The sequence below is a fragment of the Methylobacter sp. S3L5C genome (assembly GCF_022788635.1).
Lineage (GTDB): Bacteria > Pseudomonadota > Gammaproteobacteria > Methylococcales > Methylomonadaceae > Methylobacter_C.
The window spans coordinates 3285351-3343021 of sequence record NZ_CP076024.1; the positions used below are offsets into that span (position 1 = coordinate 3285351).

Genomic DNA, 57671 nt, shown 5'->3' on the forward strand with positions numbered 1-57671 from the left:
TGGTGTTGGCGTAGCGGCGGCGGTTCCTGTCAGTGTTGGCGTCGGTGTTGCGGCGGCGGTTCCTGTTAGTGTTGGCGTCGGTGTTGCGGCGGCAGTTCCTGTCAGCGTTGGCGTTGGTGTTGCGGCGGCGGTTCCTGTCAGTGTTGGCGTCGGTGTAACGGCGACTACGGCGGATGCTGTATTAGTCTGAGTCAGAGTCGGTGTTGGTGTTGGTGTAGCTTGGATTCCAGTCGGCGTAACGGTGGCGGTTGCTGTCTTGGTTACGGCCGGAGTTCGGGTCTTAGTTTGAGTCTTAGTTTGGGTCAGAGTCGCTGTCGGAGTAGCTGCAACTATTGTTTTAGTCGGCGTTGGAGTAGCTGCTGCGGTTCCTGTCAGCGTTGGCGTCGGTGTAACGACGGCTACAGTGGATGCTGTGTTGGTCTGAGTTTGAGTCAGCGTTGGCGTCGGTGTAAAGGTAGACGTTGGCGTCGGAGTCGGAGTCGAAGTTGGTGTCGCAGTCGGGTAGTTGGTCGCAGTCGCAGTCGCAGTCGGGTAATTAGCTCCGCTTGGGCTGGGAGTCGCTGTAATATCTGCATACGATGGAACAAACACAAAATCAATAACAGGCTTTACCCAAGCATTGGGAATCAGACCGACTTTAACAAGAGCACCTGTAGAAACAATCCCAAGTGCTTTTATAAGTCTTCGTCTACCAGCATTAACTTTTGAAAGAGCGTCTTTATCGTTCTTTTTCATCTAAAAGTTCCATTGTCCCATAAATTATAAGCGACCCTAATTTTAAAATCATAAATACAAAAAAACATCAATTTTAATAAAATTTACCAAACCTTAATTAAGGTAGCTCTCCGTGAATTGCTGTACACCAGTCTTTACTCTTACTATGTGGCCAGACAACCCATCGCTTGGGTTTTATTTTAGTTTCAAACTCTCTCCATATTTTACAGTATCGGTCTGGATCATTTTTCATAGTAGTGATCTCAGCTTCATCTGCGTCTTGTCTATACAGATCATTGTTATGCTCATCTTTGAAAACTACACACCAGAAATCATAATCTGATTCAGGAACTTGATCATAGCCAATATCGATACAATGCTTAAATATGCTCAATAAGGAGATTTCCCATTGGTCTTCTGGAACTGATGTATTTGGAGGCTCTTTATGATCTAAGGTCTCCTGTTGAATAGCTCTGTGCTCAAAGCTTATGCCGGCATATTTTTCATAGTCATGCAGTGTCCTGGTACTACCAAATCCATACTTTGGATTTAATGTCCCCACTTGTCCATCCATTCTGAAGAGAATTCTATTAAGATGATGAGAATGTTGATTTTTTTCTCCCCAAGAACTAACATCATCCCAATGTTTTGCTCTGCCATTTCTGGTATATTCATGCCAGCAAATAATTATATTGGGATGAAATAGATCATATCCATGCGTAAAAGCTCTCACAGTGATACTAATTTCCTCACCATGAAAATAGTAATCTGGATCATGCTGTACTTCTAGCGCGAACTGGCCTAATGTAAATGCGAAGTGCGCACTATAAAATCTACTCCTGACAGGCTTTTCATTACCATCAAAGTCATCAAATTGAGCAGGCAAAAAGAATATAGCCCCTTCCGGAATAAATCTGTCAAAGTTCATTTTCCATAATTCATTAATCCTGCCTGCCGGATCATTGTTAGGGTCATAACTGGGCATATATCCTGTAATTAGGGGCTTTGGATAGCCTTCTGATTGTAAATTTATTAGCATGTTAATCAGAATTTCATCCCAATCAGGAGAAAATCTATGGTGAGAATCTATCTGTAGCGTATAGTCTTCTCCCTGATATTGTTGTTGCACTTGATTTCTCGCCCAGCAACAGCCCTTAGACTCTAAAAAGTTAATATCGATAATTCTAAATCTGTCATCGTTGATATAGTTATCTAAATTATCCCATTTATCCATAATATTATGCTGCCAGGCAATCCCTATCCGCAATTCTTCCGGATATTTTGCATTAGACAATAGACTCGCCAAGGTATTATTTAACTCTGGATCTCTATACGCAGCTATCTGAATGAAAATAGTCTTATTACTTTTATTTTCTGGAAAAATTATCATAGATATCTAAATATTTATGTTTTTTAAGCTAAGTGTTGCATAGGAGTTTAAAAAAATTGCGGTGACAATGTTGCCTAATTCGATTGATGAAGTAATTTCACAATGTAATTCCGGGATTTGCATATTACAAATTTGTCCGGGTTATTACATCATCATGAATATTCATCCCAACTGCTTTTGCAATTTTATAACCTTTGTTAACATCAAAACTTTTATCATCTGTTGCACTAAAAAACTCCAAGTAATCAACGCTTTCTTTGCCATAGACAAAATTACCCACCAAAATATCTTTGGCATAGACTGTGTACATCTTAGGCATCAAAGCCATCAATGAACTTGCCGGTATGCCGATCAGATGTTCTTCCAGATCGCCTTCTTCTAAATTCCCTTGAGGCATAAAAAACATTGGCGTGCTAAGACAAAGAAATGATTCGTTATCTAGTGAGCAAAGGAGTGTTTTAAGTAACAAATAGGCAGATTTAACATCCAAATGTTCGATAACATCAAATAAGCAAATTAAGTCATAACCTTTAAGCTGATCAGCAGTTAATTCTTGAGCATAACCATGAAAGATATTTCTATAATATCTTTCCTTAAATAATAATTTGTTGTAACAAGTGGTTAGATGGCCGTCAATCCCGTCTACTTCCCAATGAGAAGTCTCTGGATTGGATTTTATAACTTGACCAAGATGGCCTGTTCCAAAACCTATATCTAATACCTTCACAGGTTTTTTGTTATTGAAGATACGGTAAACCAACTCTTTATAAGCCACGCCACCACCAAAGAAACTAAATTCGCCTGGCGGGATGTCACCTATAATTTCATAGTTTTTTACAAACTGATGCATATAATTATTTTCCAGATGACTTTATATAGTTATCATTTTTATGCTAACTCATTGATGCAGTTATATAAAAATAGAGTCTCTTCCAATAGGGAATGAGCCTGAAATTGGACGCAAATAATACTGGAAAGACCGTTATTGTCAAGTAAAACAAGTTTTTTTGTAAAGTACATTATTATTGGAAGTTTAACTTCTGAAAGTTGATAATAAAACGGTAGCGACTTCAAACCAAATAGGTCATTCATCTTAACGGCATTTGACCTACCTCTGCCACCAAATTGACTTTGATAAAAATTGTTAATCCTAACAATCATTATATTTTTTAATTAAGTTATAAAGCCTTATATCGTCTTGGTTGTTATCTATAATAAAGTCAATAATCTTTTTTGGGGCATTGTAATAAAGTCCATATATTTTTTTAATATTATTAATTTCAGGCTCACCACCTAAGGCTTTTAAGTTTCCGGACATATCAATTGGTATCCCAGTTTTATTAAAAGCGGCCTGCAAACTTCTATTGTAATTGCAATATAATGCAATGTTTATTTTCCTGCTATTGTAAATTGCCAAGCCCAAGTCTGGTTTTTGATAGGGATCCAAGTACTTGGATCCTTGAAGAATATGGGTCATACAATTTCTGAGATAGAAGTTTTCATGCACTTGGAATCCTGATATTGGGTACTCCTTAATTAAAATTTCATAAATATTATCCCAATATTCGCGAGATAGTTTTTCGCTCTCAATTAAATAAGAACCAAATTTGACCATTCCATTAATTATCGTTGAAAATTGGGCTATATTAGAAATTGTTCTCTCTACGGGATGCCTTAAAACACAGATATAATTAAATTTATAATCGGGAAACATATCGTGGAGGCTACTTGTTGTATGGCCAAACAACATTTTTGCCTGTTGAAAGTGTGGACTTATATTGAACTCATGAGTTAAAGGTTTATTTTTGAATATTCCTTCAATAAGGCATTTATTTCCATAGCTTCTTTTTGTACATAAATTATCATCATAAAATCTTGAGTCGTCCAAACCTGAAAAAGAAAGGAAATAATTTCTTCTTATCTTCTTGAGTTGATCGTAGAAGAAATACTCCATTGCACCCCCACCCGTTTTTGGGGTATGTATAAATACAACTTTCTCTCTTTGTATCATTTGAATTTTCTGATCCTGTCTTAAAAATAGCCTCTGTTTTCTAACGATTTTCGGGCTTTATGTCCCAAAAAATAGTAAAAATAACGCTGTCACTCTTAGTACTTACGGTTTTACGAGCGTATACAGGTATCTCGGATCTCGTTGTTGACAATTATTATTTTGCGTTAAACAGAACTATTTAAACCTATGCCTTTAATCGCAAAGGAGAGCTTAAAAAAAATCTTTAAATCTGGCTGATTTTGCAATTATCAGTCCAGCTTGGAATTGTATGGTTTAATTATGTCATGTTATAATATAAAAAAAATAGTTAATTTTTTTATATTTAATTATAAAAAAATGAAACCATTAAGTATCTGCTCTAAATATCACGGTAAACAATAGTTTGGAAGGTTTTTGTAACTGTATGTTTTTAAAAAATTTAAAGTTGTTGATTTTTAGAAAGTCATTTTTAGAAAGCCATCCGTTTTACGGACTGTCATTTCATAAAAACTGTCTAAACTACTGCTATAAAAAGCCATCGAATCCACTTTTTTGATCTGCCGTAAATGTATAACCTTCACTGCCTTTTAACTGCCTTAAAAAAGCTTAAAATTTCATTGCCCTCTTTAACCAGTGGTAGTCAATCAATATTCAGGAAAAAACCACAAATTGCCCTTGTAACATGTATGTATAACGGGCTTTCTGGCACAAAATATGGGGGGCGGCTCAATCGTGACAGCTTTTATCGAGACTCCTTGTTAACAATCGCTACTAACGGACTTCCTGTCTATTGCTTTGTATCTAAAAGTGAATTTGATAAGATCAAATCGACACACCTCGGCACTATGCCAAATATCAAATGGATATTTTTGGAAATAAGTGACATTCCGTTCAGCAGTGACATTCAGAGTATCAAAGCAACATTTCCAGAGGCCTATACCGGATTTGAATGGCAACAACGTTGCGTCGAAATTATGTGGGGTAAATTTTACATGTTGAGACGTATTCTTCAAGAACACCCAAAAATTGATTGTGCCTATTGGATTGATGCCGGTCTTGCCCATGCCGGAATTATATCTCCCAAATATACCAGTGATGAAGCTTTAAATGCTGGACGCAGACACGATTTTATCAGCGCTTTTCCGTCGATACTTTTCACTCGGATAACAAAATTTGTGGATGGCCGAATTCTTGGCATTAAAACTACCATACCTCACCAACGTGTAATACCGGAAAAATTCAATAATAACCCTTACAAAAACTCGAATAGTCTGATAGGTGGCCTGTTTGGAGGCCTAAGGAATCCTGTTTTAAAGCTTTGTGATCTTTTTGATCAAAAGTGCATTCAGATATTGCACAACAACCAGCTTTACTTCGAAGAAAGTATCCTGACAGCTATGTATGCAGACCATCCGGAGCTGTTTAAATCCTTTACTTTTGACTCTTGGTATCATGAAGGATGGACGGATTTTTATAACCCTAAACAAATCAATTTCAGCCAGTTTTTCGATCAAATGTTACAAAACCCGAAACCTGGATATTCACTTAATTGTCCCGGTAATAATTCAGCCACCGAATCTACATTAAATTATCCTAAAAATAAAAAAGAGAAAGACATGAAAACAGATCAAAATGTATTCGATATTACTCTGCATAATATGGGCTTATCGGATAAGCCACCTTTTTTTCTTGTTATCGGAGCAATGGATGGCGTGTCTTTCGATGATTTTAATCCCTATTTAAAAGCTTATAAATGGTCAGGGTTATTTGTTGAGCCAATCCCTGAGCAATTTAGGAGACTTAAACTCAATGTTCAAGTTTTTTAGCTTAGAAAAACAGCAGGAAAACGGGTAAGCCAATCAGTGCTAGAATTGGACGTATTTCAACAATATGTTGATGAACGAGCCTGCGCAGTTTATAAAAACTTTTGTCACCGATTTAGATGCGGCTCTGAGAAAGCTAAAGCCCACCGCTAAACTGACGCCACTACAAAAGATTTGGTTGGGATTTTGTTTGACGGGAATATTACTGACCAATTCGGTGTGCTGGGCGAAGTTCGAGCGTGCGAGCTTGGGAGAACGCAAGATTGCCGCACTTTCGTGGATGTTTCGCGAAGCAAAAGTAGCCTGGGATTATTTGCTTTTGGCGAGTGTGACATTGGTTTTGAAACGGCACGGGATTACAGAAGGTGTACTGGTCCTCGATGAATCGGATCGGGCACGCTCAAAGCGAACCAAGCGAATTTATGGCGTTCATAAGCAAAAACACAAGGTTTCAGGGGGCTATGTCAACGGACAGACGGTGGTTTTATTATTGCTGGTGACGCAGACCGTCACGCTTCCGGTAGGCTTTGCTTTTTACAGGCCTGATCCGGCGCTAACGGCATGGAGTAAGGAAGATAAACGCTTGAAAAAAGCGGGCATGGCGAAAAAAGATCGCCCTGTTCAGCCTATGCGCGATAGTCGGTATCCAACAAAAACGCAACTTGCTTTACGACTGCTGCAAGCTTTTAAGGATGCCCATGGTGATATCAAAATCAAAGCCGTGTTGGCTGATGCCTTGTACGGCGAAGCGGGTTTTATGGATACCGCTTCACGGATATTTGATATTAACCAAGTTATCAGCCAGTTACGCGAGAACCAGATCATTGAATATCGAAGCAAGAAAAGGAATTTGAAGGACTATTTCAATACCATCAACAACGGCGTAGAAGTGACTTTGCGGGTGCGTGGCGGTGAAGAGGTTAAAGCGACCGTGAGCAGTGCTCGATTAAAAGTGCTTGCGCATGGCAAGAAACGCTTAGTCGTTGCCCTGAAATATGAAGGCGAAAGCGATTACCGCTATTTAGTGGCCACCAATATGACGTGGCGCACCATGGATATTATTCAAGCCTACACATTGAGATGGCTTGTAGAGGTTTTCTTTGAGGACTGGAAGCTTTATGAAGGATGGGGGCGTGAGGCCAAACAATTGGATGAAGAGGGATCAAGCCGTGGCCTGATTCTGAGTCTGTTGCTTGACCATTGCCTTCTCCTTCACCCAGAGCAGATGGCCCGTATAGAAAACAAACTGCCCGCGTATACCGTAGGTAGCCTGCAAAGAAAGTCTCAAATGGATGTGCTGCTCGAATTTATCAAAACATTGCTGGAGCACCAGAATCCAGCAGAGAAACTTAAAGAATTGGCTGTACTTGTTGACGATATTTTTCAGTTAATGCCTTCCGGCAAGCATATGGTTGGCAGAGATTTAGGCCGACTGGAACCCACGACTTCGCTACAGTACCGTGCCGCTGGATGATTTGCCAAAAATAAGAATGTAAAGAATTTAAAAACTTGAACATCGAGTTAAAGAAAATCTTTTAACTCTCGGTTGTAGTCCTGATAGCAACTATGAAAACAGTGCAATAGCTGAGCATGATGGCACGATCAAAATGCTGACCATTAATCAACAAGCGATTGATACGGGTAAGGTTCATAGTTGCTTTGGCGGTATGTCATCGATCTATCCTCCCCGTAATGGACTGAGTTCCGAAGGAGACGCAAAGACCGTAGAGCTTTATGGCGAAATGATTGAGGTCAACTGTATTACTCTGAATACCCTTCTATCACGACATAACCTAGAAGCTCTTGATATTATTTGTATCGATGCCGAAGGCTGGGATTACAAAATCCTGCGCCAACTTGACTTTTCCATCTGGCGACCAAAGCTTATCCGGTGCGAATATATCAATTTGGATGAAGAGGAAAAAAAAGCGCTATTAGAGATTTTTATAAATAATGATTATGTATACCATATAGGTTGCATGGATATTGATGCGGTAACTGTTGAGCATTGGAATTTGATTTCAAATAGCACATTACCAATTCAGCCCACAGAAACAAATATCAACCTTACTGAAAAGAACATAACTCTTGTAACTTCGGTATTGCAAACATCAATTGAGCATTCACTGTCTCACCCTAATATTTTATACGAAAAAGTTAAATCATTACTGAAGCCACTCGAATCTAGCATTCCTGTTCTTATTTATAGCTCTCCTGGCCCGGCAATGTTGGCTATAAAAGAAAGAAATGCAAATAGCACGTACTTAATCACAAAAGAGATAACCGAGCTTAAAGACCAAGCCCTCTACACTAACTTTCTTCAATCGATAAAATCAGATTCGAAGTCGGATTCTGGTAAATCTAAAGCAGAAAATATAGCCGTTATTAATTTTGCAGAAGTGTCAAAGATGTTTCTTTTGAACGATGCCACTCTTTTTAATCCATTTAATACAGAGCTTTTTTTATGGGTCGACATTGAAATGCTTCCTGAAATAGTGTCTTCTCTGGAATCTCAAAACAAAATTTTGTCCAGCACGCTTAATGATATTGCTAACGATGCAAGATTATTTTTACCCTCTATTACACCTAATAAATCTGATATTGAGAATCTTGATCTTGCCAGCCAGTTATGGCTAGGCCACGATGCTTCAGATCTAAAACATAAAGCAACAGGCTCTATATTCGGGGGGTGCAAATCAGTAATTAACAGTTTTAATGCAATTTATTATAATTGCATTAACCGTTTATTGGACAATAAAATTAAATGTTCTGCCTCAACAGTACTAACACTGTCATCCTGCTCTCATCAGGACCTATGTAATATAAATAAAAAAATTGCAATTAAAGAACAAATATTAAGCAGTTGCAAGCGATTGTTAAAGACAAAAGAATAAATCAAGGCTTAAAGCAGATTGTAGTTGATATCATTGGGTATATGGGTATCAGTCAAAAAATAAAAAGTACATAGTGGCGCTTTATTCCACAACCAACAACCTAAAAATAAATTGCTGGCTAGCTAACGAAAGAATATCGTTTGGCAACCGTTATAAGAGTACATAAAATATGACATCGTTAAAAATGAGATCCCTTTCATTGCTTGTTTTTTTTCTTCTTCCATCACTATGTCTTGGCGTTAACTGTGACGCATTTTTTTCAGATATACCAGGCCAGCATACCTGTGAAGTTAAATCCAATCAAACCTTAACTTATGTCGTAAAAGCCGGTAATGGTGGGACATGGGATTATGACAACCTGAAACAGCAATGTGTTGATCGAGATCGTCCAAAGGGTCTCGGTGCAAGAATTAAAGGTACTCTTCAGGTAAAAGGAGATCATATTCTTTATATTACTGTTGGTTCTTCTGGGGCAAATGGTTGTGAAACTGGTAGTGGCGGTGGCGGGGGCGGATATTCATCCATTTCCAGGTCAAGCTTTAATCAGAACCCCATGGTTGTTGCTGGCGGTGGCGGTGGGAATAGCTTCGGCTCCAGAGGCATTGGAGGCAATGGGGGGATTACCCCAGGAATCACTACAGGTGGATCTGGTGGGAATTATCCTGATGGTTTTGGATTGTCGGGTGGCCTCACGATCAATAAATATGGTCAAATAAATGCAGACATAAATTCTGGTGGACTGGGAGGAGTAGGTTTGACTGATGCTTATTCTGGTGGAGTCGGCGGGAATGTTAAGAGCATAGGCCAACATCCTCAACAGCCGGATAATACTGGCGCGGCCGGTGGTGGTGGCGGTTTTGGTGGTTTTGGTGCAGAGGGAGGTTATTATTACTATCAAGGTAATAATAGTGAATCCAAAATAGGGCCAGGGGGGCCAATCGATTTTTCTTCGGGCAAGTATTTTGGGGCAGGTGGGCAAGGCGGCAGTGGAGCTGGCGGCGGCGGCGGCGGATACGCTGGAGGAGGAGGAGGGGGCTCTAATGTTACTGATCCTCACCGTCAACGTTCAGGAACTGATAGTGCTGGAGGCGGTGGTGGCGGAAGTAGCTTAATGCTACCAGGAGGAATGGCAGTAAATTCTTCCAGTGCTCCAGTTGTGACTTTTTTACCTGCTCCAGTTGTTAATAGCATTAATCCAGCCACAGGGCCTGCATCGGGAGGAACTAAAATAAACCTTAAGGGTACAGGATTTATGCCTGATGCAAAAGTATGGATAGGTGGAGTTCTATGTGAATCTTTGGTATTTATTTCGCCAATTAACCTTACATGTATTACGGGGCAAAATTCAGTGAACGGATTTGACGTTGTCGTTACAAACCCGGATACACAGATAGGCTTAGGTGTTGGATTTTGGGGCGTAAAAATTTTTTAATATCATCAAGCGCGAAGTACTTACTGTCTACAAATATCAATTAGAGAACGATGTAAACAAAAAATCTGTATCTTCATGACCAAATTCTGTTTCTAATTGAAATCCCCACAGGGCACCTGTATTAAGATAACCTGAGATCCCAATAAGAAAATTGAAACCACTTCTTTAAAAAAATGAAAAAATATAATCTATTATAAAAATATTTATCGTAATTAAAGAAGTGGCCGAGCATAAATGTAACCAGAGTTAGAACTCGTTTAATTTATGAAAACGTAAATTATTACGCTGGTGGTTTATTAGCAAATTGCTGGCTATTCAAATGACTCTATAAAAGGAATGTTCAAAATCAAATAATCAGCTTATATAAACAACCTTACATAACTTCGCATAATTTACCTCTGCCTTATGTAGAAAAGCCCTCGTGGAAAATTGAATCTCTACGAGGGCTTTTTTGCATAAGGCGCATTATGCGAGGTTGTTATTTTTTCGTTCTTTTTCTTTTTCTTCTGCCAGTTTTAGCCACATTAGTTTTAATTCATTGTTTTCTGCTTTTAGTGCATTTGATACCGCTATTATTTCTATTGGATTTATTTTTAATGCTTCTGCAAGTCTTAGAGCGTTTTTTTCTGATACACCCTGTCCTTTTTGTATTTTTGACCATGCCTGTCTTTCCATTCCTATATAAGCCATTGTTTTATAATAGCTTTCTAGGTGATATTTTTCTTTTAATTCTTCTATGTAATTTACTATTGTTTTCATGAAATCATTGTAGTTTTGTAAATTACATTTAGCTATGTAATTTGATAAACACCATGTAGCTTGACAACCTACATTTTTTTATGTAATTTGCAAGCCTACATTTAAACATTGAGGGCAAACAATGAATATAAAACATACAGATTTACTACAAGATCAGGCTTGGTTATTGCTTTTAGCCATTAATAAAAAAGAAACTTCGTTATTTACTTTTCCTGAAGTTGATTTTACTTATTATTGTCGGCTTGATAGTGTTAATAAACGCGCTTACGCTCGTTGGACTCGTCGCTGTGTAACGCATTTAAAAGCGCTTGATAATCTTCATGCTTTAAATTTCCCTTTTTACCCTGGCGACTTTGCCCAGCCTTCTGTTTTGTCGTCCGGTGTTTTAGGACAGGGGGCTACTTTATGACTCGCCTTTGCTATTGGCATCCATCAGCAATCGCTTTAAAGCCTTTTTGTAACGTTACTTATTTATCAGATAAAGAAGCTAAGGCCATGTCTGATTTTGAAGAAACTCGGCTTTTTGAAAATCTGGATTTAATCAAAAAAGAGCTTCAACAAGAAATGCAGAGCCAAGCCGTTTGTGAATTGGACGAAGTCCAACACAACGGCTTGGTGTTAGATGTTAAAAAAGTCGTTTCTGATTGGTTGGCTTCACCTAAAAAGTATTATTTTTTTCGCTTTCGATCTGCCTTTCATTTTTCTGTAAAAATTCATCAAAACGGGTTTGGGTTCTGTTACACCCAAACTAGGGACGGACGTCCGTCCAAAATCGTCATTAATCGTGCCGAATTTTTACGGAAATAAGCAATCATGGACAACTTCTTTATTGATAAATTGAACGTTACACAAGATTATTTGCTTGATGGTCAACAATTACCATTTGTCGGTAAAGAAGGGTTTTACCGCTTTGACCTGGACACGGGCGAAACACAAAAAAATCCATTGATTTCTGATTTACGTCTTGAAGGTTCTTATTCATCAATGATAACCATCAAATGTGATGGTTTTCGGATCTCGGTTTATGGCAATCCGTCACGATGGGCACGAATGGATAACCTTTTTGGCTTAAAAACCTTTGAACAATGTATTGGTGTTTATAACCATATTTTAAAAGGTTTTGGCTTGCCTTTGTTAACCAAGTGTACTGGATTTACGTTTAAAGTTGCTCGGGACGGTGCGCGCAATATCAAAGTTTATAACGGTGCAATTATTAAGCATGTGGATTTTACGCGTAACCTTTCGGTTGGGCTTGGCAATGAAAAGTCGTTTATGAAAGCACTGTCTAGCCATTCAATCAATCGATCCATACAGCCGTATTTATACCCGAATGAAAATACCGTCGAATGGTACAGTAAAAATATACAGGGCAATGGCTCGACTTATCGCTATGTCAAAGTTTACTGCAAAACGACCGATTTATTAAAACATCAAAAAAAGCATTGCAAAGGGGGTAATGAACAGGATTATCAGTATTACGAGGATCTCTTACAGTACACCGTTAAAAACGGTGTAGTTCGTGAGGAACACAGTTTTAAACGCGAATATCTGGCGCGTAATGATTTATGCGCTTATGGACTGGTAAAAGAAGAAGATTTTAAAAAAGAGTTACAGGTCATTACTGAAATAAGACAACGCTTGGAGGTTTCCAAAATGTCATTTGAAACAATAGCAGACCAGCTAATCGAAGCCGCAATTTGTAAAAGTCGGCAATCTGCCAATGCTACACAATTTTATTATTCGTTGTGGTTGCATGGTGAGCCAATGATTCGCAATACGCAATTTAAAGTTCATAAAAAACGACTGTTACAGGTTGGCATTGATATTTCTCAAAAGCTGGATATTAGCCGTTCCCCGTTGCGGCTCAAGTCTTGCGATATTATCGAAGTAAAACAGCTTTCAATGCCTGATTGGTATCGAAAACCAAAAGTACCAACGCACGACTTTAACCCTAAAACCCCTTTGCGCTTAGTCGCTTAACACAGGATTTAAAACTATGTCTAACTTAAAAATTATTGAACTGATTGAAGATATTGACCCGTTGACTCGTGCGCCACGCATAAAAGTGCGTGCTCGGGAAACCAAGCCGCGCCAATTTGATATTAATTTAAAAAATGCGACGTCTGAACAAATTAACTTTTTAAAGCAAAACGTTGGTGCTGTGTTGTCGTTGCCAACGCAAGAATATTTTGCCAATGGCTCTTACGGTTTGTCTATGCGTGCTAACGATGAGGAGTTTTTTATTTTAAAGCCTGCTGACTCTGTCCAGGTGTCCAAACTGGTCGAAGTTGATCCGGTAAAAACGCCATTTAGTAAGGCTGGTTAATTTATGTCATCGGCTTTGAGTTGCTCTGTAGATTGGACGTTAAGCAATCCACCAACGTGCTCGGGTGTGCTTTCCAATATTCCTAGCTCATTGCCGTTTGACCCTTCTCAATTAGATCCGGTTGCTGTTGTTTCGGCTATGGCGTCCGGTGCGGCTGTGGTTTTTCCTGCTTATGCTGTGGCTTGGGGCGTTGCTCAAGTGATAAAAATGCTTTCCGGTGGTTCACATGGTTGATCTTTATTACTGGGTTTTTTTCTGTTTCGGTTGTCTATGGGCTGATTATTTTTGGAAGCTGTTTAAATGAATTTGGCTTTTGCCAAGAGCTTGTTGGTTGCTTTAACCATCACTATTTAGGATGTTTATCATGAAAAATTATTTAAAATTTGTTGCTGGTGCTGTTTTGGCTGTTTCTTCTGTTTCTGCTTTTGCTGTCGGCCCTGATTTTACCCCTTTAACTGCGGCGGTTGATTTTTCAACCGTTGGCACTGCTGTTCTTGCTATTGCGGCTTTGTTGGCGTTGCCTTTGGTCATTAAAAAGGGCGCTAAAATGGTTCTTTCTGCTATCAGATAAGGATTTTTATAATGAAGCGGCTGACATTGTTAAAATCTTTTTTGTGGGTCGCTTTATTATCCTGTTTTTCGTCTGTTGTTTTTGCTGATACTTATCCGGTTGTTTCTGGTTATCAATATTCAGCGTCTCCTATTCGTTCTACTCCTGTATCAGCTTGTTCTGATGTTGGTTTAGGCGGTTATCCGTTGGTTTTTCGTTGGAATCCATCTTCTAACAAAGCTTATCAACGTACTAATCAAAACTGTATGACTCCGTGGGCTGAAAATACACCTAATGATGAGCGCGCTTGGACACAAATAAATTCTGTTAATTCATGTCCTTCCGGTGGTACTGTTTCCGGTGCTAATTGTATTAATGCAACTCCTTGTGTTTCTCCACAAGTTCGTTCGCCATCTTCGCCTTATGCTTGTACTTCTCCGCCTGTCGTTGCTTGTCCCTCTGGTCAATATGCGCCTCCGGGATCTACTTCAACGGCTGCTTGTGTTGCGTCTCCAAATTGTAATAATACTTCACCAACGGACGGTAAGTTTTTTAATGTCAATACGGGGCAATGTGAAGTTTCTACCAATATTACGTTGTGCATTACTTCCGTTCCGGGATCTAATCCCACGAATTTTTATTGTCCTCCGGTTAATGATTGTTTGCCGGTTGCACAATCTTGTACTAATAACGCGGCTGATGTTCAAGCCGCGACTAATGCCCGATCTGCTGAAATTGCGGCTATTAAAGCTAATGCTGATGCTAAAAAATCTCAAGCTGATACCGAAGCGGCAACGGCCGCGTCTGCTCAATCAGCGAAGGTTAATTTAAAAGCGGCGGCTTTATCCGCGCAAAATTCAGCTAAAGCACAATCTGATTCTGTGGCGGCTAATACCGGATCAACGCCAAGTCAGATTTTGGCGGCGGCTCAAAATTACGCGGATGCTGTCAAAGATTATACGGCGGCGTTTGCCAAGTCTGCCAACTCATTATTGGCGGCGGTGGCGGCGCAAACTGCGGCGGCTGATGCCATGATTCATACTGATGCTATACCTTCGGCTAATCCCGGTAACGGCCAAGTTTATGGTGATATGGTTAATGATGACTTGATAAAAGCCATTATTGCGGCTGGCGATGCGGTAACCGGCTTAGGTTCTGGTACTGGAACGGGTCAGGGCGCAAGTGCTGGTACTTGTGAACAAACCAATACCTGTCCCGATTCGTTAGGCTTGGCTAAAGATACCACGCTAGGTGCAACTAATGGCAAGTTGGATGGTATAGCCAATGCGTTAAAAAAAGATACGGCGGCTTTTTCTGATACGCCTACGGTTCGTACTATTGGTGATTCAGTTGAGCTTGTTTCGGCAAAATTTAAATCTAAACTGCCAACGGTTATCTTTTCTGATGTTGCACCGGAATGTCCCATTTTTACTGAATTTATCCCGTTTATTAATGTGAATTTAACGATTGATGCTTTTTGCACGATGGATGATTTAATCAGGCCAACGTTGCAAGCGGTATCGTTATTTATTTATGCGTTGTTGGCTTTTTTAATCGTTTTGAGGGCTTGATTTATGCCAGATTTACACGCTTTTGGTGAATGGTTGCTATCGGTATTGCTGTATATTCCCCAAAAAATTATTGAGTTTATAACGGATGCCGTTATATCCGGTATTGATGCTATTTTTGCGGCGTGTACGGTTTGTGATTTTAGTCAACTATCCAGCAATTTAGCGGCGTTGCCAATCGCTACGCTGTTTATACTGGGTTGGTTCAAAATTGGTACCGGCTTGACCATTATTACTTCTGCTTATCTTGTCCGGTTCTTGATTCGTAGATTACCGTTTATTGGTTAATCTTTATGGCTATTCAATATTTTTGTGGTCGTCCTGGATCTGGTAAAAGTTACGGTGTCATTGAAAACGTGCTTTTACCGGCCTTAACGCTTGGCCGTCCAATTTATACTAATATCCCGTTAAACTTGGTGGCTATTTCTGAGGATTACCCGGATACCTTTGCCGGGATCTCTGTTTTTACCAATGATGATATGGATGATTCAGCAAGCCCAGGTGATTTTTTGATGACCATACCAGGCGGTGCAGTCATTATTATTGATGAATGTTGGCGTTGGTGGTCTTCTGGTGTAAAAGTTACCGATATTCCTAAATTGGATAAAGAATTTTTCGCCGAACATCGGCACAAAGTAGGCGAGGGCGGCTTAACCCAAGAAATAGTGTTAGTTTCTCAAGCGCCTAGTCAAATCGCTAAATACTTACGGGATCTGATAGACCAAACCGTTTTAACGATCAAAAATAATGCGGCTGGATCGTCTAAAACTTTTACGGTTAAGATTTACTCTGCCTGTATCCCTTCCATTGATAGACCAGGTGAACCGCAATCATCCGGTTTAGGCACGTATAAGCCTAATATTTATAAGTATTACCAATCGCACACTAAAAGTGAAACGGGCTTACCTGGTATTGAAATAAGAGCAGATAAACGGCTTAATGTCTGGAATCATTGGTATATAAAATATGTTGCTCCGGTTATTTTACTGGGTGCTATTTGGGGCGCTTATACGTTTTATGATCTTTATCATAATAACCCTTACGCTAAACCCAAGCCTGTTTCAGTTCAAGCGCCTGTTATTCCTGTAGCCCCTGTTTATCAGTCTGTTCCAGGCACAGTGCAAACGGCGGTTATTTTGCCAATTGTTCAGGCGGTTATTTATTCTAAACGTTACCGGATAGCAGGGACGGCATTATTTGACGGACGATTGAAGGTTTATATACATGATGCAACTACTAAGCATTTGCGTATCATGAACGCGGTAAACTGCAAAACAGGTGATTTTAACGACACTGAGTGCAAGATAGACGGCGAGCTGGTGACTGTTTACTCTGGAACAAGAGAAACTGAAAAGAAGGAAAAAAGCTTTACTGACATTGCGCCAACGGTTCAACTACAAGCTTCAAATTAAAATTATATATTTTATAATAAATCAATACACCATTTATCATGCCAATAAATTAATTTAAAACACGATCAAAAACATATAGTTATAGAAAGTCAAGTATTATTTTAATGTCATGTATTGCGGTTAAGATTTTTAATAAAATTTATTTTATTAAAGAAATGCAACAATTCATTAATGTTGTACTCTGTCAGTGTAATTTTTAAGTGCCGTCCAAATACGCAATTTATCAAATATCAGATTTCCCCCATTGGGGGCATGGGGGGTTACCCTGCGAAAGCTTGGAGCGATAGCGACAACACAAAATAAAAGTAGGTGATGTTGTTGTGTTTGTCGATAACACGAGGCTTTCACACGACCAAGCCTACTTTTCACTAATGACTGTTTTCTATGTCCGGCTGTTTCACATCGTTGATCTGTGTAGTGTATGCGGAGCATAACGGCTCACAGTCTGATGTTTATTATTGACAATTAAAGTAACGTTACTAAAACCTATAAACAAGTTGATATTGAGGACTAAAGCCCCGTCTTTCAACTTCGCATAATTTACCTCTGCCTTATGTAGAAAAGCCCTCGTGGAAAATTGAATCTCTACGAGGGCTTTTTTGCATAAGGCGCATTATGCGAGGTTGTTATTTTTTCGTTCTTTTTCTTTTTCTTCTGCCAGTTTTAGCCACATTAGTTTTAATTCATTGTTTTCTGCTTTTAGTGCATTTGATACCGCTATTATTTCTATTGGATTTATTTTTAATGCTTCTGCAAGTCTTAGAGCGTTTTTTTCTGATACACCCTGTCCTTTTTGTATTTTTGACCATGCCTGTCTTTCCATTCCTATATAAGCCATTGTTTTATAATAGCTTTCTAGGTGATATTTTTCTTTTAATTCTTCTATGTAATTTACTATTGTTTTCATGAAATCATTGTAGTTTTGTAAATTACATTTAGCTATGTAATTTGATAAACACCATGTAGCTTGACAACCTACATTTTTTTATGTAATTTGCAAGCCTACATTTAAACATTGAGGGCAAACAATGAATATAAAACATACAGATTTACTACAAGATCAGGCTTGGTTATTGCTTTTAGCCATTAATAAAAAAGAAACTTCGTTATTTACTTTTCCTGAAGTTGATTTTACTTATTATTGTCGGCTTGATAGTGTTAATAAACGCGCTTACGCTCGTTGGACTCGTCGCTGTGTAACGCATTTAAAAGCGCTTGATAATCTTCATGCTTTAAATTTCCCTTTTTACCCTGGCGACTTTGCCCAGCCTTCTGTTTTGTCGTCCGGTGTTTTAGGACAGGGGGCTACTTTATGACTCGCCTTTGCTATTGGCATCCATCAGCAATCGCTTTAAAGCCTTTTTGTAACGTTACTTATTTATCAGATAAAGAAGCTAAGGCCATGTCTGATTTTGAAGAAACTCGGCTTTTTGAAAATCTGGATTTAATCAAAAAAGAGCTTCAACAAGAAATGCAGAGCCAAGCCGTTTGTGAATTGGACGAAGTCCAACACAACGGCTTGGTGTTAGATGTTAAAAAAGTCGTTTCTGATTGGTTGGCTTCACCTAAAAAGTATTATTTTTTTCGCTTTCGATCTGCCTTTCATTTTTCTGTAAAAATTCATCAAAACGGGTTTGGGTTCTGTTACACCCAAACTAGGGACGGACGTCCGTCCAAAATCGTCATTAATCGTGCCGAATTTTTACGGAAATAAGCAATCATGGACAACTTCTTTATTGATAAATTGAACGTTACACAAGATTATTTGCTTGATGGTCAACAATTACCATTTGTCGGTAAAGAAGGGTTTTACCGCTTTGACCTGGACACGGGCGAAACACAAAAAAATCCATTGATTTCTGATTTACGTCTTGAAGGTTCTTATTCATCAATGATAACCATCAAATGTGATGGTTTTCGGATCTCGGTTTATGGCAATCCGTCACGATGGGCACGAATGGATAACCTTTTTGGCTTAAAAACCTTTGAACAATGTATTGGTGTTTATAACCATATTTTAAAAGGTTTTGGCTTGCCTTTGTTAACCAAGTGTACTGGATTTACGTTTAAAGTTGCTCGGGACGGTGCGCGCAATATCAAAGTTTATAACGGTGCAATTATTAAGCATGTGGATTTTACGCGTAACCTTTCGGTTGGGCTTGGCAATGAAAAGTCGTTTATGAAAGCACTGTCTAGCCATTCAATCAATCGATCCATACAGCCGTATTTATACCCGAATGAAAATACCGTCGAATGGTACAGTAAAAATATACAGGGCAATGGCTCGACTTATCGCTATGTCAAAGTTTACTGCAAAACTACAGATTTATTAAAACATCAAAAAAAGCACTGCAAAGGGGGCACTGAGCAAGATTATCAATATTATGAGGATCTCTTACAGTACACCGTTAAAAACGGTGTAGTTCGTGAAGAACACAGTTTTAAACGCGAATATCTGGCGCGTAATGATTTATGTGCTTATGGATTGGTAAAAGAAGAGGATTTTAAAAAAGAACTACAGGTCATTACTGAAATTAGACAACGCTTGGAGGTTTCCAAAATGTCATTTGAAACAATAGCAGACCAGTTATTAGAAACAAAAATATGCACTAATCGGCAATCAGCCAATGCTACACAAATGCACTATTTAATGTGGCTTCATGGCGAGCCTATGGTTCGTAATACGCAATTTAAAGTACACAAAAAACGACTTTTGCAAGTCGGGATTGATATATCTCAAAAGCTGGATATTAGTCGTGCTCCGTTGCGGCTCAAGTCTTGCGATATTATCGAAGTAAAACAGCTTTCAATGCCTGATTGGTATCGAAAACCAAAAGTACCAACGCACGACTTTAACCCTAAAACCCCTTTGCGCTTAGTCGCCTAAATCAAGGATTTAAAACTATGTCTAACTTAAAAATTATTGAACTGATCGAAGATATTGACCCGTTGACCCGTGCGCCAAGGATAAAAGTGCGTGCTCGGGAAACCAAGCCGCGCCAATTTGATATTAATTTAAAAAATGCAACGGCTGAACAAATCAACTTTTTAAAGAAAAACGTTGGTGCTGTGTTGTCGTTACCAACGCAAGAATATTTTGCTAATGGCTCTTACGGTTTGTCTATGCGTGCTAACGATGAGGAGTTTTTTATTTTAAAGCCTGCTGACTCTGTCCAGGTGTCCAAACTGGTCGAAGTTGATCCGGTAAAAACGACATTTAGTAAGGCTGGTTAATTTATGTCATCGGCTTTGAGTTGCTCTGTAGATTGGACGTTAAGCAATCCACCAACGTGCTCGGGTGTGCTTTCCAATATTCCTAGCTCATTGCCGTTTGACCCTTCGCAATTAGATCCGGTTGCTGTCGTTTCGGCTATGGCGTCCGGTGCGGCTGTGGTTTTTCCTGCTTATGCTGTGGCTTGGGGCGTTGCTCAAGTGATAAAAATGCTTTCCGGTGGTTCACATGGTTGATCTTTATTACTGGGTTTTTTTCTGCTTCGGTTGTCTGTGGGCTGATTATTTTTGGAAGTTGTTTAAATGAATTTGGCTTTTGCCAAGAGCTTGTTGGTTGCTTTAACCATCACTATTTAGGATGTTTATCATGAAAAATTATTTAAAATTTGTTGCTGGTGCTGTTTTGGCTGTTTCTTCTGTTTCTGCTTTTGCTGTCGGCCCTGATTTTAGTACATTAACTGCTGCGGTTGATTTTTCAACTGTTGGCACTGCTGTTTTGGCTATTGCCGCGCTTTTGGCGTTACCTTTGGTCATTAAAAAGGGCGCAAAAATGGTTCTTTCTGCTATTAAATAGGCTGATACTAATGAAGCGGCTTACATTGTTAAAATCTTTTTTGTGGGTCGCTTTATTATCCTTTTTTTCGTCGTTTGTTTTTGCTGATACTTATCCGGTTGTTTCTGGTTATCAATATTCAGCGTCTCCTGTTCGTTCTACTCCTGTATCAGCTTGTTCTGATGTTGGCCTAGGCGGTTATCCCTTGGTTTTTCGTTGGAATCCATCATCTAATAAATCTTATCAACGTACTAATCAAAACTGTATGACCCCGTGGGCTGAAAATACACCAAATGATGAGCGTGCGTGGACACAAATAAATTCTGTTAATTCATGCCCTTCTGGTGGTACTGTTTCCGGTGCTAATTGTATTAATGCAACTCCTTGTGTTTCTCCACAAGTGCGTTCGTCAACTTCCCCTTATGCGTGTACTTCTCCGCCTGTTGTTGCTTGTCCTTCTGGTCAATATGCACCTTCGGGATCTACTTCAACGGCTTCATGTGTTTCTGCTCCAAATTGCAACGATTCATCGCCAACGGACGGTAAGTTTTTTAATGTCAATACGGGGCAATGTGAAGTTTCAACAGATATAACCTTGTGTATTACCTCGGTTCCGGGATCTACTCCCACTAATTTTTATTGTCCTCCCGTTAACGATTGTTTACCGGCAGAACAATCTTGTTCTAACAACGCGGCTGATGTTCAAGCCGCGACTAATGCCCGATCTGCTGAAATTGCGGCTATTAAAGCAACTGCTGACGCTAAAAAATTACAAGCGGATACTGAATCAGCAACGGCCGCGTCTGCTCAATCTGCTAAGGTTAATTTAAAAGCGGCGGCTTTATCTGCGCAAAATTCAGCTAAAGCACAATCTGATTCTGTGGCGGCCAATACCGGATCAACGCCAAGTCAGATCTTGGCGGCGGCTCAAAATTATGCGGATGCTGTCAAAGATTATACGGCGGCGTTTGCCAAGTCTGCCAACTCACTATTGGCGGCGGCGGCGGCGCAAACTGCGGCAGGTGATGCCATGAACCATGCCAACGCTATCCCGGCTGAGAATCCCGGTAACGGTCAAGTTTATGGCGATATGGTTAACGATGATCTTGTAAGGGCTATTATTGCGGCTGGCGATGCCGTATCAGGTTTAGGATCTGGTACGGGAACGGGTCAGGGCGCAAGTGCCGGTACTTGTGAGCAAACTAATACCTGTCCCGATTCGTTAGGCTTGGCTAAAGATACCACGCTAGGTGCAACTAATGGCAAGTTGGATGGTATAGCCAATGCGTTAAAAAAAGATACGGCGGCTTTTTCTGATACACCTACGGTTCGTACTATTGGTGATTCAGTTGGGCTTGTTTCGGCAAAATTTAAATCTAAACTGCCAACGGTTATCTTTTCTGATGTTGCACCGGAATGTCCCATTTTTACTGAATTTATCCCGTTTATTAATGTGAATTTAACGATTGATGCTTTTTGCACGATGGATGATTTAATCAGGCCAACGTTGCAAGCGGTATCGTTATTTATTTATGCGTTGTTGGCTTTTTTAATCGTTTTGAGGGCTTGATTTATGCCAGATTTACACGCTTTTGGTGAATGGTTGCTATCGGTATTGCTGTATATACCTCAAAAAATTATCGAGTTTATAACGGATGCCGTTATATCCGGTATTGATGCTATTTTTGCGGCTTGTACTGTTTGTGATTTTAGTCAACTATCCAGCAATTTAGCGGCGTTGCCAATCGCTACGCTGTTTATACTGGGTTGGTTCAAAATTGGTACCGGCTTGACCATTATTACTTCTGCTTATCTTGTCCGGTTCTTGATTCGTAGATTACCGTTTATTGGTTAATGTATGGCTATTCAATATTTTTGTGGTCGTCCGGGATCTGGTAAAAGTTATGGTGTCATTGAAAACGTGCTTTTACCCGCGTTAACGCTTGGCCGTCCAATTTATACTAATATCCCGTTAAACTTGGTGGCTATTTCTGAGGATTACCCGGATACCTTTGCCGGGATCTCTGTTTTTACCAATGATGATATGGATGATTCTGCAAGCCCAGGTGATTTCTTGATGACCATACCAGGCGGTGCAGTCATTATTATTGATGAATGTTGGCGTTGGTGGTCGTCTGGTGTAAAAGTTACCGATATTCCTAAATTGGATAAAGAGTTTTTCGCCGAACATCGGCACAAAGTAGGCGAGGGCGGCTTAACACAAGAAATAGTGTTAGTTTCTCAAGCGCCTAGTCAAATCGCTAAATACTTACGGGATCTGATAGACCAAACCGTTTTAACGATCAAAAATAACGCGGCTGGATCTTCTAAAACATTTACTGTTAAGATTTACTCCGCGTGTATTCCTTCGATTGATAGACCCGGCGAAGCACAAACAACAGGTCTTGGTACTTACAAGCCAGCGATTTATAAATATTACCAATCCCATACCAAGAGTGAAACTGGTTTACCAGGTATCGAGATTAGAGCTGATAAAAGGCTCAGTGTTTGGAATCATTGGTATATTCGCTACGTTGCCCCGGTTATTTTAGTTGGTGCTATTTGGGGCGCTTATACGTTTTATGATCTTTATCATAATAACTCTTACGCTAAACCCAAGTCTGTTTCAGTTCAAGCGCCTGCCAGTCCTGCCAGTCCTGTTTATCCGTCTGTTCCAAGTAATACACAAGCGGTTATTGTTCCAGTCGTCCAGGCGGTTGTTTATTCTAAACGCTACCGTATAGCCGGTACGGCTATATTTAATGGACGGTTGAAAGTTTATATACATGATGCGACTACTAAGCATTTGCGTACCATGAACGCTGTAAACTGTAAAACAGGCGATTTTAACGAGACTGAGTGCAAGATAGACGGCGAGCTGGTGACTGTTTACTCTGGAACAAGGGAGGCTGAAAAGAAGGAAAAAAGCTTTACTGACATTGCGCCAACTGTGCAACTTCAAGCGTCAAATTAAGTGTAATAAATTATGATAATTATCGTAATTACATAATTATCATAAATACATTTTCAAGTGTAATCTTAAAAAAATCATAGATTTTATTATAAAGCAATACATCTAATTTCATGCCAAATTAATTAATTATTGAAAATAAATAAAAACTCCACCGCAAAACCCTTACCAACTTTGCAATTTTTAGAAAACAAATACCATTTATTTATTTATCAAAATATAGGTTTTTAACTACAAATTAAGTCAATTTATAAGATTTTTTAGGTTAATTGCTACATAAAACAGCATATTTATAGATATTTTAGGGATTTACTAACACAGTAAAAAACTGATAATCTATGCCAAAATATTCAGTTATTAAAAATAAATAAAAACTCCATGGCAAAACCCTTGCCAACTTTGCAATTTTTAGAAAATAAATATTTTCCAGAAAACCCCGAAAAACCTCACTTTCGTTTTGTTCAAAAAAATCGGTTTCACATCAGCCAATTTATCAGATGTCAGATCCACCCCTTAGGGGCAAGGGGGTTACCCTGCGAAAGCTTGGAGCGATAGCGACAACACAAAACAAAAGTAGGTCATCTTCTTGTGTTTGTTGTTATTACAGTCTTTCACACGATCAAGCCTACTTTTCACTATATATTGTTTTAAATAGTCGTGATATTTCATACCAGGTATTAAAAAGTGTATGCGAAGCATAACGGCTCACAGTCTGATGTTTATTATTGACAATTAAAGTAACGTTACTAAAACCTATAAACAAGTTGATATTGAGGACTAAAGCCCCGTCTTTCAACTTCGCATAATGTATATTATGTTAAATTAATGATTATTTGCTGATTATGTTCCAACACAAAACACCCGCCCTGTTACTGGGTATAATCAGCTTAAAAATTATTCGTTCGTAAAAATGCTTCAAATATTAACACTCAATGTTCAAGTTTTTAATTCTTGATTATAGAGAATCCTGTTGAATCAAGCCTTACAGCCATGATTAAGATCATGTGGCACTTGAGTCTATTGAGGAAAGTACCTTGATTTATCTGGGTTCGTCCCAGTCAAGCTAAAAAAACTTGAACATCGAGTAACAGTGACTAAATGGATAAACTGTAATTATGCAAACCACTTTAATGTTGATAAACCCGGAGTCACAAAAAGTCCTGACCTTACTTATAAAGTATGAACCATATAGGCCTTTGTTTAAGTGGGCTAACATATCACCTGCTAAACAAGTTTTTGCTGCACCAGCGCCAAGGAACTGTCGGTTGGTGCGTTCTTAATTACTTCTACAGTTTTATAGCCTTGTAAATCATTTTTTAACTGATCTTGTAAAAACGTCTATACCATTCAACAAAATTGCTGATACCCGTTTCCAGTAACATGTTCGGCTTATAGCCTAAATCATTGACTAAATCAGCAACGTCAGCATAAGTATCCGGAACATCTCCTGGTTGTAAGGGTAATAAATTCTTTATAGCCTGTTTACCTAAACATTTTTCCAGTGTTTCAATAAACGTTAAAAGATTAACCGGAGTATTGTTACCTATATTATAGATACGGTACGGCGCAAGACTGCTAGCAGGATCAGGATGATTACCGCTCCAGTCAACATTTGGCTGTGCCGGTTTATCAAGCACTCTAATAATACCTTCAACAATATCATCTATATAAGTAAAATCCCGACGATGATTACCATAATTAAAGACATCAATGGGTTTACCTTCAAGAATATTACGGGTAAACATGAATAAGGACATATCCGGCCTTCCCCAAGGTCCATAAACAGTAAAAAAACGCAAGCCCGTTGTCGGCAATTGATAAAGATGACTATAAGTATGTGCCATCAATTCATTTGATTTTTTGGTGGCAGCATAAAGAGAAACCGGATGATCAACGTTGTCATGAGTAGAAAACGGCATCTTGGTATTAGCACCATAAACAGAGCTTGACGATGCATAGGCCAAATGTTCTACAGAATTATGTCGACATCCTTCTAATATATTGATAAAGCCAATAATGTTGGAATCTATATAAGCATGAGGATTTGTTATTGAATATCTGACCCCTGCTTGAGCGGCGAGATGCATAACTTTCTGAAATTTTTCATGGCTAAAAAGCTCATGTACTGCAGTTCTATCTGAGATATCCAGTTTTATAAATTTAAATCTTTCATAGTTACTTAACTGTTCCAACCTTGCTAATTTTAAATTTACATCATAGTAATCATTAAGGTTATCTATTCCTACAACTTCATCCCCGCGTTCTAATAAACGAATAGCCAGTGCGGAACCTATAAATCCAGCGGCTCCTGTTACTAATACTTTCAAAAAATGCTCCTAAATTTTATAAGACTAAAAACGAAATAATTGAAAGATCAAAATCCTCTCGTTTTAGCTATGATTTCTGCCAATTGTTTTTTGGCCTGTTTTATAACCCGATTTACCACTTAATTCAAGTGCTTGTTTAATTTGAACAATGAAGAAACATCCCTTTGGGATGAAGCCAAAGATTGGGAAGAGGTCTGCATCCCCTCTCCAATCCGCGCCCGATAAAGCAACGTCGCTTCGCTTGTTGCAGGACGCTCCATTCCGCCTAAAGGCCGAGGTTTAAACCAGCAAGGAAGAAGGAAGATTGAGTAATATTTAAGTTGGTATTGCCACTTTTAATATAAGCAATACTTAAATGCAGGAAAATTCGGTGACGTCACTCTTTTAAAATAGTGTATTTTTGTTGTTCATTCGTATCTTTTTCAGGTACATCACAAGCCACTCCTCTGGCGGCATCGCTGTGATTCATATCATTATACGTTTTTGCCAAATTGAGTTTCGTTTCTATTTCATCCCTATCAGCCAGGTTATCCTGCTCAACAACATTATCTTTATGTGAACCGGTTTTAGCCTTACCTAAATAAAAATTTTCATCAAGCAGGTTATTGCCAAAATCACGATCAAAATCAAATGATTTAACCGAGACTTCTTCAATAGAAGGGAGATTTTTATCGGACAAATTTATAACGCCGCTATCATTTTCTTGATAATCATTTATTTTAGTTGTACTGGACTCATCGTTAAAATCTAATGATTCAAATTCAATGTTTTCTTTAATATCTTCGGCCATCGACCCTGCATTTTTTAAAGACTCATTTGAATCTTCGGTTTTTATTGTATTAGGACTTTGGTTAAAATCAATACTGTCATTAATTGACCGTTTATCAACAACGCTATCTGAATCTGAAATAAAATCAAAATCCAATAAATTATCGGGTGCTTTGTGAAGACTATCTTTACCGCCATCATTCATATTTTCAAAAGATGACACGAAGGGGGCTTTTATAGGCTTTTTTTCCAGGCTTGTTTTTTCTTGCAGTGCTTCAGCCTCGATTTCAGAAAAAAACAATGCTGAATCTTTACAAAGTTCATGGCCCATTTCACTCACTGCCAACCAAAATTCAGCATTATTTTTCTTACCGATTTTAGCTAATTCGTTGGCATAGGTTTCAAAAGCATGTTTATTTTTGTTCAAATAAAATATTTTCAGCAATTTTAATTTATATTCATCACGATTGGGTTGGTCTTTAATAACCTCACGCATAATTTCTTCTGCTTGTTGATAACGCCCATAGGCCAAATAAACGTCAGCTTCGGAAACAAGATCAATATCACCCTGATAGTTATCAGAAGTATCAGAATTACCAAAGGTAATTTCACTGAAAAAAGGATGTTTACCATCTTCATCAGTATTTTTTGCACTTTCTTTTTCATTGGCTGTAGAAAAAATTGAAGTAAAATCAGGTGCTTTAGCTATGTTCATAGCAGCGAAGGTATTTTGGCTATTAAGCTCGCGTTTTTTCCACCAAAACCATCCCAGTAAAGATACCCCCGCTGTACCAATCCCCCACCATAGATAATGGGTATTTGTTGATGGCATTACTTCGCGTTTTACTTCCAGCAATGGTTTGGTAACGGGTTGAATGGGTTGTTGATTTGTTGAATTAATAAGATTGGTTTGTTCTGGCGTTGATTTTTCTTGAAACTGGCTTTGTAACGCAGCCAGTTGCTGGTTTTTTACGGCCAGTATTTGTTGCATCGTAGCCAGTTGCTTTTCAAGTTCGGTGACTTTAGTTTGTAACGCAACATTGATAGTTTCTTTATTAATGGTCGGAGTTGTTAGTTCATCAACTTGTTTTTTTGCGATTACCGGCTCATTTATTGGCGCTATAGTTGCGTTTTCATGGATATTTTCTTCTGTAGGAGCAGTTAAGGTTAACTGCTTTTCGGGTGTTTCTTTTTTAGCGGGTTCCGGTGTAACAACAGCAGCGGATTTTAAACGCTCTTGCCAAGATTTTTTGTGTCGGTTGAATTCAGCTAAAGCCTGTTTTTGTGAATACTTTAAAATACTTTCCCGCTCTGGAATTTTTAGCGTTTTTCCTGTCACCAAGGCATTCATGTTTTCCTTGTTAAATGCATCAGGGTTTGTTTCGTACAAGGCTAGCATCATTTGTTCTACAGAAACGCCTGATTGTTTACCGGCATTTTCTGCAACTTTCCAAAGTGTATCATTTTTATTGGTGGGCCCATAACTAACTGCCCCACTGGTAGTTGGTTCATATTGAGAGTTATCAAGCTGTTCAGATTGGTAGCTCTCAAGATTATCCTGTGTAAAAACATGTGGCTTTTTATAAGCTGCCGGAGGATCCAGCAGCACTGTAAATTCTCGATACAAACTACCTTTGGACCAATTCACCTCAAGCAGAAAATTCAGGAAAGGTTCTTTAACGACTTCTCTTGAACTAAGTTTTATGATGACTGAATCATTAGCACCGATTATTATTGCCAATTTTATTTTTGACAAGAAAGGGGTCCAGGGAATGCCTGCCTCATCAAACTTGTCAGGCGGTGCTAAATTAACTTTTATGTCGGCGGCTTTATCACCTGTTGATAGTACCAATGAAATGTCAGCATCCAGATTTTGATTAAGTGCAGAATGTAATTTAATTCCACCAATACCTAACGGATATCCACTGGCCGGAGCCAGTAAAGATAATAACGCTAAAAGCTTGGCTAAATTGTACGAATGACTCATTTTAAACCTGTTTATTGCTACAGCCTCATATTTCAACCATCAAATACAGCGTTAATAGTAGCCTAGATATAATCTTTTACCAGTACCTCTGCTATTTGCACACTATTTAATGCTGCACCTTTTCGAATATTATCACCAACTACCCATAAATCAATGCCTTGTGGATGTGAGATATCTTCTCTTATACGTCCGACAAAAACATCATCATGGCCTGAGGATTCTGTTACCGCTGTTGGATAACCGCCATTTTTTCGCTTATCCATAACAGTTATTCCGGGTGCTTTTTCCAGCAATGCCCTAACCGATTCGGCAGTAATTTTTGACCGTGTTTCAATATGTACTGCTTCAGAATGACCATAAAAAACCGGCACCCGTACTGCAGTTGCATTAACCATGATGGTAGTATCACCCAATATTTTTTGGGTTTCCCAAACCATCTTCATCTCTTCTTTGGTATAACCATTATCCATAAACACGTCAATTTGCGGTAAAACATTGAACGCAATTTGTTTTGGATAGACACTGGGGGTAATCGGCTGCAAGTTAAGCAAATTAAGTGTTTGCCTGCCTAATTCTTCGATGGCTTCTTTACCCGTTCCGGAGACAGCCTGGTAAGTACAGACATTTATCCGGGTTATGCCTACGGCATCATAAATTGGTTTTAATGCCACCAACATTTGAATTGTTGAACAATTTGGATTGGCAATAATCCCGCGATTTTTATAATCAGCTATTTTCTCGGGATTAACCTCAGGTACCACCAAAGGAATGTCATCGTCATAACGAAATTGTGAGGTATTATCAATAACTATACAGCCTGCAGCAGCAGCTTTGGGTGCATATATTTCTGAAACAGCCGCGCCTGGTGAAAACAAGCCAATTTGTACTTTAGCAAAATCGAAAGTAGCTAAATCTTCTACTTTTAACGAGCCACCTTTAAAGGGAATGCGTTTGCCTACAGAATTACTACTGGCTAACGCATAAACTTCGCCTACGGGAAACTGGCGTTCTTCTAAAATTGACAGTATGGCCTCACCTACTGCACCCGTTGCACCGACAACAGCAACGTTATAAACTTTACTCATTTATTAATACCTTTTTGTTAAAGCAGAAACAACTGCATGATCGTTTGACAAGATGCTGCTTTTTGTCTGTCCGGTAAATTAATCTTGGGAAGACAAAAAGTCGGCATTTACAGAGTGTTAATCAATCATGCATTTTTATAATCATTAGTTTTTTCCGGTATGTTTAACCAAGAATAGCAAAAACTTTGTTGGTAATTTCATTAACAGCCCCAATACCGGCAATAGAATTGAATTTTACGCCCTGCCCGGCTGCTGAATAATATCCGACTAAAGGTTTAGTTTGTTCGTGATATACCGACAGTCTTTTACGTACGGTTTCTTCTTTGTCATCATCACGCTGAATCAATGCTTCGCCGGTAACATCATCGATGCCCTCAACTTTAGGTGGATTATACTCAACATGATAAGTACGTCCGGATTGTGAATGTACTCTTCTACCGGCAATGCGTTTTACGATATCTTCATCGGCAACAGCAATTTCTATAACATTATCAATTTTTATTCCCATTGCATCAAGCCCTTCAGCCTGGATAATAGTCCTGGGAAAACCATCCAGTAAAAAACCGTTAACACAATCAGGCTGGGCAATTCGTTCTTTAATTAAACCCAAAATAATATCATCTGAAACCAGGCCGCCGGCAACCATTATTTTTTTTGCTTCAATACCCAGTGACGTACCATCACGAACTGCTGCGCGTAGCATATCACCTGTTGAAATTTGTGGAATGGCATATTTTTCGGTAATAAACTGAGCTTGAGTTCCTTTACCAGAACCGGGGCTTCCTAACAGGATGACGTGCATAAAATAACTCCTAGTGTGTCAAGTAAGACAAATATATATAAATAACAGGGGTTTAAGTAACTACAAAAAATAACGTTGTTAGGTTGTATGGCTAACTATAAAATATAGCAGTATATTTTATAACACAACCTACTTAATCTCTTGTAAAAATGCGATTATTTCCCTATTCTTACAAGGTTTACTTCCAATCAGGAGAATATGTGATGCGTGTTGAAGATTTAATGAAAACAAAAGTATTTACCGTCGAGCAACACGACTTGATTGATCGGGTCTTTTTTTTAATCCATTATGAAAAAGTTCGTCATATACCAGTCGTTGAAAAAGGCAAACTCATCGCCATTGTTTCTGACCGGGATTTGTATAAAGCCCTCGGGCCAAAAAACAACTCTAATGTTATTGAACCTGCCAGCGGCAAAAATTCTGTAGAACAACATGTTGTTCCACAAAAAGTACAACATATCATGCGCCGTGGCGTATTGACCGTTAACCCGGAAACTTATGCCTTTGAAGCGGCCGCTATTATGGCTGACAATAAAGTGGGTGCATTACCGGTTGTCGACAAAGATAATCATTTGGTCGGAATTATATCAGCAACCGATATACTTAAAGTTTTTTCAAAAATAGAAAAATCCAGTGAAAAAAGAGCGCAAAGAATAAGTGCCGGCATCAGCCACACCTAAATTTCACTTCCCAGATCAAACAAAAAAGTCCCGTAACGGGACTTTTTTGTTTAATGGGCAAGGCCTTTATTTATGTGATGAGACATTATTAAAGAGCGACATGTATAAAAATAAATCATTATTTAATACAATGTGTTATCGTTAGCAGACAACATAAATAGAAGATCAATAATAGCCGCTTTAGCACACACCAAAATACCTTACTAAACCAGCGAATAATTTCCTCATAAAACCTTGGCGATATAGCCTGTCAAGATTTACTATAAAGACTAACTCAGTGCAGAATAAACTGGATATCCATGATGAGTAACCTGCTTAAACTTTTTCAAGATTCTTCTTCCTTGCAAGGCAGCAACGCCAGTTTTATTGAAAACTTATACGAACAGTTTTTGGACGACCCTGAATCTGTTGAACCCAGTTGGCAAAAAGAGTTTACGGCCATTCATCATGGCACCACTTATGAGACCCCTCACAGTCCCGTGGTAAAACGCTTTGCGCAACTGGCTATAAAATCACAAGGAAGGCTGGCACAATTACAAGGCTTTACCGAAGAAAGTGTAAAAAAACAGGCTGCTGTGTCCCGGCTCATTAACCATTACCGGGTTCGTGGACATCAAATTGCCAACAGTAATCCATTAGGAAAAACAACCCCTCCACCACCCGACATGGATGCGGCTTATTACGGACTATCCGAGCCGGATATGGAGACACTATTTGATACCGGTACACTTTTTGGCGGTGTTGATCGCCTACCCTTACGCGCTATTATTGCTAACCTGACAGAAATTTACTGCGGTAGTATTGGCTCCGAGTATATGCATATTGTTGATACGCATATCAGACGTTGGTTAATTAGTCGATTGGAAAGTTCTAAAATTAATTTAATACTGGAACCTGAGAAAAAACACTGGCTATTAAAACTGCTGACTGCCGCGGAAGGTATAGAAAGTCATTTACATCATCGATTTGTCGGTCAAAAACGCTTTTCTCTTGAAGGGGGTGAAGCTCTTATTTTAATATTGGATGAATTAATTCAGGGTTCCGGCGATAAAGGTGTTAAAGAAATTGTGATGGGTATGGCGCATAGAGGCCGCTTAAATGTCCTGGTTAATATCCTGGGAAAAAGCCCTGCCAGCCTGTTCGATGAATTTGCAGGTACATCCATGCTGTTACCCGGTGCCAGATCAGGTGATGTGAAATATCACATGGGTTTTTCCTCCGATATTGCGACGCCGGGTGGCCCTGTACATTTAACGCTGGCTTTTAACCCTTCACATTTGGAGATTATCAACCCCGTTGTTGAAGGTTCGGTAAAAGCTCGCCAAGATAGGGCAGGAGAAAATGGTATTAGTACGGTTATTCCAATCTTGATTCATGGGGATGCTGCCTTTTCCGGACAAGGTATTGTCATGGAAACCCTGAATATGTCGCAAACCCGTGCTTTTTTTACCGGTGGTACCGTGCATATTGTTATTAACAATCAAATCGGCTTTACCACCAGTAATCCGGCAGATGCCAGATCTACTTTGTATTGTACGGATGTTGCCAGCATGATTCAGGCACCCGTTTTTCATGTTAACGGTGATGATCCGGAAGCGGTTATCTTTGTAACCAAACTCGCTCTTGATTATCGAATGACCTTTAATAAAGATGTCGTCATCGATCTTATTTGCTATCGCCGTCTTGGTCACAATGAAGCGGACGACCCTGCCGCTACTCAGCCCGGCATGTATAAAAAAATCCGCAAGCACAAAACCACAAGGACACTCTATGCCCAAAAATTAATTAATGACGGCATTATTAATGCAGAACAATCTGCAACAATGGAGCAGGATTATCAAAAACTGCTTGAAGCCGGTCAGGTGGTTTCAAGACCGGTGCTGGATAGTTCCAGTTATTCTTACACCAATCAGTGGAACCAATATCTGAATAAAAGCTGGGATATTCCCTGCAACACAGCAATATCGTTGGATCAATTACGTTTTTGTAATGACAGAATGCAACGATTGCCGGCCGGCTTTGAAATACATCCCAGAGTTGCCAAAGTCATGGAAAACCGCCTGAAAATGGCGGCAGGTGCCATGCCAATAGATTGGGGTTTTGCTGAAAACATGGCTTATGCCAGCCTCCTATTGGAAAAATTCCATGTCAGATTGACCGGTCAAGATGTCGGTCGGGGAACATTTGTTCATCGCCATGCGGTATTGCATAATCAACTTAATAATAAAACCTATACGCCCATTAAACATCTGGACAAAGATCAAGGTCGTGCCCAGATTTTTGATTCCTTGTTATCGGAGGCAGGCGTCTTAGGTTTTGAATACGGATATAGCACGACCATGCCTAATACTCTAGTTATTTGGGAAGCCCAATTTGGCGATTTTGCCAATGGTGCCCAAGTGGTTATTGACCAGTTTATTAGTTCCGGAGAAACCAAGTGGGGACGTTTATGTGGTCTGGTCATGTTGTTACCCCATGGTTTTGAAGGTCAAGGTCCGGAACACTCATCAGCCAGGCTGGAACGTTATTTACAACTCTGTGCCGAACATAATATCCAGGTTTGTAACCCAACCACTCCCGCACAAATATTCCACTTATTACGGCGTCAATTAATACGTAGCTACCGAAAACCCTTGATTGTTATGAGCCCAAAAAGTCTGCTAAGGCATAAGCTCGCAGTATCTACCCTAGAAGATTTGACCGATGGAAAGTTTCAGCCTGTCATTGGGGAGCAAGATAACATTAATCCCAAAAAAGTTACCCGTTTTATTTTATGTGCAGGTAAAGTTTATTTCGATTTGCTTGAAGCCCGTCGCCAAGATAATCTTCAGCATGTTGTCATTGCACGTCTTGAACAACTGTATCCTTTTCCGGACAAATTGCTAAAACTGGAATTGGCGAAATATCCGCATTTGAAAGATTTTATCTGGTGTCAGGAAGAACCACAAAATCAGGGTGCCTGGCATCAATCCAAACATCATTTTACCGATAGTCTGCAGGCCCGTATCAGCATCACTTATGCCGGTCGGGAAGCGTCTGCAGCACCTGCTGTCGGTAAGTTCCATGTCCATATAGAACAACAAAAAGCTGTCGTTCAATCAGCCTTATACGGCGACCCTTCAGGAAAATAACATGAGCATTGAAGTCCTAGTTCCCAATCTACCCGAATCTGTTTCTGATGCAACGCTGATTATCTGGCATAAGCAAGCCGGCGACTTCGTTAACAAGAACGAAAATCTTGTTGATCTTGAAACCGATAAAGTGGTACTTGAAGTCACCGCGCCTGAGTCAGGTATACTTAGCCAAATCCTTAAGGAAAATGGTGCTATTGTTACCGGCGGTGAAGTTCTGGCTTTATTGGAATCTGAATCAGCTAAAGAGCAGCCAGTTACCGAAAGTAAACAAACAGCTCCTAAAACAACTGAACCAAGTGAGGAAGATATCCCGTTAAGTCCCTCAGTTCGTCGCTTGGTTCATGAAAATACCTTGGATCCTTTGCAGATAAAAGGTACCGGAAAAAGTGGCCGACTGACCAAGACTGATGTTTTGGAGCATCTTAACAAGCCAGTACCTGTTACTATAAAAAAAGAAAATAGTTTACCATCACCAGGCACTGCAACTGAAGTCAAACCGGAAACAGTAAAAACAATCGCACCGACAACGATTGACTCAAATCTGCGACCAGAACAACGTGTTGCAATGACGCGTTTAAGAGCCAAAGTTGCTGAGCGCTTGTTGCAAGCCCAACAAAATGCAGCCATGTTGACAACTTTCAATGAAGTTAATATGCAAAATGTCATTGATCTTCGTAACCAATATAAAATACGATTCGAACAAAAACATGCCGTTAAATTGGGTTTTATGTCGTTTTTTGTTAAAGCCTCCATTGAGGCTTTAAAGCGCTTCCCTGCCATCAATGCCTCTATAGACGGTAACGATATTATCTACCACGGTTACTATGACTTGGGTATTGCCGTTAGTACGCCGCGCGGTTTGATAGTGCCCGTATTGCAGGATGCCGATCAACTTGATTTTGCCGGTATTGAAAAGAGCATCGCCAATTATGGCGAAAAAGCCAGATCAGGAACGCTAACCTATGATGATTTAAAAGGGGGAACATTTACCATTACCAACGGTGGTGTGTTTGGCTCAATGCTATCCACCCCCATACTTAATCCGCCTCAATGCGCCATTTTAGGTATGCATGCCATTAAGGAACGTGCGGTTGTTGAAAACGGCCAAATTGTCATCAGGCCAATTATGTATTTAGCCCTATCCTATGATCACCGACTGGTTGATGGTCGTGAAGCCGTACAATTTCTAGTTACTATAAAAGAATGCCTGGAAGCTCCCGCTCACCTTCTACTAAACATTTAAATTTATGCTAAAAAAGAAATCACATTACGATGTCATTGTTATAGGTGCCGGCCCTGCCGGTTTTGCCAGTGCAATTCGTTGTGCACAACAAGGCTTAAAAACTGCCTGTATTGATAATTGGCGTAACAAAAAAAACCAAGGCCGTTTAGGTGGCTCTCATCTTAATACCGGAGGCGTTGCTTCCATGACCTTGCTGGAGTCTGCAAAGCTATATCACCAACTTAAGCATGATATAGAAAATCATGGTATTCATGTTGAAGGGGTTAATTTAGATTTACCGCAAATGGTTCAACGTAAAGATAAAATTATCGATCAAATCGGTCATAAGATGGCTGACTTGTTTGCTCATCACAAAATAGACTATATTCAGGCAAAGGCTAAATTGCTTAATTTACGGCAAGTGGAAATAGCAGCCATGGATACCGCAGAACTGTCCATACTAGATGCAGAGCATATTATTCTGTCGACAGGTTCATCGCCAATAAAATTACCTTATGCTCCCATAGACAATGAATTTATTATTGATTCTATGGCGGCTTTAAATTTGGATGTGGTACCCAAAAAATTGGCTATTATTGGTGCCGGAGTCGTAGGCCTTGAATTAGCCAGTATCTGGAATAGATTGGGTGCTGAAACGATATTACTGGAAGCACAAGAAAATTTTTTATCCTTATTGGATCAGCAAGTTTCAGGCGAAGCTTATCGTATTTATCAGGACCAAGGTCTTGATTTACGTTTGGGTGCCCGAGTTATTTCTGCAAAAAAAGCCAACAAAAAAGTTACCGTAGATTATCAAGATCAGGATGGTACTCACAGTCTCCGTGTCGATAAATTGATTGTTGCCAGTGGTCGAAAACCTAATACATCAGAATTGGCTGCGCCTGAAGCTAACTTGTTACTCGATGAAAATGGCTATATTTATGTTGATGGTAATTGTCGTACCAATTTGCCCGGTGTTTATGCCATTGGTGATTTAACCTTACTGGGGCCAATGTTGGCACATAAGGGTATAGAGGAAGGTATTTTTGTTGCCGATATTATTGCAGGATTTCATAACCCCATAAACTACGGAAATTTACCGAGTGTTATATATACTGAACCTGAAATTGCCTGGGTAGGCCAAACTGAACAAGCGCTACGTGCCACTGGCGAAGCCATAAAAATTGGTATTTATCCATTAACAGCAACCATCCGTGCATTGGCGATGGGGAAATCGGAAGGTATGGTTAAAATCATCGCTTCTGCTGTAAACGACAAGATACTTGGCGTTCATATCATTGGTACACAAGCTTCCGAACTGATAGCAGAAGCCGTACTGGCAATGGAATTTTCTGCCAGCAGTGAAGACTTGGCAAGAACTATTCATGCTAGGCCTACCCTTTCTGAAGCTGTACATGATGCCGCATTGGCACTTAAATAAGAGACTTATTTTTTGCGTCGCCATAAAATTTAAGCGTCTGCACAATTCGTTCTGACGCTTAATGGTAATTTTTGTCTTTGCATTGGGTTGTGATTAATAACTTGTCTTAAAGTGGGAACTTGAAGTTTTTCATTTTAAACAGGCTAATTAAGTTGCCCACGCTCAATAGAGATATAAATCAAGGGTTTTGTAATATATACGTGTTCGGACTCTAATTAGTTTTTTGTATACATTGCAGAGTAAAAATTATCAAAAGTTTTGATAATTAAAAGGTTCTATTATCATATAATTAATAGGATTAGTTCCTTCCAAAAGCAGTCTTGTAAATCACATAAAAGCGTCTACTATGTGATAATAGAATTTAAAATTAAAATTATTAAGGTAATTTAAATGTCGAAAGAAACCGAATTAACCGTTGAACTAATTGCCCTATTAAACAAATTTAAGGACGCACATACTAACCTGGTTGAGTTATTGGATCAGGATAGCGAATATCCTCTTTGGATACAGTCGAGTCCTGATCCATTAACTGCAAGGCAAACATTAAAAAATTTGGTGTTGAACTGGAGTTATGAAACCGATGATCAAGAAGCTGGAAAAACTCTACAGCACAACGGCTTGGCACCCTGTTCACAGGCAACTTTTATGGCAGTCGAAGCCGTCAATAACAGTAGACTTGCTTTACATCAGCAACTCATCAAGATAGATCGGTTTACCCCGATTATCAGTCAAAAAAAAGACAACGAAATAAATGGTACGTCTATCAACAGTAACCGACTGTCAAAGAAAATTCTTCATCGTTTAGGCTATCCACGCTTAAATATCAGACAAGCTTGCCGACAGTTTGTGGCTTTGCCCTACCCTGTTTTATCAGCCGGTTTTTTCTGGAATCGGTATCGAAAAACCATTAAGCTCAATCGACAACAAATCCTGGAAAAATTAAATCGTCTCGCGCAGTACAGCACTTCAGATGAAGCCTTCATTCAGGCCGATATTAAACTATTTAATAGTATTGACGATTCTGTTTTGGTACGGATATACCCCGAGAGTATTCATCAACGTGTTAATTTGTATATTCAAAAAGGACAGCAAGAACACCGTATTCAGCGCTATGCCCACACCCCTGTTTTTTATGTAACCACACCTGATAAACCATTACCTGACAAAACCTTGCTGCCCGAACTACCCGCAGCAAAAGAAGCGCGTTTATTACGGCGTAATATTACTATTGAACGGGAGCCGTATTTAGTTTCATTAAACCTATATCGGCTATTACCTCAATATCGTTGATAGCTTATTACTAAGCCCCTGATGCGCTTAATTTTGCCTGTTGTTTCAGTTTATAAGCAGTCAATTGTTCGGGGGTTACTTCTTCTTGAAATTTATCTTTCCATTCCTTATAAGGCATCCCATAGATCATTTCTCTAGCCTGCTCATAATCCATAGTTATACCCTGCTCTATTGCCGCTTCTGTATACCACTTGGCAAGACAATTTCTGCAAAAATCTGCCAATAGCATTAAGTCGATATTTTGTACTTCAGTGTGCTGCTGTAAATGACTGACAAAATGCCTGAATGCCGCAGCCTCTAATTCAATTTGTGATTTTTTAGCCATTAAAATTCTCCAAAATCAGATATTCTAGCAGAAACAGCACTACAGATATGTACATTCCCGATGAAAAATTTTACAATGACTTGCTTAAAGTAGGCAACCAGCTTATGAAAATTTAGGTTATTATTAACGTTTATTAAAAATAAACAATTAATAAACAGTCAATCTGATATCGAAAGTAAAAATGGACATTAACTATTCGCTGCCTAAACAAGCAAACAGACCAATTAATTAAACTATAATCTAACTCTCTTCAAGGTCAATTGATCAAAAGAAGACTATAGTAATTTACGCCTGACCAATCATACCCCGGAACCTATGAAACAAATCTTTGAATTTTTTCCTATTATTTTATTTTTTATTGCCTATAAAGTTTATGATATTTATATAGCGACTGCTGTTGTTATTGTGGCAACTATTATTCAAGTAACTTACGCTTGGTTTAAACACGGTAAAGTCGAAACCATGCAATGGATTACCCTAGCTTTGGTGGTTGTCTTCGGTGGCGCCACTATTTATTTACATGATGAGCAATATCTTAAATGGAAGTTTTCCATCATCGAATGGTTATTTGGCCTCGCTTTTTTAGGGAGTCATTTTATAGGTAAAAAAACCTTTATTGAAAGAATGATGTCCGGCAATTTAACTTTACCGTCTTTTATCTGGAAACGCTTAAACTTTAGCTGGGCCAGCTTCTTTATCATTGTCGGTTTTATCAACGTTTACGTTATGTACAACTACAATACGGATGACTGGGTTACCTTTAAAACATTTATAGCACCCGGCTTGATGATTGCTTTTATGATGGTACAAATGCTTTTCTTATATAAATACATACCGGATGCAGAGGAATAAAGCGTGTTATATGCAATTATCAGTGTCGATGTTGAAGATAGCCTGGAAAAAAGACTGTCTGCACGTCCAGCCCATCTTAAAAGATTGCAAAAACTTCAGAGTGAAGGACGCTTGGTGTTAGCCGGTCCACACCCTTCTATTGATAGTGATAATCCAGGAGATGCGGGTTTTACAGGCAGTCTGGTCATCGCAGAATTTGATAATCTGCTAGCCGCTCAATATTGGGCGAATAGCGACCCCTATAACGAAGCAGGCGTTTATGCTAAAGTTACCGTTAAACCATTTAAAAAGGTACTTCCTGAATGACATCCGAACAAATTAAACAATCATTAAATGATGCTTTTAAACCAGAGCTCTTGGAAATTATTGATAATAGTGCCGCCCATGCCGGACATGCCGGTGCAAAAAGCGGTGGCGGTCATTATCATGTCACCATTATTGCTGAGGCTTTTGAAGGGAAATCGTTAGTCCAACGCCACCAGCTTATTTATAAAGCATTAGGCGATATGATGAAACAACAAATTCATGCCTTAGGCATCAATGCTTTATCACCCTCTGAAGAAACTAAAGGAAGTTTATAAATGAAAAAAACTCTTATCCCTCTAATTGTTGCCGGTACTGTATTGCTGGCTGGTTGTGACCAAAAAGCCGTCGATGGTACAAGCTCATCAGCTGCCAAGCCTGTTGTTGAGAAAGCTGATGCCGTTGCTGTTGTAAATGGTCAATATATCAGCAAAACTACGCTTGCTGAATTGGAAAAAGAAATTTCTGAACGTGGCCATGGCCAAACTTTCCCTAAAGAAAAACTGATTGAAGAACTGATTCAACGTGAACTATTAGTTCAAGATGCCATACAAAAACAATTGGATAAATCATCTGAAATCGTTGCACAGCTTGATAGCGCTAAAAAAACCTTGTTAACGCAAGCTGATGTACAAAATTTCATCAAAGCCAATCCGGTAACTGATGCTGAAGTTAAAGCCGAATATGACAGTAAGGTAGCCGGTGAAAATGGCGTTGAATATAAAGCGCGTCATATCTTGGTAAAAACTGAAGCAGAAGCTAAAAAATTGATTGCAGAATTAGACAAAGGCGGTGATTTTGCCAAATTAGCTAACAAAAATTCCTTGGATGCTAAAGAATCACAAAATGGTGGTGATTTAGGTTGGTTTGTTGCAGGTCAAATGGTTGCGCCATTCTCCGAGGCTGTTGCGAAACTGGAAAAAGGTAAATACACTGAAACACCAGTGCAAACCCAGTTTGGTTACCATGTTATTTTAAGAGAAGATTCACGCGCTCAAACTCCACCGCCATTGGAAGCAGTAAAAGAACAATTGATGCCTTACTTACAACGCAAAAAAATCCAGAATATGGTAGAAACCTTGCGTAAACAAGCTAAAGTAGAGATATTGGTACCACTAATCGATGAACCCGCAAAAGCGCCTGCAGCAATACCAGGCATGCCTCCTGAAGGTAAGGCAGTTGAAGGAGAACCGGTTGCAGAAGAAGTGATCGTTGACGAAGTTAAAGATGCGTCAGGAAAACCAATTGCTGAAGAAGTCGTTATTGAAGAAGTTGTAAAAGAAAAGGCACCTGAGCCAGCTAAAACTGAAAAAAAGAAATAAGTTTTTAGTGTATAAAAAAAGGGCGGTTTATCCGCCCTTTTTTTATACTATTTTTTCAAAATACTGGATAATAAACTGTACACTTCGATTGCCTCTAAACTCATTAATATCGAGCTTGTAAGCGGTCCTTATTTGTCTTAATCCCAGCCAATGCTCAGGCTGATCAACAAAAAATGCGATCGCATCGATGACCAGATCGCCATCAGGTTTTCTTAATACCAGTTTAAGATGGCGCTGGCCAACAATACGCGCCTGAATCACATCAAATATGCCGTCAAAAACAGGTTCTGGAAACTCTTGTCCCCAGGTTGCTGAATACTGTAATAAATCAGCGATTTCAAGCGTCATTTCCTGCTCGGTCAATTCACCATCGGACAATATTTTTTGTTCCAAATCAACATTAGCCAAACGTTTGCTGACCATTTCATCAAAAGCCAGGGCAAAAGCAGGATAGTCATGCATATTTAAGCTTAAACCTGCCGCCATGGCATGGCCGCCAAATTTACTGAGTAGCTTAGGGTGGGCTGCGGCAATATCGCTTAATACATCACGAATATGTACACCTGGAATAGAGCGTGCGGAACCTTTTATCAAATCTTTACCGGCAGGAGCAAAGGCAATCACCGGCCGATGTACGCGATCTTTTATGCGTGAGGCTAAAATACCGATAACACCTTGATGCCAATTGCTGTCAAATAAACAGACACCTGCCGGTAAATGATGCTCATCAAGCGCTTTCATGTCACTTAAATAAGCCATTGCCTCATGTTTCATAACGGCTTCAACTTCACGTCGGTCATTATTCAACTGATCAAGTTGAAGCGCGATGTCTTTTGCAAGGGCAGGATCATCCGTTAATAAACATTGAATACCTAAGGACATATCATCCATGCGTCCCGCTGCATTTAAGCGGGGGCCCACTGAAAAACCCAAATCCGATGAGACTAGGGTTTGAGGATTTTTCCCCGAGACTTCAATAAGTGCCTGTAAGCCTGGATGGCAATGCCCGGTGCGAATCCTCATTAAGCCCTGATGTACCAGAATGCGGTTAATACGTTCCAACGCAACGACATCAGCAACAGTACCCAAAGCAACGTAATCTAATAATTGGGCAAGATTAGGTTCTGGCAGTTGTTTTTTCTCAAACCAGTTTTGTTCCCTTAACCGGCTTCTCAAAGCCATTAATACATAAAATATAACTCCGACGCCGGCCAGTGCTCCGCTGGGAAATTTATCATCCGGTAGATTTGGGTTGACGATGGCATCAGCGGCGGGAAGCTCAAGCCCGGGTAGATGATGATCCGTTACCAGCACTTTTATACCGGCATCTGTTGCAGTTTTTACACCGTCAATACTAGATATGCCATTATCAACGGTAATAATTACATCAGGAGTTTGCAGCTTAACCAATTCGACAATTTCGGGAGTCAAACCGTAGCCATATTCAAAACGATTAGGGACGACAAAGGACACCTGCCCTGCCCCCAGTAACTGCAATCCTTTGATAGCGACAGCGCAACTGGTTGCCCCGTCAGCATCAAAATCGGCAACAATACAAATTCGTTGCTGCTCATTGATGGCTGTTATCAAATGGGTAACCATGGCTTCCATACCCGATAACAGCCATGGAGAGGGTAGTTTTGACAGGGTTCTGTCCAATTCTGTTTCTGAAGTGATCCCGCGAGCTAAAAACAGGCGTTTTAACAGAGGGTGAATGGTTCCCTCAAGTGAACTATTTTTTTTAATCGTGCGGGTTACTATGTTTTTTTTTACGCCTTGGTAATACATTCAGTATCCAATCAAAACCAGTGAACTTAAATTTAAGTAACCAATAACAAATAAATCGCCACAGATTGACTGATTAAATCTATTTATAATTAGTCAATTTGTGGCGATTTTTGCAGAGGTTATTATTGGTGACTTAGCTTATAAAAGGCTGAACATTAATTGACTGAGTCCTGATATTTGACAGTAAAATCATTTAAATGAGATAAGACAACCGGCAAGTCTTCAGCTTTTTCCGGGCTAAAGGCATTGACGCCGACACGCGACAAATAAAAGACCTGATCATTCATATAATGGCCTGTTGCTCTAATTTCGCCATGATAGTCATAACGCTCTCTAAGTAGCCAGGCATGAGAAAATAAGCGGCCATCAGCAAAGTCGGGGAAATCCAATTCAATCAATTGCAGACTGTTCAAATCGGCAGCAATATCATCAACAGAATCGGCAGGCCCAAGCCTTACTCCGATGTTGCCATCATGAGCCAATAATTTTGCTTTGTCTTGTTGCCACCGAGCTAATGAAACACTGATGTTACCGGCGGCTAACTCGGCATCATCGGTAACATAATTCCAAATATCATCAATAATTTGTCTGTCTTTAATTAATTGCATAGACTTGCTCCTTGAAGGGGGTAATGCCAACACGATTTACCATGTCCAGGAATGATTCATCTTCCAGGCGATGCTCAATATAAACTTCCAGAATCGTGGTAATTGCTTTGGTTACCTGATCTTTGGCAACCGCAGGCCCCAATCTTTCGCCTATTGCCGCGTTATTTTCAGAAGAACCGCCCAAAGTTAATTGATACCACTCAGTGCCCTTTTTATCAACGCCCAATATGCCAATATGCCCGACACTTTGATGCGCACAACCATTCATACAGCCAGACATATTGATTTTTAAATCGCCGATATCGTGAATGTAATCCATGTCATCAAGCGCTTCATTGATTTCTTTGGCAACGCCAATAGAGCCAGCATTGGCAAGAGAGCAAAAATCCAGTCCCGGGCAGCAAATCATATCAGTGACCGTGCCAATATTAGGCGTAGCCAATTTCAATAACTCTAATTGTTGCCATAAGACAAATAGGTCAGCCTGTTTTACATCAGCCAGAATCAGATTCTGTCTATGAGTGCTTCTAATCTCTCCAAAACTGTATTTGTCGGCAAGATCAGCAACAGCATCAAGTTGCACATCAGTCATGTCTCCAGGCGGTGAATCAGGTGCCTTTAAAGACAAGAATGCAGCGCGATAGCCGGAGATTTTATGATCTGCAGTATTGTATTTAACCCACGTTGCAAACGCTTTGTTTTCGTCTTGCTGTTGACTAAAGCTGGTATCTCGGACTGCATCAGTGTCGTAGGCAGGCGCAACAAATTGGGCTTTCATGCCATTAATGCGCTCATTATCAAGTTCGTTATTATCCCTGATAAGAAGCCATTCCTTCTCAACTAATGTAGAGAATTTTTCGAGTCCGGACTCTTTGACCAGAATTTTTATACGCGCTTTATATTTGTTGTCACGACGCCCGAATAAATTATAAATGCGTAGTATTGCTTCCAGATAAGACAGCAGATTCTTTTTTTCCAGGTACGGTTTAATAATTTGCCCTATAACGGGGGTACGGCCTAAACCTCCACCAACCATTACTTTAAAACCAATTTCACCGGCATCGTTCTTTACCAGATGCAAACCTATATCATGAAATTGCGTCGCAGCACGGTCATGTAAAGCCCCGCTAACAGCTATTTTAAATTTACGTGGCAGATAGTCAAACTCAGGATGTAACGTGGTCCACTGGCGAATAATTTCGCAATAAGGACGAGGATCTTCAATCTCGTCAATACAAACTCCTGCCAAGTGATCAGAGGTAGTGTTTCTCATGCAGTTACCACTGGTTTGGATAGCATGCATTTGAACACTAGCCAATTCTGCCAAAATATCAGGGACTTCTTCTAATTTTGGCCAGTTAAACTGGATATTTTGCCGGGTGGTAAAATGACAATAATTTTTGTCATAAGTACGGGCAACATGCGCTATTTTTCGTAACTGCTTGGAATTAAAAAGGCCGTAAGGCCCGGCAATTCTGAGCATGGGTGCATGAGTTTGAATATAAAGACCATTTCTAAGGCGTAAGGCCCGATATTGATCTTCAGACATTTCGCTTTTTAAAAACTGTTCGGTTTGTCTTCTAAATTGAGCTACCCGTTCGTCAACAAGGATTTGGTCGTTATCGTTATACTGATACATAGATGAGCGTTTAATCTACCTTTCTGAGGAAAAAATATGATATGTAATCATATACTGTGAGTCATAAAATGACAAAATATATTAGTTGGTGATAAAATTAAGAGTTAAAAAATTAATGTTGTTTACTAACTATAAAACTTTAGGAAGGGGGATATTTTCGTGCGATTTTTATTAATATTGTTATCGGTATTGCTGGTGCCTCAAATGGCAATGGCAGGTGGTTTTGAAAGTCTTGGAATGACAGGGACCGAGCGCGGTATTTATACCGTTTTGATTTTTGTTATTGCTTACGGTTTTGTTATGACCGAAGAATTTACGCATATGCGTAAATCCAAACCGGTTATTCTTGCAGCCGGTATTATCTGGGCTCACGCCGCAATTTTAGCGTCACAAAAAGGTGTTTCAGTTGAAGCCATGCACGAGGCTTTTGAATATAATCTGAAAGAATATGCCGAGTTAATGTTATTTTTATTAGTCGCTATGACTTATATCAATGCAATGGCAGAACGCAATGTATTTGAAGCGTTGCGTTCCTGGTTGGTAAGAAAGCAGTTTGGCTATCGTAAATTGTTTTTGATCACGGGCATCATTACCTTCTTTTTATCGGCAGTCGCTGATAATCTGACGGCAGCATTATTAGTTGGCGCAGTCGTTATGGCCGTTGGCGCTGATAATGAAAAATTTGTCAGCATTGGGTTTGTAAATCTGGTAATTGCTGCGAATGCTGGCGGCGCTTTCTGTCCTTTTGGCGATATTACGACATTAATGGTTTGGCAAGCAGGTTATGCCGAGTTCTTTGATTTCTTTAAACTATTTATTCCTTCTGTTGTTAACTATGCGGTTCCTGCGGCAGTTATGTATTTTGCCGTACCCGATGAGCAACCTAAAGTAACTTCGGAGGCTGCCGTTCAGTTAAAGCCAGGTGCAATTCAAATTTGTGTATTATTTCTGTTAACCATCGTTACTGCAGTCAGCTTTAAACAAGGCCTGCATTTACCGCCATTTATGGGCATGATGGTTGGTCTTTCAGTGTTGATGCTTTATGGTTTCTTTTTGAAAAAACATTTTTACGTTGAAGGCGAAAAAGGTTTTGATGTTTTCGATAAAGTACGTCATGCAGAATGGGATACTTTATTGTTTTTCTTCGGTGTGGTGTTTGCCGTTGGTGGTTTAGGTTATATCGGTTATCTTGAGTTATTATCAGGTGCGATGTATGACGGCTTGGGTGCGACTACTGCCAACATCCTGGTGGGTATAATTTCTGCGATTGTTGATAACATTCCCGTTATGTTTGCGGTATTGAATATGAATGTCGATATGGATCTGTATCAGTGGTTATTGGTAACGTTAACTGCGGGTGTCGGTGGATCTTTATTATCTGTTGGTTCTGCTGCGGGTGTCGCTTTAATGGGACAATCCAATCATAAATACACGTTTTTTAGTCACTTAAAATGGACGCCTGCAATTGCAGCTGGTTACGCAGCCAGTATTTTTGCTCATTATTTGGTTAATGGTTAATTAGTGTTAATGCACCGCACAAACTGTGCGGTGCTTGTTGTTCTGATAAGGTCGATAGCGTCTAATTAGCTAAAGACCTTTTCTACTGCTTTTTAGCTAAATCAGACTTGCTAAACAGTGTCTGTTTTTAACCTTCATCAATACTACTTTCTAATTAATTTTTTCAAATTCACTACGAAGACACTATATTTTCTCTTCGTTTCTTCGTAGTGAATTTATTTTAATAAACGAAGTTTGAATTTATAGGTGTTCAGTGAGCGATAATACAAACATCATGCGGGTATTGCTTAACAAGCGCATGCTCATTTGCATATTTACCGGCTTTAGCTCAGGTCTGCCCTTGTATATCTTGATTGCTCTGGTGCCTGCGTGGTTACGTTCAGAAGGTGTAAACCTTAAAGCCATAGGCTTATTTGCTCTTATTCAACTACCATTTACCTGGAAATTTCTTTGGGCTCCCCTATTTGATCGTTATTCTCCACCACTTGGACGGCGGCGCGGCTGGCTATTTATTTCGCAACTGGCATTATTGCTATCCATTCCCGCATTTGGTGCTCTTCATCCCGGCCTGGATTTATGGGCAATAGCTTATTTGGCAAGCGTGGTCGCATTTTTTAGTGCTTCACAAGACATTGTACTGGATGCCTATCGACGGGAATTATTACTGGATACCGAACTGGGCCTAGGTAATGCCATACACGTTAATGCCTATAAAATTGCCGGCCTTATTCCAGGTTCCCTGTCACTTATTTTGGCAGATTATTTACCATGGAATAGTGTATTTTTTATTACTGCCTTGTTTATGTTACCGGGCATTGCCATGACTCTTTTCGTGAGTGAACCAGCGCTTAAAAATGGTGGGCCTAAAACACTGAAAGCTGCAGTAGTGGAGCCCTTTCAAGAGTTTATTGGTCGCAAAGGCATTAGATCAGCTTGCTTGGTGCTTGCTTTCATCTTTTTTTATAAGCTAGGCGATAGTATGGCTACGGCATTGGCAACGCCGTTTTATCTTGATATGGGTTTTAGTAAAACAGAAATTGGACTTATTGCTAAAAACGCCGGGTTATGGCCAAGTGTTATTGGTGGTTTGCTCGGTGGAGTCTGGATGATAAAGCTGGGTATTAATCGTGCTTTGTGGATTTTTGGGTTAGTGCAGATGCTTGCTATTCTGGGTTTTGCCTGGCTTGCAACAGTGGGTCACAGCTTGGCATGGCTGGCTATGGCTATCGGTATTGAAGCATTGGGCGTAGGCTTGGGCACGGCAGCTTTTGTTGCTTTTATTGCCCACACCACGCATCCTCTTTATACGGCAACACAATTTGCTTTATTCACCAGTTTGTCAGCAGTTCCACGCACCTTTGCCAATGCCGCTACCGGCTATTTAGTTGAATGGTTTGGGTGGGTAACTTTTTTCCTGTTTTGCTTTGCTATAGCGATTCCTGGGATGCTGCTTTTGCTTAAAGTTGCACCTTGGAATGACGTAAGCAAGCCAACAGGTACTGAATAAAACCGGAGATAGAAAGCCTGTTTTCGAGCAATTATGTTTTAATGTGAGTTGGACAGCACTCAATGTTATCCATTATCAAGTGAACTGATTTTACAGATCATAATCCATAATTAGCGGCGCATGATCTGAAAAACGATCATCTTTGTAAATAGATGTGGCAGTGACTTTATCTTTTAAATTGGCACTGATTATTTGATAATCGATACGCCATCCTACATTTTTTGCCCAGGCTTGACCTCTATTTGACCACCAAGTGTATTGCTCTGCTTCTTGATTAATAAGTCTGAATGCATCCAGCCACTCACCATTTACAAATAATTCATCCAGCCAAGCCCTTTCTTCAGGTAAAAAACCCGAGTTTTTTTTATTTCCACGCCAGTTTTTTAAGTCAATTTCTTTATGAGCAATATTCCAGTCGCCACAAATAATGTAGTCACGGTTATTTTGTGCACAAGTTTGTAAATAAGGCATAAAACGCTCCATGAAATTAAACTTAAAAGCTTGTCTTGTTTCTCCCGAAGAGCCGGAAGGAAGATAAATAGAAATAACACTTAAATTATCAAACTGCGCTTCAATAAAACGGCCTTCAGCATCGGTTTTAGCCCAGCCTAACCCATTGATAATTTTATCGGGTTGTTTTCTGCAATAAATTGCGACACCACTGTAGCCTTTTTTCTCAGCGTCATGATAAAAACACTGGTATCCCTGTGGATAAAAAGAATTGCTATCAAGTTGGTGTATTTGTGCTTTTGTTTCTTGCAGGCAAATAATGTCGGCATCTTGCTGTTGCATCCAGGTAAAAAAACCTTTACGCTCTGCCGCGCGAATACCATTGGCGTTTAAAGTAATCACACGCATAAAGTTAACAAGGGTTGCCAATTGCCAATGAAAAACGTATTATACGGTGTTCTTTAATATGTATGTAGTCTCTTTGTAGGTAAAGTGTAAGTAAAATGAAACCAGAAATTCATCCACAATATAAACAAATTACTGTGACCTGTGGTTGTGGTAATACATTTACAACCGGTTCTGTATTAGGTAAAGATTTGCAGGTAGAGGTTTGTTCTGCATGCCATCCTTTTTATACAGGTAAGCAACGCGTTGTTGATACAGCGGGTCGTGTTGATAAATTCCGTAAAAAATACGGAAAATAAAAAAATATCCAGCTTTAAAGTTCCGCTTATAAGTCAAATGTTTTTTTAAAGTGCGACTATTATCAAAATAGTCGTGATCAAATATAAAAGCACTTGCTTGTATGCGGATAACGAGCAGAATTACACTGTACATCAATTATTTTTAATTAATAATTGATGTACAGGCTTATCAATTTATTTTGCATTATGGTTGTGTCTCTGAATGCACTGTCAAAACAAAGTAAAGCATCAATAGATGTTCATATTAGCCATTATTATTAACCTGTTTATGGTCAATTTATATAACTGTAGTCACCTTGACTTACTCTTCCCGTACTGCTAATTAACAGGGTTGTAGGAAATTATAACTCCTCACCTAATAATCCTAAGATTAAATTAAATCAATTGGTCCACTTTAGCTTGGCAGTCACCGATAAAAATTAAAGACATCTTCATTTTATTGATTCCTTCCACAAAGCCAACACAGACTCTATTATCAAAGAATATAAATTCTCTTGTATGGACTGCCAGCACCCCAACTTGTTTTATACCTATCAACCACCGGAATAAAAGCTTTTTAAGCTCGCCTGTAGTGCATTAAACTAACACTACAAAACAAGGTGTGAATAACATCAATAATCAAGTTCTTAAAGGTGCATTATGAGCTGGTTTAATCGGAAACAAAAGACTGTTCTTGGTATTGACATCAGTGCCGCGGCGGTAAAATTACTGGAATTGAGTAAAACAGGTGCACGTTACAAAGTGGAAAGTTTTGCTGTAGTACCGTTACATCAAGATGGCCTTGTTGATAAAAATATTGCGAATGTTACTATAACTGCAGAAGCAATAAAAACTGCTTTAATACAGTCAGGATCAAAGGTAAGCGAGGCAATGGTTGCTGTTTCAGGATCTGCTGTTATGACAAAAATCATTACTATGCCGACCTCCTTGACTGAAAATGAAATGGAAGAGCAAATCATGATTGAAGCAGATCAATATGTGCCCTATTCTCTTGAAGAAATTAATTTTGATTTTGAAGTACAAGGAATCAATGAAAATAACCCGGAATTGGTTAATGTCCTATTGGTCGCATCCAGAAAAGAAAATGTAGATGACCGAGTCGAGGCGTTATTAAAAGCAGGGTTAAAAACCAGCATTGTTGACGTTGAATCATTTGCCATGGAAAATGCTTTTGCATTATTATCCGCACATTTTGCAAGTTCAGTAGATGCCCAAACTGTTGCCATTGCAGACATAGGATCGGCAATGGCAACATTAACCGTTTTACATGATGGCAATCTTGTATACACACATGAACAAGGCTTTGGTGGCAAACAACTAACCGAAGAAATTCAGCGCCGATACGGGCTTTCTTACGCAGAAGCCGGCTTGGCAAAAAAACAGGGCGGATTACCGGATAACTATATAGTCGATGTGCTAAACCCGTTTAAAAAATCAATGGTTCAGCACATTCAAAGGTCATTGCAATTCTATGTGTCTTCAAGTGCCAATAGAAGTGTTGACAGTATTGTTCTGGCTGGAGGTTGCGCTTTGATAGCGGGTATTGACAAATTAGTTGAAAATAACCTGGGGGTACCTGTCTATATCGCCAACCCGTTTATTAATATGACTCTGTCAAATAAAATAAAGCCTGATTTTTTAAGTAATAATGCGCCATCAATGATGATTGCTTGTGGATTGGCATTAAGAGGCTTTGATTAATGACAAAAATTAATTTATTACCTTGGCGGAAAGAGTTATTTAAAAAAAAGCAAAAAGAATTTTTTAACGCCATAGTTCTATCGATTCTTGCTGGTTTTATTATACTTGGCATGATTCATACCTATGTTGAAAGATTAAATACCTACCAGGAACAAAGAAATCAATTACTATCAAATGAAATTATCGTATTAAATAAAAAAATTATCGATATTAGCAGTATTGAAGAAAAAAAAAGAAAATTGTTGGCTAAAATAGATTTGATTCAAAAGCTACAACAAAGCCGCCCGGAAATTGTGCATTTGTTTGATGAAATCCCCAAGATGACACCGGATGGTATTTTTCTGACCAAATTTTCTCAATCCGGGCCAGAATTGATATTTGAAGGAAAATCACAATCAAATGCCCGTGTTTCTGCCTTTATGAGAGCAATAGAAGTATCGCCTTGGCTACAAACTCCAGGGCTCACTGTAATTCAATCATCAGACAAGATGTTGCCGGATAAAAATGATACTGAACAATTAAGTGATTTTACGCTACATGCCACGCAAGAAAAAAATAACCCCATAACTGAAAACAAAGGTATTTATGAACCTATCGGAAATTGATTGGGAGATTAAAGCACTTGCAACATCGACATTACCCGTTAAAGCGGCAATATTGCTGTTTGTTTGTTCTGTGGTTATCGGTATAGGGATTTATTTTGACACGCTGGAACAGCTAACAAGACTTAAAAGTGCAGAGCAAAAAGAACTGACATTTAAGCGTGAATTTGAAGACAAACAAAAAAAAGCCGTTAACCTTCAGGATTATCAAGATCAATTAACACAAATTGAAACATCATTGGATGAAATGATAAGGCAAATGCCGACAGAAGACGAGCTTGCCAGCCTGCTTATTGATATTTCACAAACAGGATTGGCAAGTGGGTTACAGTTTAAGCTATTTAAGCCGGAAGCTCCTATTCTAAAAGACTTTTATTCAGAATTACCGATCAAGATACAGGTTACCGGTAAGTATGAAGAACTTGGCTTGTTTGTCAGTGGCTTAGCCTCCTTACCAAGAATTGTCACGCTACACGATGTCAATATTGTACCCGAAGGAAAAGATGGCGATCTATTGATGAGTGCAGTGGTAAAAACTTATAACGAGGGTGATGTGGCTTCTGTAGCAGGCCCAGGAGCCAAGAAAAAAAGAGATCGAAAGTAGTGTTAAAACCTAAATGGCTTTTTTTATATCCAAATCCCTATTTTTTAAAAATGGCTTGCCTGTTTTTTTTGCTTTGTTTGGGAGGTTGTGGCGGTGATGATTTTTCTGAATTAAAGCAATATATTTCAAAAGTTAAGTCTGAACCAAAAGGGACAATACCACCATTACCTGAAATTAAAGTTGTTGAAACTTTTATGTTTAACCCTAAAGGCCTGCGTGATCCATTTAAACCACTGGTTCAGCCTGAACAGCAAAATGCTTTGGCGGAATTATCAACTAGCGGCGGTATAAAGCCCGATATCAACCGTCGTAAAGAGGAGCTTGAGGCATTTCCTTTGGAAATTTTAAAAATGGTGGGTACTGTTTCCATAAAATCAAACTTATGGGGATTGATAAAAGCAGATGACGGCACGATTCACAGAGTTCAGGTTGGCAACTACATGGGTCATAATTACGGCAAAATTATACGCATAAGTCTTGATAAAATCGAACTCATGGAAATAGTTTCTGATAAACAAGGGTCATGGCGCGAGCAACAAACATCACTCACGCTAACAGAGTAATTTTGAGGATAAAAATTGAATACTATGAAATGTGCACGCTATAATTTCGAAGAATTCATACGTCAAAAAAAGCCTTCCGGGCACAGCCGAAAGACTCGGGATAATTCCTGTTACTGTTTTTATTTGATATGCGTATTACCAAGAGACTGACCGAGAATAGAAAACTCACTACGGAAAAGCTATTTTGGCCATATTTTCCGTTCATTTTCGTTTAATAGAACAACTATTTGCCTCAAATGATCAAAAAATCTGACTCAAAATTGCTTTCCCTCACTACGGCTCTTATTCTCAGACAGCCTCCCAAAGCAGGATTGGCTATTATGTTAAACAAAATTGAGCGCTCTTTAGGTATCTGCATAATTTTGGTTTTGGTCTTGGGCTTGTTTTTAACACAAATTACGTCGGCAAGAGCAAGTGACTTGGCTCTTACCAGCGTAAACTTTGCTCTATTGGCTGGCAACAAATTACAAATACAATTTGAAATGAACGGTGCTGCAGTTAAACCTGAAGTATTTCAAACTGATAATCCGGCACGAATTGCTCTCGATTTTTCTGGCGTTAAAAACGCACTGAATAAAAAAACAATTCCGGTAAACCAGGGAGTGACGAATAGTATTTATATAGCGGAAGCGGCTGATAGGCTGCGTATCGTCGTTAATCTCAATGAATCAATACCTTTTGAAACCAAAGTGTTAGGCAATAAAGTATTATTAATTTTAACGCCTACAAAGACAATGGCATCTGCCAGCTTAATGCATGTAACTGAAAAACCAAAAATGTCGTTTACTACTTCAAACCCCAATTCAGTGGTGACATCGTTAATACCCGAGCAAATTATTAGTGGGTTTGATTTTAAGCGTGGTGACAAAAGTGAAGCACGTATAATTATCTCTTTGGCCAATCCCAATACTGTCGTTAACTCGAAACAAGAAGGGGGAAAAGTAGTGATCAATCTTTTAAACACCCGCTTACCTGAAAATATGGCAAAAAGATTGGATGTATCCGAGTTTGCAACACCCATCAAGTTTATTGATACGACATCATCCAACAGACAAACCACGGTTACTGTAACGACACAAAATGATCTTTACGATTATTCCTTGTTTCAATCTCAAGGTTTATTGACTATTGAATTTCGACCATTAAGCACTGAAGAAAAAGAAGCCTTGGATAGAACAAGAGTAAAATATTCCGGTGACCGGTTATCTTTAAATTTTCAGGAAATTGAAATACGTAGTGTTATTGCAATTCTTGCCGAGTTTACCGGGCAAAATGTGGTTGCAGGTGATGATGTAAACGGAACTATTACTTTAAAACTGGATGATGTGCCTTGGGATGAAGCATTGGATTTTATTATGATGACCAAAGGACTGGAAAAATTTGAATCCGGCAATGTTACGTTAATTGCCCCTGTGGGTAAAATTAAGGATTATAAAGAACAACAACAAGAAACAGCGACAGTAATTGAGCAACTGGATCCACTGGTTACTGAATATATCAAAATAAATTATGCCCGAGCTGAAAATTTTAGAAATTTGTTGAACGGGCTTGATACCGGCCAATTTGGCAGTTGTGGAGCAAAAAGCACTGCTGGCTCAAGCGCTGCTCCCACTTCTTCACTGTCCGGCTCGTCAATAACTCAAAGTGGACAAGGTAGCAGTCAAAGCACCAGTCCAGGTTCAAGTGGGAATAAAGGCGCTCAGAATGATGAACTTAAAATTCTTTCCTCACGAGGCTCTGCTGTTGTTGATGCCAGAACCAACACCCTAATTGTCCGCGAAACTACAAAACGTCTGGAAGAAGCAAAAAAACTAATCCGTAAGCTTGATGTACCGGTTCGTCAAGTGATGATTGAATCAAGAATAGTCATTGCCAGTAGTAGTTTCGCACAGGAGTTGGGGGTCAGATTTGGAGTAGCAGGAAACAATGTTAAATTTGGAACCAGCTCAGGAACAGTAGGTTCCGTCAATCCAGTGGGTGGTACAGTGGGCAGTATTAATGGCACCGCCATCGTGAACGATGCACTGGTAGATCTGGCCGCTGCCGGCATTGTCGGCAGTCCTCCTGCGGCATTAGGCATGACTCTGGCCAGAGGCGCTGATTACGTGCTTAACTTGGAACTATCGGCCCTGCAGGATCAAGGCAGGGGTGAACTGGTTTCTAATCCAAGAGTCATGACGACTGATCGCTGCAACGCAAAAATCAAACAAGGTAAGCAAATCCCTTATCAAAGTTCAAGTGCCAATACGGGAACCAATACGCAATTTGTCGACGCCTTGCTGGAACTTGATGTGCTACCGCAAATAACGCCTAGTGGCAGTATTTCCATGACTTTGAATATTACCAAAGATGAGCCGGAAGTCGTCGTTATCGGCCAACCGCCCATTACAAAAAGACAAGTTGAAACCACGGTACAAGTAATGGATGGTGAAACGGTTGTATTGGGTGGGGTCTTTGAAGGAACACTATTGAACAACACAAGCTCAGTACCATTTTTTGCTGATTTACCGGTCATAGGTTTTTTGTTTAAGAAAACCTACAAACAGGATGATAAAAAAGAATTATTAATTTTTATCACCCCAAAAATCATTAAAGATAATGCTGCAAGTAATTGATAGTATCTACTTATAGTAAAAAGGGGGATAATCCTCCCCTTTTTTTATGTTTTAATCTTATAATACGACATGGAATTGAAAAAGTCAGGTTAATGTCAATTGATAGATTACTTGGGAGGCTATCCGATAATGGAACCGTAGCGAGGGAAAGCAATTTTGAGTCAGATTTTTTGATCATTTGAAGCAAATAGTTGTTCTATTAAACGAAAATGAGCGAGAAATCTGGCCAAAATAGCTTTTTCACAATCGATTTTCTATTTTCGGACAGCCTCCTTAAAAGTTTTATTACTTGACGCTATAAGCATTGGTTTATACGGGGTTTAATAGTGGACTGCTTTGCCTTAAAAATTTCAATCTATATCCTGATTTCATTGATTAAATGATAATCTATTGACGGGTAACGCTCTCAGTAGATTTATATTTCATGAATAAAGCGATATTTAATAACGATAGTCCTTCTCTCAGGACTATAATTTTAATAGCCCCCTCATAATAAAGGGGAGATTTTAAATCAGCACGGTATTTTGATGACAAGATCAGAAAATATATATTTAGTTGGCCTTATGGGTGCGGGAAAAACCACGATAGGTCGTCAGTTGGCAAAATCACTGACTGTACCTTTTTACGATAGTGATAAAGCCATTGAAGAAAGCACAGGAGTAGATATTCCCACTATTTTTGAGTTTGAAGGGGAAGAAGGTTTTAGGGATCGTGAACAAAAAATGATTCAGCAACTGACCGAGCTCGAAGGCATTGTATTGGCCACCGGTGGTGGTGCAATTTTACGTGATGAAAATCGTCGCTTATTAAAAGAAAATGGTTTTATTGTCTATTTACAATGTTCAGTAGAAAGAATATTAGAGCGGACACGAAGAGATACACAGCGACCTTTATTAAAAACAGATAATCCCAAAGAGCGTATAGAAAATTTATTCGCACAGCGTGAGCATCTTTATTTATCATGTGCCGACTTCATAATTGATACCGGCGTCATGCAAAGCAAAGCCGTTGTTACCAGTATCCTTGAAGAATATAGATCCGCTAACCGTTAACTCAGATGAAAAAATTACTGGTAGAATTGGGTAACCGAAGTTATCCAATTTATATAGGCTCAGATTTATTAAATCAAACAGAACTATACACACAACATATTAAAGCCCGCCAGGTTATTGTGGTGACCAATACAACCATTGCCCCTTTGTATTTGAATAAGGTTTTAAAAAACTTGTCTGAATTTGATGTCGAGACAATCATATTGCCTGATGGCGAGCAATTTAAAACTTTAGAAACTGTTTCGCGTATTTTTGATAAATTATTGCTTGGTAAATTTAGTCGTAATGCAACATTAATCGCTTTAGGCGGCGGCGTGATTGGCGACATGGGTGGCTTTGCAGCAGCTTGTTACCAACGGGGTATTGCTTTTTTGCAAATACCCACGACATTGCTGGCCCAAGTAGATTCTTCAGTCGGTGGAAAAACCGGCGTTAACCATCCGTTGGGTAAGAACATGATTGGTGCTTTTTATCAGCCCCAATGTGTTATTGCCGATGCCGATGTTTTAGATACATTAGATGATCGCCAATTATCAGCAGGTTTGGCTGAAGTTATTAAATATGGCTTGATCAGGGATCCCGAATTTTTCGAGTGGCTGGAGAATAACATTAACGCCTTATTAGCCAGAGACAAACAAGCGTTGGCTTATGCCATTGAACGGTCATGTCTTAATAAAGCCGAGATTGTTTCTGAAGATGAAACTGAAACCGGCGTTAGGGCAATCTTAAATTTAGGCCATACTTTTGGTCATGCCATTGAAACCGGTGCAGGTTATGGTACCTATCTCCATGGCGAAGCAATTGCGATAGGGACCTGTCAGGCAGCAGATCTATCCAGAAAAAAAGGCTGGTTAAATCATACAGATGTAGAAAGAATCATTAATTTATTTAAAAAATGTAATTTACCTGTCTGTCCACCGGAACAACTTGATTCGGAACGGTTTTTAGAGCTGATGGCAGTTGACAAAAAAAATATTAATGGTCAAATCAGGCTTATTTTATTAACAAAAATAGGGGCTGCCACGCTACCTATTGATGTCGATAAAACATTATTAATTCAGACACTTAAAACCTATGGCAGATAATGATACTGTTAAGTATCATGAAAAAAAATCATTGATTGATCAGCAGTCCAGGGTTTTTCACTCCTTAATCACTCAGGAGCGGAC

General features: G+C 39.3%; 57 protein-coding genes and 1 pseudogene (2 of these 58 cut by a window edge). 43 read left to right on the plus strand and 15 right to left on the minus strand.

Annotation, left to right across the window (positions count from 1 at the left end; translation table 11 throughout):
- From KKZ03_RS14705 to KKZ03_RS14720, 4 genes are all read right to left on the minus strand, one after another.
- On the minus strand, positions 1–735 hold the 5' portion of the coding sequence (locus tag KKZ03_RS14705; protein ID WP_243217565.1) for a hypothetical protein. The gene continues 243 nt to the left of window position 1, outside the view; 735 of the gene's 978 nt are visible here — the first part of the coding sequence; its start codon is at positions 733–735; its stop codon lies beyond the left edge, outside the window.
- Positions 736–832: 97 nt separating this feature from the next.
- Entirely contained in the window at positions 833–2104 is a 1272-nt protein-coding gene (locus KKZ03_RS14710) for a UDP-N-acetylglucosamine-transferase (RefSeq protein ID WP_243217566.1), read from the minus strand.
- Between the two features lie 124 nt (positions 2105–2228).
- On the minus strand, positions 2229–2954 hold the full coding sequence (locus KKZ03_RS14715; protein WP_243217567.1) for a methyltransferase domain-containing protein: 726 nt from the start codon (positions 2952–2954) through the stop codon (positions 2229–2231).
- A gap of 300 nt (positions 2955–3254) precedes the next feature.
- A complete protein-coding gene (locus KKZ03_RS14720) occupies positions 3255–4115 on the minus strand; it encodes a hypothetical protein (RefSeq protein ID WP_243217568.1) in 861 nt (286 codons plus the stop codon).
- A gap of 545 nt (positions 4116–4660) precedes the next feature.
- On the opposite strand from KKZ03_RS14720, the gene KKZ03_RS14725 reads away from it, so the two are divergent.
- The 5 genes and pseudogenes from KKZ03_RS14725 (at position 4661) to KKZ03_RS14740 (ending at position 10243) form a co-directional block, all read left to right on the plus strand.
- Entirely contained in the window at positions 4661–5920 is a 1260-nt protein-coding gene (locus tag KKZ03_RS14725; RefSeq protein ID WP_243217569.1) for a hypothetical protein, read from the plus strand.
- Positions 5921–5990: 70 nt separating this feature from the next.
- Complete coding sequence (locus KKZ03_RS14730) at positions 5991–7391, plus strand: transposase (protein WP_243217345.1); 1401 nt, start codon at positions 5991–5993, stop codon at positions 7389–7391.
- Between the two features lie 70 nt (positions 7392–7461).
- Positions 7462–7848: pseudogene (locus KKZ03_RS22085) on the plus strand (FkbM family methyltransferase); the annotation flags it as partial.
- Positions 7825–8811: a WlaTC/HtrL family glycosyltransferase gene (locus KKZ03_RS14735; RefSeq protein WP_371744903.1), complete on the plus strand. Its 987-nt coding sequence runs from the start codon at positions 7825–7827 to the stop codon at positions 8809–8811. The pseudogene KKZ03_RS22085 and the gene KKZ03_RS14735, both read left to right, overlap by 24 nt.
- Positions 8812–8980: 169 nt before the next feature.
- On the plus strand, positions 8981–10243 hold the full coding sequence (locus KKZ03_RS14740; protein WP_243217571.1) for an IPT/TIG domain-containing protein: 1263 nt from the start codon (positions 8981–8983) through the stop codon (positions 10241–10243).
- A 465-nt stretch (positions 10244–10708) separates the two neighbouring features.
- Here the strand turns inward: KKZ03_RS14740 and KKZ03_RS14745 are convergent, their stop codons facing one another.
- Positions 10709–11002 (minus strand): hypothetical protein, encoded by a 294-nt coding sequence (locus tag KKZ03_RS14745; protein WP_243217572.1) that lies wholly within the window; start codon positions 11000–11002, stop codon positions 10709–10711.
- 121 nt (positions 11003–11123) lie between these two features.
- Here KKZ03_RS14745 and KKZ03_RS14750 point away from each other — a divergent pair, with 121 nt between their 5' ends.
- The 9 genes from KKZ03_RS14750 to KKZ03_RS14790 all read left to right on the plus strand — a co-directional run bounded on the left by KKZ03_RS14750 (position 11124) and on the right by KKZ03_RS14790 (position 16858).
- Entirely contained in the window at positions 11124–11411 is a 288-nt protein-coding gene (locus KKZ03_RS14750) for a hypothetical protein (RefSeq protein ID WP_243217573.1), read from the plus strand.
- Positions 11412–11497: 86 nt separating this feature from the next.
- Complete coding sequence (locus tag KKZ03_RS14755; protein ID WP_243217574.1) at positions 11498–11809, plus strand: hypothetical protein; 312 nt, start codon at positions 11498–11500, stop codon at positions 11807–11809.
- A gap of 6 nt (positions 11810–11815) precedes the next feature.
- The gene (locus tag KKZ03_RS14760; protein ID WP_243217575.1) at positions 11816–12982 is read left to right on the plus strand and encodes a phage/plasmid replication protein; all 1167 of its coding nucleotides are present in this window, start codon (positions 11816–11818) and stop codon (positions 12980–12982) included.
- 16 nt (positions 12983–12998) lie between these two features.
- On the plus strand, positions 12999–13328 hold the full coding sequence (locus KKZ03_RS14765; protein ID WP_243217576.1) for a hypothetical protein: 330 nt from the start codon (positions 12999–13001) through the stop codon (positions 13326–13328).
- Between the two features lie 3 nt (positions 13329–13331).
- The gene (locus tag KKZ03_RS14770; protein WP_243217577.1) at positions 13332–13562 is read left to right on the plus strand and encodes a hypothetical protein; all 231 of its coding nucleotides are present in this window, start codon (positions 13332–13334) and stop codon (positions 13560–13562) included.
- 130 nt (positions 13563–13692) lie between these two features.
- Positions 13693–13899, plus strand: coding sequence for a hypothetical protein (locus tag KKZ03_RS14775; RefSeq protein ID WP_243217578.1), 207 nt, complete (start codon positions 13693–13695; stop codon positions 13897–13899).
- Positions 13900–13910: 11 nt separating this feature from the next.
- Entirely contained in the window at positions 13911–15449 is a 1539-nt protein-coding gene (locus KKZ03_RS14780) for a hypothetical protein (RefSeq protein ID WP_243217579.1), read from the plus strand.
- A gap of 3 nt (positions 15450–15452) precedes the next feature.
- A complete protein-coding gene (locus tag KKZ03_RS14785) occupies positions 15453–15734 on the plus strand; it encodes a DUF2523 family protein (RefSeq protein ID WP_243217580.1) in 282 nt (93 codons plus the stop codon).
- 5 nt (positions 15735–15739) lie between these two features.
- The gene (locus KKZ03_RS14790; protein ID WP_243217581.1) at positions 15740–16858 is read left to right on the plus strand and encodes a zonular occludens toxin domain-containing protein; all 1119 of its coding nucleotides are present in this window, start codon (positions 15740–15742) and stop codon (positions 16856–16858) included.
- Between the two features lie 613 nt (positions 16859–17471).
- Here KKZ03_RS14790 and KKZ03_RS14795 read toward each other — a convergent pair.
- Entirely contained in the window at positions 17472–17765 is a 294-nt protein-coding gene (locus KKZ03_RS14795) for a hypothetical protein (RefSeq protein ID WP_243217572.1), read from the minus strand.
- Between the two features lie 121 nt (positions 17766–17886).
- On the opposite strand from KKZ03_RS14795, the gene KKZ03_RS14800 reads away from it, so the two are divergent.
- The 9 genes from KKZ03_RS14800 to KKZ03_RS14840 all read left to right on the plus strand — a co-directional run bounded on the left by KKZ03_RS14800 (position 17887) and on the right by KKZ03_RS14840 (position 23616).
- Positions 17887–18174, plus strand: a complete 288-nt coding sequence (locus KKZ03_RS14800; protein WP_243217573.1) for a hypothetical protein — start codon at positions 17887–17889, stop codon at positions 18172–18174.
- An 86-nt stretch (positions 18175–18260) separates the two neighbouring features.
- Positions 18261–18572 carry a hypothetical protein gene (locus KKZ03_RS14805; protein ID WP_243217574.1) on the plus strand — a complete coding sequence of 104 codons (312 nt, stop codon included), beginning with the start codon at positions 18261–18263 and terminating at the stop codon, positions 18570–18572.
- 6 nt (positions 18573–18578) lie between these two features.
- Positions 18579–19745 carry a phage/plasmid replication protein gene (locus KKZ03_RS14810; protein ID WP_243217582.1) on the plus strand — a complete coding sequence of 389 codons (1167 nt, stop codon included), beginning with the start codon at positions 18579–18581 and terminating at the stop codon, positions 19743–19745.
- A 17-nt stretch (positions 19746–19762) separates the two neighbouring features.
- Positions 19763–20092 carry a hypothetical protein gene (locus tag KKZ03_RS14815; RefSeq protein ID WP_243217583.1) on the plus strand — a complete coding sequence of 110 codons (330 nt, stop codon included), beginning with the start codon at positions 19763–19765 and terminating at the stop codon, positions 20090–20092.
- A gap of 3 nt (positions 20093–20095) precedes the next feature.
- Positions 20096–20326: a hypothetical protein gene (locus tag KKZ03_RS14820; RefSeq protein ID WP_243217577.1), complete on the plus strand. Its 231-nt coding sequence runs from the start codon at positions 20096–20098 to the stop codon at positions 20324–20326.
- A gap of 130 nt (positions 20327–20456) precedes the next feature.
- Positions 20457–20663 carry a hypothetical protein gene (locus tag KKZ03_RS14825; protein WP_243217584.1) on the plus strand — a complete coding sequence of 69 codons (207 nt, stop codon included), beginning with the start codon at positions 20457–20459 and terminating at the stop codon, positions 20661–20663.
- A 10-nt stretch (positions 20664–20673) separates the two neighbouring features.
- The gene (locus KKZ03_RS14830) at positions 20674–22212 is read left to right on the plus strand and encodes a hypothetical protein (protein ID WP_243217585.1); all 1539 of its coding nucleotides are present in this window, start codon (positions 20674–20676) and stop codon (positions 22210–22212) included.
- A gap of 3 nt (positions 22213–22215) precedes the next feature.
- A complete protein-coding gene (locus KKZ03_RS14835; protein ID WP_243217580.1) occupies positions 22216–22497 on the plus strand; it encodes a DUF2523 family protein in 282 nt (93 codons plus the stop codon).
- A gap of 3 nt (positions 22498–22500) precedes the next feature.
- The gene (locus KKZ03_RS14840; RefSeq protein ID WP_243217586.1) at positions 22501–23616 is read left to right on the plus strand and encodes a zonular occludens toxin domain-containing protein; all 1116 of its coding nucleotides are present in this window, start codon (positions 22501–22503) and stop codon (positions 23614–23616) included.
- A gap of 1313 nt (positions 23617–24929) precedes the next feature.
- Here KKZ03_RS14840 and KKZ03_RS14845 read toward each other — a convergent pair.
- The 4 genes from KKZ03_RS14845 to adk form a co-directional block, all read right to left on the minus strand.
- A complete protein-coding gene (locus tag KKZ03_RS14845; protein WP_243217587.1) occupies positions 24930–25940 on the minus strand; it encodes an NAD-dependent epimerase in 1011 nt (336 codons plus the stop codon).
- Between the two features lie 376 nt (positions 25941–26316).
- Positions 26317–28695 carry a FimV/HubP family polar landmark protein gene (locus KKZ03_RS14850; protein ID WP_243217588.1) on the minus strand — a complete coding sequence of 793 codons (2379 nt, stop codon included), beginning with the start codon at positions 28693–28695 and terminating at the stop codon, positions 26317–26319.
- A gap of 62 nt (positions 28696–28757) precedes the next feature.
- Positions 28758–29780, minus strand: coding sequence for an aspartate-semialdehyde dehydrogenase (locus KKZ03_RS14855; protein ID WP_243217589.1), 1023 nt, complete (start codon positions 29778–29780; stop codon positions 28758–28760).
- 163 nt (positions 29781–29943) lie between these two features.
- Positions 29944–30582 carry an adenylate kinase gene (gene adk / locus KKZ03_RS14860; protein WP_243217590.1) on the minus strand — a complete coding sequence of 213 codons (639 nt, stop codon included), beginning with the start codon at positions 30580–30582 and terminating at the stop codon, positions 29944–29946.
- Positions 30583–30785: 203 nt separating this feature from the next.
- Here adk and KKZ03_RS14865 point away from each other — a divergent pair, with 203 nt between their 5' ends.
- The 5 genes from KKZ03_RS14865 to KKZ03_RS14885 all read left to right on the plus strand — a co-directional run bounded on the left by KKZ03_RS14865 (position 30786) and on the right by KKZ03_RS14885 (position 38349).
- Entirely contained in the window at positions 30786–31262 is a 477-nt protein-coding gene (locus KKZ03_RS14865; protein ID WP_243221640.1) for a CBS domain-containing protein, read from the plus strand.
- Positions 31263–31561: 299 nt separating this feature from the next.
- A complete protein-coding gene (locus tag KKZ03_RS14870; protein ID WP_305852354.1) occupies positions 31562–34393 on the plus strand; it encodes a 2-oxoglutarate dehydrogenase E1 component in 2832 nt (943 codons plus the stop codon).
- Position 34394: 1 nt separating this feature from the next.
- On the plus strand, positions 34395–35639 hold the full coding sequence (gene odhB / locus KKZ03_RS14875) for a 2-oxoglutarate dehydrogenase complex dihydrolipoyllysine-residue succinyltransferase (protein WP_243217591.1): 1245 nt from the start codon (positions 34395–34397) through the stop codon (positions 35637–35639).
- 4 nt (positions 35640–35643) lie between these two features.
- Positions 35644–37059: a dihydrolipoyl dehydrogenase gene (gene lpdA / locus KKZ03_RS14880; protein ID WP_243217592.1), complete on the plus strand. Its 1416-nt coding sequence runs from the start codon at positions 35644–35646 to the stop codon at positions 37057–37059.
- A 390-nt stretch (positions 37060–37449) separates the two neighbouring features.
- Positions 37450–38349: a hypothetical protein gene (locus KKZ03_RS14885; protein ID WP_243217593.1), complete on the plus strand. Its 900-nt coding sequence runs from the start codon at positions 37450–37452 to the stop codon at positions 38347–38349.
- Between the two features lie 10 nt (positions 38350–38359).
- Here KKZ03_RS14885 and KKZ03_RS14890 read toward each other — a convergent pair whose 3' ends face one another.
- Positions 38360–38674 (minus strand): DUF1244 domain-containing protein, encoded by a 315-nt coding sequence (locus KKZ03_RS14890; RefSeq protein ID WP_243217594.1) that lies wholly within the window; start codon positions 38672–38674, stop codon positions 38360–38362.
- A 315-nt stretch (positions 38675–38989) separates the two neighbouring features.
- Between KKZ03_RS14890 and KKZ03_RS14895 the strand changes: the two genes are divergently transcribed.
- Genes KKZ03_RS14895 through KKZ03_RS14910 form a run of 4 tightly spaced genes read left to right on the plus strand, consistent with a single transcriptional unit; the run spans position 38990 to position 41151 of the window.
- Positions 38990–39526, plus strand: a complete 537-nt coding sequence (locus KKZ03_RS14895) for a septation protein A (protein ID WP_243217595.1) — start codon at positions 38990–38992, stop codon at positions 39524–39526.
- Positions 39527–39529: 3 nt separating this feature from the next.
- The gene (locus KKZ03_RS14900) at positions 39530–39832 is read left to right on the plus strand and encodes a YciI family protein (protein WP_243217596.1); all 303 of its coding nucleotides are present in this window, start codon (positions 39530–39532) and stop codon (positions 39830–39832) included.
- On the plus strand, positions 39829–40107 hold the full coding sequence (locus KKZ03_RS14905; RefSeq protein ID WP_243217597.1) for a BolA family transcriptional regulator: 279 nt from the start codon (positions 39829–39831) through the stop codon (positions 40105–40107). The genes KKZ03_RS14900 and KKZ03_RS14905 overlap by 4 nt, the downstream gene beginning before the upstream one ends.
- A complete protein-coding gene (locus KKZ03_RS14910; protein ID WP_243217598.1) occupies positions 40108–41151 on the plus strand; it encodes a peptidylprolyl isomerase in 1044 nt (347 codons plus the stop codon).
- Positions 41152–41193: 42 nt separating this feature from the next.
- On the opposite strand, the gene recJ is transcribed toward KKZ03_RS14910, so the two are convergent.
- From recJ to KKZ03_RS14925, 3 genes are all read right to left on the minus strand, one after another.
- Positions 41194–42939 carry a single-stranded-DNA-specific exonuclease RecJ gene (gene recJ, locus KKZ03_RS14915; protein WP_243217599.1) on the minus strand — a complete coding sequence of 582 codons (1746 nt, stop codon included), beginning with the start codon at positions 42937–42939 and terminating at the stop codon, positions 41194–41196.
- A gap of 155 nt (positions 42940–43094) precedes the next feature.
- The gene (locus KKZ03_RS14920) at positions 43095–43547 is read right to left on the minus strand and encodes a DUF934 domain-containing protein (RefSeq protein WP_243217600.1); all 453 of its coding nucleotides are present in this window, start codon (positions 43545–43547) and stop codon (positions 43095–43097) included.
- Entirely contained in the window at positions 43534–45186 is a 1653-nt protein-coding gene (locus KKZ03_RS14925; protein WP_243217601.1) for a nitrite/sulfite reductase, read from the minus strand. Before KKZ03_RS14925 ends, KKZ03_RS14920 begins: the two co-directional genes overlap by 14 nt.
- A gap of 210 nt (positions 45187–45396) precedes the next feature.
- Here KKZ03_RS14925 and nhaD point away from each other — a divergent pair, with 210 nt between their 5' ends.
- Entirely contained in the window at positions 45397–46704 is a 1308-nt protein-coding gene (nhaD, locus tag KKZ03_RS14930; RefSeq protein WP_243221644.1) for a sodium:proton antiporter NhaD, read from the plus strand.
- A 253-nt stretch (positions 46705–46957) separates the two neighbouring features.
- Positions 46958–48211 (plus strand): AmpG family muropeptide MFS transporter, encoded by a 1254-nt coding sequence (locus KKZ03_RS14935; protein ID WP_243217602.1) that lies wholly within the window; start codon positions 46958–46960, stop codon positions 48209–48211.
- Between the two features lie 90 nt (positions 48212–48301).
- Here KKZ03_RS14935 and KKZ03_RS14940 read toward each other — a convergent pair whose 3' ends face one another.
- Positions 48302–49069, minus strand: coding sequence for an exodeoxyribonuclease III (locus KKZ03_RS14940; RefSeq protein WP_243217603.1), 768 nt, complete (start codon positions 49067–49069; stop codon positions 48302–48304).
- Positions 49070–49164: 95 nt separating this feature from the next.
- Here KKZ03_RS14940 and rpmE point away from each other — a divergent pair, with 95 nt between their 5' ends.
- The 9 genes from rpmE to KKZ03_RS14985 all read left to right on the plus strand — a co-directional run.
- Positions 49165–49365, plus strand: coding sequence for a 50S ribosomal protein L31 (rpmE, locus tag KKZ03_RS14945; protein WP_243217604.1), 201 nt, complete (start codon positions 49165–49167; stop codon positions 49363–49365).
- A gap of 639 nt (positions 49366–50004) precedes the next feature.
- On the plus strand, positions 50005–51066 hold the full coding sequence (locus tag KKZ03_RS14950; RefSeq protein WP_243217605.1) for a pilus assembly protein PilM: 1062 nt from the start codon (positions 50005–50007) through the stop codon (positions 51064–51066).
- Positions 51066–51671 carry a PilN domain-containing protein gene (locus tag KKZ03_RS14955; RefSeq protein WP_243217606.1) on the plus strand — a complete coding sequence of 202 codons (606 nt, stop codon included), beginning with the start codon at positions 51066–51068 and terminating at the stop codon, positions 51669–51671. The genes KKZ03_RS14950 and KKZ03_RS14955 overlap by 1 nt, the downstream gene beginning before the upstream one ends.
- A complete protein-coding gene (locus KKZ03_RS14960) occupies positions 51652–52272 on the plus strand; it encodes a type 4a pilus biogenesis protein PilO (RefSeq protein ID WP_243217607.1) in 621 nt (206 codons plus the stop codon). Before KKZ03_RS14955 ends, KKZ03_RS14960 begins: the two co-directional genes overlap by 20 nt.
- A gap of 50 nt (positions 52273–52322) precedes the next feature.
- Positions 52323–52835, plus strand: coding sequence for a pilus assembly protein PilP (locus tag KKZ03_RS14965; protein WP_243221646.1), 513 nt, complete (start codon positions 52323–52325; stop codon positions 52833–52835).
- Between the two features lie 320 nt (positions 52836–53155).
- Positions 53156–55450: a type IV pilus secretin family protein gene (gene pilQ / locus KKZ03_RS14970; protein ID WP_243217608.1), complete on the plus strand. Its 2295-nt coding sequence runs from the start codon at positions 53156–53158 to the stop codon at positions 55448–55450.
- A gap of 527 nt (positions 55451–55977) precedes the next feature.
- On the plus strand, positions 55978–56502 hold the full coding sequence (aroK, locus tag KKZ03_RS14975; protein WP_243217609.1) for a shikimate kinase AroK: 525 nt from the start codon (positions 55978–55980) through the stop codon (positions 56500–56502).
- Between the two features lie 5 nt (positions 56503–56507).
- Positions 56508–57587 carry a 3-dehydroquinate synthase gene (aroB, locus tag KKZ03_RS14980; protein WP_243217610.1) on the plus strand — a complete coding sequence of 360 codons (1080 nt, stop codon included), beginning with the start codon at positions 56508–56510 and terminating at the stop codon, positions 57585–57587.
- On the plus strand, positions 57577–57671 hold the 5' portion of the coding sequence (locus tag KKZ03_RS14985) for an AAA family ATPase (protein WP_243217611.1). Its footprint extends 757 nt past the window's final position; 95 of the gene's 852 nt are visible here — the first part of the coding sequence; it begins with the start codon at positions 57577–57579; the stop codon falls past the right edge of the window. The genes aroB and KKZ03_RS14985 overlap by 11 nt, the downstream gene beginning before the upstream one ends.

What these genes read in the sequence shown, in the direction of transcription:
- KKZ03_RS14710 (WP_243217566.1), bottom strand. Translation starts at nt 2,104, where the DNA reads ATGATAATTTTTCCAGAAAATAAAAGTAATAAGACTATTTTCATTCAG.
- rpmE (WP_243217604.1), top strand. Translation starts at nt 49,165, where the DNA reads ATGAAACCAGAAATTCATCCACAATATAAACAAATTACTGTGACCTGT.
- adk (WP_243217590.1), bottom strand. Translation starts at nt 30,582, where the DNA reads ATGCACGTCATCCTGTTAGGAAGCCCCGGTTCTGGTAAAGGAACTCAA.
- KKZ03_RS14950 (WP_243217605.1), top strand. Translation starts at nt 50,005, where the DNA reads ATGAGCTGGTTTAATCGGAAACAAAAGACTGTTCTTGGTATTGACATC.
- KKZ03_RS14715 (WP_243217567.1), bottom strand. Translation starts at nt 2,954, where the DNA reads ATGCATCAGTTTGTAAAAAACTATGAAATTATAGGTGACATCCCGCCA.
- KKZ03_RS14835 (WP_243217580.1), top strand. Translation starts at nt 22,216, where the DNA reads ATGCCAGATTTACACGCTTTTGGTGAATGGTTGCTATCGGTATTGCTG.
- recJ (WP_243217599.1), bottom strand. Translation starts at nt 42,939, where the DNA reads ATGTATTACCAAGGCGTAAAAAAAAACATAGTAACCCGCACGATTAAA.
- pilQ (WP_243217608.1), top strand. Translation starts at nt 53,156, where the DNA reads ATGTTAAACAAAATTGAGCGCTCTTTAGGTATCTGCATAATTTTGGTT.
- KKZ03_RS14795 (WP_243217572.1), bottom strand. Translation starts at nt 17,765, where the DNA reads ATGAAAACAATAGTAAATTACATAGAAGAATTAAAAGAAAAATATCAC.
- KKZ03_RS14775 (WP_243217578.1), top strand. Translation starts at nt 13,693, where the DNA reads ATGAAAAATTATTTAAAATTTGTTGCTGGTGCTGTTTTGGCTGTTTCT.
- KKZ03_RS14960 (WP_243217607.1), top strand. Translation starts at nt 51,652, where the DNA reads ATGAACCTATCGGAAATTGATTGGGAGATTAAAGCACTTGCAACATCG.
- KKZ03_RS14780 (WP_243217579.1), top strand. Translation starts at nt 13,911, where the DNA reads ATGAAGCGGCTGACATTGTTAAAATCTTTTTTGTGGGTCGCTTTATTA.
- KKZ03_RS14925 (WP_243217601.1), bottom strand. Translation starts at nt 45,186, where the DNA reads ATGTATCAGTATAACGATAACGACCAAATCCTTGTTGACGAACGGGTA.
- aroB (WP_243217610.1), top strand. Translation starts at nt 56,508, where the DNA reads ATGAAAAAATTACTGGTAGAATTGGGTAACCGAAGTTATCCAATTTAT.
- KKZ03_RS14815 (WP_243217583.1), top strand. Translation starts at nt 19,763, where the DNA reads ATGTCTAACTTAAAAATTATTGAACTGATCGAAGATATTGACCCGTTG.
- aroK (WP_243217609.1), top strand. Translation starts at nt 55,978, where the DNA reads ATGACAAGATCAGAAAATATATATTTAGTTGGCCTTATGGGTGCGGGA.
- KKZ03_RS14740 (WP_243217571.1), top strand. Translation starts at nt 8,981, where the DNA reads ATGACATCGTTAAAAATGAGATCCCTTTCATTGCTTGTTTTTTTTCTT.
- KKZ03_RS14855 (WP_243217589.1), bottom strand. Translation starts at nt 29,780, where the DNA reads ATGAGTAAAGTTTATAACGTTGCTGTTGTCGGTGCAACGGGTGCAGTA.
- KKZ03_RS14895 (WP_243217595.1), top strand. Translation starts at nt 38,990, where the DNA reads ATGAAACAAATCTTTGAATTTTTTCCTATTATTTTATTTTTTATTGCC.
- KKZ03_RS14905 (WP_243217597.1), top strand. Translation starts at nt 39,829, where the DNA reads ATGACATCCGAACAAATTAAACAATCATTAAATGATGCTTTTAAACCA.
- KKZ03_RS14850 (WP_243217588.1), bottom strand. Translation starts at nt 28,695, where the DNA reads ATGAGTCATTCGTACAATTTAGCCAAGCTTTTAGCGTTATTATCTTTA.
- KKZ03_RS14885 (WP_243217593.1), top strand. Translation starts at nt 37,450, where the DNA reads ATGTCGAAAGAAACCGAATTAACCGTTGAACTAATTGCCCTATTAAAC.
- KKZ03_RS14755 (WP_243217574.1), top strand. Translation starts at nt 11,498, where the DNA reads ATGTCTGATTTTGAAGAAACTCGGCTTTTTGAAAATCTGGATTTAATC.
- KKZ03_RS14745 (WP_243217572.1), bottom strand. Translation starts at nt 11,002, where the DNA reads ATGAAAACAATAGTAAATTACATAGAAGAATTAAAAGAAAAATATCAC.
- KKZ03_RS14800 (WP_243217573.1), top strand. Translation starts at nt 17,887, where the DNA reads ATGAATATAAAACATACAGATTTACTACAAGATCAGGCTTGGTTATTG.
- KKZ03_RS14730 (WP_243217345.1), top strand. Translation starts at nt 5,991, where the DNA reads ATGAACGAGCCTGCGCAGTTTATAAAAACTTTTGTCACCGATTTAGAT.
- KKZ03_RS14870 (WP_305852354.1), top strand. Translation starts at nt 31,562, where the DNA reads ATGATGAGTAACCTGCTTAAACTTTTTCAAGATTCTTCTTCCTTGCAA.
- KKZ03_RS14830 (WP_243217585.1), top strand. Translation starts at nt 20,674, where the DNA reads ATGAAGCGGCTTACATTGTTAAAATCTTTTTTGTGGGTCGCTTTATTA.
- KKZ03_RS14805 (WP_243217574.1), top strand. Translation starts at nt 18,261, where the DNA reads ATGTCTGATTTTGAAGAAACTCGGCTTTTTGAAAATCTGGATTTAATC.
- KKZ03_RS14810 (WP_243217582.1), top strand. Translation starts at nt 18,579, where the DNA reads ATGGACAACTTCTTTATTGATAAATTGAACGTTACACAAGATTATTTG.
- KKZ03_RS14760 (WP_243217575.1), top strand. Translation starts at nt 11,816, where the DNA reads ATGGACAACTTCTTTATTGATAAATTGAACGTTACACAAGATTATTTG.
- KKZ03_RS14770 (WP_243217577.1), top strand. Translation starts at nt 13,332, where the DNA reads ATGTCATCGGCTTTGAGTTGCTCTGTAGATTGGACGTTAAGCAATCCA.
- KKZ03_RS14955 (WP_243217606.1), top strand. Translation starts at nt 51,066, where the DNA reads ATGACAAAAATTAATTTATTACCTTGGCGGAAAGAGTTATTTAAAAAA.
- KKZ03_RS14785 (WP_243217580.1), top strand. Translation starts at nt 15,453, where the DNA reads ATGCCAGATTTACACGCTTTTGGTGAATGGTTGCTATCGGTATTGCTG.
- KKZ03_RS14720 (WP_243217568.1), bottom strand. Translation starts at nt 4,115, where the DNA reads ATGATACAAAGAGAGAAAGTTGTATTTATACATACCCCAAAAACGGGT.
- KKZ03_RS14965 (WP_243221646.1), top strand. Translation starts at nt 52,323, where the DNA reads ATGGCTTGCCTGTTTTTTTTGCTTTGTTTGGGAGGTTGTGGCGGTGAT.
- nhaD (WP_243221644.1), top strand. Translation starts at nt 45,397, where the DNA reads ATGGCAGGTGGTTTTGAAAGTCTTGGAATGACAGGGACCGAGCGCGGT.
- KKZ03_RS14890 (WP_243217594.1), bottom strand. Translation starts at nt 38,674, where the DNA reads ATGGCTAAAAAATCACAAATTGAATTAGAGGCTGCGGCATTCAGGCAT.
- KKZ03_RS14920 (WP_243217600.1), bottom strand. Translation starts at nt 43,547, where the DNA reads ATGCAATTAATTAAAGACAGACAAATTATTGATGATATTTGGAATTAT.
- KKZ03_RS14820 (WP_243217577.1), top strand. Translation starts at nt 20,096, where the DNA reads ATGTCATCGGCTTTGAGTTGCTCTGTAGATTGGACGTTAAGCAATCCA.
- KKZ03_RS14825 (WP_243217584.1), top strand. Translation starts at nt 20,457, where the DNA reads ATGAAAAATTATTTAAAATTTGTTGCTGGTGCTGTTTTGGCTGTTTCT.
- KKZ03_RS14725 (WP_243217569.1), top strand. Translation starts at nt 4,661, where the DNA reads ATGTATAACCTTCACTGCCTTTTAACTGCCTTAAAAAAGCTTAAAATT.
- odhB (WP_243217591.1), top strand. Translation starts at nt 34,395, where the DNA reads ATGAGCATTGAAGTCCTAGTTCCCAATCTACCCGAATCTGTTTCTGAT.
- KKZ03_RS14790 (WP_243217581.1), top strand. Translation starts at nt 15,740, where the DNA reads ATGGCTATTCAATATTTTTGTGGTCGTCCTGGATCTGGTAAAAGTTAC.
- KKZ03_RS14750 (WP_243217573.1), top strand. Translation starts at nt 11,124, where the DNA reads ATGAATATAAAACATACAGATTTACTACAAGATCAGGCTTGGTTATTG.
- KKZ03_RS14765 (WP_243217576.1), top strand. Translation starts at nt 12,999, where the DNA reads ATGTCTAACTTAAAAATTATTGAACTGATTGAAGATATTGACCCGTTG.
- KKZ03_RS14840 (WP_243217586.1), top strand. Translation starts at nt 22,501, where the DNA reads ATGGCTATTCAATATTTTTGTGGTCGTCCGGGATCTGGTAAAAGTTAT.
- lpdA (WP_243217592.1), top strand. Translation starts at nt 35,644, where the DNA reads ATGCTAAAAAAGAAATCACATTACGATGTCATTGTTATAGGTGCCGGC.
- KKZ03_RS14940 (WP_243217603.1), bottom strand. Translation starts at nt 49,069, where the DNA reads ATGCGTGTGATTACTTTAAACGCCAATGGTATTCGCGCGGCAGAGCGT.
- KKZ03_RS14910 (WP_243217598.1), top strand. Translation starts at nt 40,108, where the DNA reads ATGAAAAAAACTCTTATCCCTCTAATTGTTGCCGGTACTGTATTGCTG.
- KKZ03_RS14865 (WP_243221640.1), top strand. Translation starts at nt 30,786, where the DNA reads ATGCGTGTTGAAGATTTAATGAAAACAAAAGTATTTACCGTCGAGCAA.